Consider the following 57,671-nt stretch of genomic DNA (forward strand, 5'->3'; position numbering starts at 1 on the left):
CCCGGCCTGTGGCGGTTTGCGGAGCCAGGAGCGCTTTGTGACTGCGCGGTGCGGTTCATTGGGCGGTTTATTGGGGTGATTCATTTGGGCGGGGAGCACGATTTCATTTTGGGATGCTTTGTGGGGGAGGGACCCTTTTGCAAAAGGGTCTCCTCCCCCACGCCCCCACCCCCTAGAGCAGATTAACTTTGAAAATATACATTTTCAAAGTTTGAGGCACGCTCACTTCGGCGTTTAACAGCGCAAATAAATTGCGCTTACGCCTCCGTGGCGGGCGTCTGCTTCCGCATCCGCCAGAGCAATTTCATTATGAAATTGCTCTAAAATTCTTATTGTATTTTGGTGCAGCACAGTGGATGCTGCGAGCCCTTGAAAAAGTATTTTCAGGATACTGCGCTCCGCAGCAGGATGCTTCAGACAGAAAGACCCGCACAATGCGGGTCTTTCTGTCTGCTGATGCCGTTGGCAACCGCAAGGGGGCGATCCGAATGCGTAACGACACGGCTTGTCCCTTACAATCGCTGTCGCCATCCGTAGCGATGCCGTCCTGCCCCGTAAGACGGTTCCGTCAACGGTTCAGGCAAGCCCTGCGGGCGCGTAAGCCGTTGCAGCGTCAGCGGCTTACGGATAACGACAGCGAATCTTTAGGTAAGATTTTTGCCTAACTCATTGCCGTCTTTATCCGTAAGCGGTAAAGCCCCGCTAACGGCTGCCGCAAATCGCATTTTCGGCTGAACGAAGACTTTGAAATGTGAAGCATTTCAAAGTTAATCTGCTCTAAGTCGGGGGGCGTTTACGGGCCAATGGCATCTTCATGGGTGGCGCCTGCGTTCAGAAAAGCAGGCGGCGGTATTATCCCTCTTTTCCTTCGGCCTGTCGTGATTCGCGGGCGCTCTGCTGTTCACTGGCAGTGAGTTCCGCATAAAAGACGCACTGGTTGCGTCCGCGCCGTTTGGCTTCATATGTGGCCATGTCGGCGTGCTTGTACAGGTCGGTGAATGTGTGCCCGTCAGTGGGGTCGCAGGCTATGCCCACGCTGGCGGTCAGGGCTATGTCCTCATCGTCATGGTTGCCGCATTGCAGGTGCAGCTGATTGACAAGCTCTATGGCGCGATCCCGTATCTTGTTCTGCGGCATGGGCTCGGTGCAGAACACAAGGAACTCGTCGCCGCCGACGCGGCCGACAATGTCGGTGCTGCGAAAGTTGCGCCGTATGATCTGGGCCATCTGGTAGATGGCCTTGTCGCCCACCGCATGGCCGAACTTGTCGTTAATGCTTTTGAAATTGTCAAAATCTATCATGAACATTGCGTAAACATCTGGCCCGAGATTGTTGTGCAGGCTCAAAAAGCGCGAAATGGCCTGTTCCGTGGCGCGCTTGTTGTGCATGCCGGTGGCGCTGTCGCGTGTGGCCTGCGTGCGTAGTCGCAGTTCAAGCTGTTTTTGCTTGTCGATGTCGGTGATGATCCCAATAATATAAATGGGTTTGCCCTGGGCGCTGATGAGGTTTGAAGCTTCGACGCGGTACCAGTGGTACAAGCCGCTGGCGTCGCGCAGGCGCAGCTCCACAAGAACCTTGCTTTTACGCAGATTGCTGTGAACGTTTCTCTGAAAGTCCTTGAGAAGTTCCCTGTCGTCCTCATGAACGGGGATAAAACCCGGATCCGTTTCTGGCCCAAGGATATTGAAAACCTTTCCGAAGGTCTGAATCCACCGGGCTGAGCAGGAAAAATGTCCACTGATAAGATTCTGTTCAAAAATGATGATGTCGTGCTGCTCCAGAATAAACTGGTAGCGCTCGTCAGAAATGCGCTTGGCCTGGATGGTTTCCTTGTTATGCGTAATGTCGAAAACAATGCTCTGTATGTAGGTCTGACCCGGCCCGGCCTGCACAAGCGAACCTTTATGGTAGAGCCAGACAAGGTTGCCGTTTTTTGCGGTGGTGCGGTACTCCACATCGATGGGGATGCCGGAATCCAGCTGTTGCTGCATGGTGCGCAGCGCATTTTCGCGGTCCGCTTCATAGATGGACTGTGCAAAATTCTTTCCGAAGCGTTGCGTGAATTCTTCCGGCCGGTAGCCAAGCATTTTGAGAAAATTGGGACTGATAAACTGAAAATCGCCATGCAGGCCGGAGAACTTGATGACCCCTCCGGAAATGCTTGAGATGATGGAGCGGTAATCTTCCTGCTGGCGGCGAATGGTGCGGTTATCCCTTTGCAGGATGGTTATGATGAAAATCAGCACCAGAAGAGCCAGGACGGACATGCGCCAGGCCAGGGTAGTGGTAATGTCGTTTTGCCTGTCCACAAGCCGGCTCACAACCGCTTCCGGCAACAGTGAAACCACCTGCAGGCCGTATTTTTCAAGGGAAATGTGCGTCAGGTAGTAGGCGTGCTGCTCGTCTTTGATGAACCGGTTGGGCCGGTTGGTTGTGTCTGCAAAAACTGCCAGCAGATGCTCCTGCAGTGAGGGCGGCAGGCCCTTTTCTACCAGTTGCGGAAACGTTTTTTCAATGTCGTAGCCAGGGGCAACAGCCCAGAACAGCAACCGCCCCCTTTCATCAAAAACCATGTTGCAGGTCTTGTCGCCAAAGGCTCTTGTGACAAGACTTTTTTTCATGATACTGTCTTCAAATTCACCCAGAAGAATAGCTGTAACCTTGCCGTCCCGGATCAAAGGAACAGATATGGCCAGCTTGCCGCCATTGCCGTCTGAAATGGCGCCAAAGCCCACCGTGCCACTGAGCGCGCGGAGAAACAGGTCTTTTTTGTTGGTGCGCGCAAGGTCAAAGGCGGAGCCGCTTTCGGAGCAGAAGCCCGTGCCGTCCAGCGCCACCAGGGCAAATCGCTTGAGGCCGGCGGCGCGCAAAAGGGCCCCATAGTACTGCACGCATTTGCTGGGCTGCGTGCAGTTTTCCTGCGCCATGAAATTGGCGATGCTTTGCAGTTCGCTGAGTTGAATATCAATATTCTGTCCGAATTCGTCAGCGACACGTTGGCTCACTTCGACCAGACGGCTGGTTATGTCCAGCGTCAGGTGCCCGGTCGTTTCTCTGGTGTATTCGCGCACGATCATGAGCAATGCCGTAAAAAACATTGCTATGCAGAGAACGGTTGTGAATGTGTTGCCCGGTTTGGCCATGAATATTCCTATATGATACTAATCGTTTTATAGTACTTTTTTTGCCTGTTAAAGGGAAGAGCGCCCGGCCTCTGTGAAAAAATAATCTTTCTGCGTGCTGTACGTGATGCGTCGCTTTTGACACGCAGGGGTAATGGCTCGCCGCAGCCCCTGGTTGCGGGCGCTTGCCATAAGTACGCTTTTCTTAGAAGCTGCCGGGCAGAGGAGATCATATGCAGAAATTGTCCGTAGCCCTGGTGGGCGGTGGTCTTGCTGGTTGTGAATGTGCCCTGCGGCTGGCCCGCAGCGGGCACGAAGTGGTTTTGTTCGAGCAAAAGCCCTTGCACCGTTCCCCTGCTCACGTGAATGACAATCTGGCCGAGCTGGTTTGTTCCAACTCTCTGCGGTCAGACGAACTGACCTCCGGCGTGGGGCTGCTCAAGGCCGAGATGCGCGCTCTGGGCAGTCGCTTTATGGAAGCGGCCGATGCCTGCCGCGTGCCGGCGGGCAAGGCCCTTGCCGTGGACCGTGAAGCTTTTGCCCGGCAAATGAGCCAGCTGGTGGAGTCGGAAGGCAATATCCGCCTTGTGCGGCATCAGGTGCGGTCTCTGGATGATGCCGTGCTGGACCCTTTCAAGGGAGAGGCGCGCGCCATTGTCGTGGCTGCCGGCCCGATGGCTTCAGACGGGCTCTCTGCCTCTCTGGCCGGGGTTCTGGGCGAAAAGCACTGCTATTTTTATGACGCCATCGCCCCTATCGTCTGGACGCATTCGTTAAATATGGATGTGGTTTTTCGCGCCTCTCGCTACGGTCAGGAAAATGGCGAGGGCGAGGGTGAAGGCGATTATCTGAACTGTCCCATGAGCCGTGAAGAATATGAAGTTTTTTATCAGGCCCTTCTGGAAGCCCAAAAAGTGGCTGCTCATGAATTTGAGCAGGAAAAGCATTTTGAAGGCTGCATGCCCGTGGAGGCCCTGGCAGAGCGTGGTCCCCGTACTCTGACGTTCGGCCCCCTGAAGCCCGTGGGTTTTGTGGACCCCCGCACAGGACGCCGCCCTTGGGCCATTATGCAGCTTCGCGCCGAAAATGCCAACAGTGACACGTGCAACCTCGTGGGCTGTCAGACCAAGCTGACCCAGGGGGAACAGGCCCGCGTGTTCCGTCTGGTGCCGGGGCTGGAAAAGGTGGAATTCGCCCGCTTCGGCAGCATGCACAGAAATACCTACGTAAACGCGCCTCAGGTGCTGGCCGGGGATTTGTCGCTCAACGTGTTGCCGGGCGTGTTCCTTGCCGGGCAGATCACCGGGGTGGAAGGCTATGTGGAGTCCGCCGCCAGCGGCCTGTGGCTGGCCATGCTGCTGGACGCCCGCGCCCGTGGGATCAGGCTGTCCACGCCTCCGGCTGAAAGCGCCCTTGGGGCCCTGATCAACCATTTGCGTACGCCTGCCAAGCGTTTTCAACCGTCCAACGCCCATTTCGGCCTTATGCCCGAGTTGGGCGAAAAGGCGCGCAAAAAAGACCGTAAGGCGCTATACTCAGCCCGCGCTCAGCAAACCTTCGGTTCGTGGCTTCAAGAGGCCAGGACTGCGGGATTGGCCTGATTCAAGCCTGACTGGGCAATTGCACGTTGAACTGCTTGTGAGGGAGGGACCTTTTTGCAAAAAGGTCCCTCCCCCCATATGGGGCTCTTTGCCTTCAATGCCGCCGGGCGTTCGCTTTTGGCCTGTCAGGCGCGCGCAGGGGTTGATCCGCAGCGGATAAACTCAGCTTGAAGGATTTATGCCCTGTTTTGCTGCCTTGCGCTTTGCCAGCACCAGTCGGATATGGCCTCCCATCATGATAAGCACCACGGAGGCGGCAATAAGAACAATGCCCAGCAAAAGTGGTATGCTGAAAGGCTCGTTGAAAACCAGTATACCCACGATGACGGCGGTAACCGGTTCCATAACGCCCAGCACGGAAGTGAGGGTAGAGCCGATGCGCTGCACCGCCAGAATAAGGGTGAAGTTGGAAAGCACTGCGGTGATCACGGCCAGCAACAGTGCCAGCGCCAGTTCTTTCCAACTGCCCAGCAGCTGAAAGCTTCCGGAAGCCAGAGAATTGACCAGCGAGCAGAACGCGCCAAAGGCCATGACATAGAAGGTCAGCATAAGGCCGGTGATATTGGTGAGCCGCGCGGCATAAATGCTTGTGATATAGACGGCGTTGCACACGGCCGAAGCCAGCGCCAGTATGAGGCCAAGGGCGTTTATGCCCGCGGCGCTCTCCGCGTGGCTTTCCGCTGTCGGGGCTCCGTTACTGAGCAGATATACTCCGGCAATGGCAAGAACCACGGCCAGGGCTGTGATCCAGGAAAAACGCTCGTGAAAAAAGGCAATCATGATAAGCATAACCATGACCGGATAGGAAAACTGCAGTGTGGCCACGACGCCGCTGGGCAGATGCGCGAAAGCCTCAATGAAGAGCAGGGCGGCCAGGGCATACATAAGGCTCATGCCCGCCAGTTTGAGCAGGTTGCGGCCTGACGTGTAAAAACACTCGCCGCGCAATAGAAGAAAAAGTCCCAGTATGACGGTAGATATGAAAAAACGGTAAAAAAGCACTGTGGCCGGAGAGAGGCCCTGGGCCATGAGCGGCAGGCTGAAGAGGGGGATGAGCCCAAAAGCGGCCGAGGAAAGCAGACTGTAGAAAAACCCCATGACATCCTTCTTTATGCGCAGGTGCGCGTATTCTGAATAGCGAAGAAAGTAAGTTATGGCAATGGGTTGGATGCGCTGGCAAAAGGCGCCGTTTGTCTGCTTTTCCGCGTGTTTACCAGATGCGGCGACTGATAAAAACGGCCCGCTCTGCTGCAATGCGGAACGGGCCGTGTGCGACAGCCGGAATGTCTTTAGAGCATTTTCACTTTGAAATTGCTCTGGCGACTGCGTGAGCAGGCGCCCGCAGCGAAGGCGTAAGCGCAATTTATTTGCGCTGTTAAGCGTCGGAGCATGCGTGTCTTAAACTTTGAGAATATCCATTCTCAAAGTTAATTTGGTCTAGAGCAGATTAACTTTGAAATATGAAGTAATTCAAAGTTTTCATACTGCCGAAAAATGCGATTTGCGGTAGCCGTTAGCGGGTCTTTGCCGTTTACGGATAACCAATGCTGTCTTTGCGGCAGCCGTTGCTTTATCCGTAGCTTCCTGAGTCGCAACGGCTGAAGCTCGGCTGAATCCACGCCACGTTGCGGCGCGCTGCACTCTCGTGCAGTTTTAGAGCGTGTAACCTTTAAAAAAGGTTACACGCTCTAGAATCGTGCAGGGCATCATGCCTGAAAACAGGCCGAACCTCCCCGTGACGCAGCAATGCGCCGCGCCAAAATTGCTGGCATGAATGTGCTGACCGCGCTAGCGGGACTGGTCAAGCACCACTTCGGCCTCAGGGTGGGCCTGGCGCAGGGCCTCATGCATGGCGGCGGCGTCGGCGAATGCGCGGAAGGGCCCGATGCGCTCGTCGCCCATGGCCGCGCTGTAGTGCACATAGTAGGCCAGATCCGCTTGCAGGGGGGTGCCGCTTTCATCGCTGACGACTTCAAGCTCCACCTTGCCAACGCCGCGCTTGCCAAGATCAAGCTGCTTGGCTGCGGCAAAGGAAAGGTCAATGATGCGCCCGCGCACAAAGGGGCCACGGTCTGTCACGCAGACCATGACGCTTTTGCCGTTTTCCTGATCGGTTACGCGCACGACAGTGCCCATGGGCAGGGTGCGGTGGGCAGCGGTGAATGTATACATGTCATAGCTGAGGCCGCTGGCAGTGGCCCCGCCGTGCGAATCACGGCCGTACCACGATGCCTTGCCGCTGAAAACTTCACTTTCCTGGGCGCGCTTGAGCCAGATATCGCGGCTGTCGGTGCCCTGTTCGGAAACTTGCCGGGTTTTTTTTGAAGATTTTGCGGTTTTGCGGTTTTTGGCCGATTTGTCCGAGCTGTCAGACTTGGCAGACTTGGCAGACTTGCCAGACGTGGACGTTTTGCCAGATTTGTCTGAAGAGCTGGATTTTTTTGACTTTTCAGACTTGGCTGAGCGCGATTCAGACTTCTGGGACTTTTTGGAGGCGGCAGAAGCGGATACACCAGAGGAGGTATTGTCAGGAGGAGAGCTTGCTGAAGCCGCGTCGGCTTTCATGGGGGCGGTCAGCAACATACACGCGACCGCAACAGCCAGCATGGAAGGCCAGCGTGAATACTTCATGATCATTCCTTGGTTACTGTTCGAGGCTGTCCGGCTATGCGGACGGATCACGCCCGTGATCCTGACCCTGGAGACCTCCGATGACGGCAGATGCGCCTTGCGCCCTGAACCAGTCAGTCTCAATCAGGGAGTGCCTTTTCTTGGTGCCAAGAATATACAGTAATAAAAACTTCGGTGTCAAACTGATAAATTTTTTTATTACAGATGGTTAGCGTAAAATTTTTTCTAGAGAAACTCTAGGGTGCCTCCAATTGGCAGGAATTATCGTTTGCAGAACCCAGATCCGCAGCCTGGAGAAGGCAAAAAACGGGCAAAATTCCTGGGCAACCAGAAGGATTTTTGCCGTGCTACGCAGGACAAGAAAAGAAAAATTCCCCTGCGCCGAAAAGCAATGCACCATATCCCCTGGTAAAAGGCTCTAGATGTCGCTCTGGGGCGGGCGCTGGAGCAGGTGTTCCAGAGAGGCCGCGGCCTCTTCGCCGGTCAGGCCCTGGCGCGGGGCCAGTTGGGGCAGGTTTTCCACAGCGTCGCAGGGGCGCACGTACAGGGGCTCTATGTCCTCATCGGCAAATTCGCCGTGGCGGGCCAGCAGGCACAGGGCATTGATGCCGGGCGTTACCAGTTCATCCCGCGTGACGATGGGCGCGCCATCGTCGGTTTTGGGGCGCGTGCCGTCCGGTGACGGGCGCATAATATCCAGCGGGCAAAAAACAGCGGCGTTGCGCGCAAGGCCGCTGCCGCAAACCCATATGGTGCGGCTGCCCGCGGGCACGCCATCGGGCAGGGGAGCCGTGCGGCTGGCCACAATGCGCTTAAGGGCCTCCTCCGGGGAGCACAAGTCCACCGTGCTGCCGGGCTGCGCGGGAATCATTGGGCCGTATGACAGAAAAGGCTGGCAGTGCACGAGGTTGCGCCTTGCGTGGGTCAGTACCCATATGGGCGTGCCAAATAGGAGCTGGCCGCGCAGCGCAACCGTTGTGGCAAGGGCCTGCATGTAATCCAGCCCGGTCACGGCGGCCTTGCCCGTTCTGCGCAGTGCGGCTGTTGTTGCCAGAACAAGCCGTATGCCTGTGAAGGAACCCGGCCCCCGCACGCAGGCTATGCGCCGGAAGCTGTTGGGTTTTATGTCCAGAGCGGTGCAGAGGCTTTCCAGCGCGGGAGCGAGAATTTCCGTGGCGCGGTCAGCCTTGTGCCATTGCTGGGAGCAAAGCGTTTTTTCATCGTCGGTAACGACGATTTGCAATACGCCCTCAGCCGCGTTGAGAATAAGCTCAAGTCCGGTGGAATATGGGCTCACGATCCACTCCCGAACCAGCCGGCGCTTTTGACGATGCGCCAGAGGTCATTGTAGGTGGCCAGCAGCATGAGGGCGACCAGCAGGGCCAGACCGGCCCGCATGGCGTATTCCTGCACCCTGGCGTTGACCGGGCGACGGAAAATCATTTCCCACAGGCAGAAGACGATCTGGCCGCCGTCAAGCACGGGAATGGGCAGGAGATTCAGTACCCCGAGGTTGATGCTGATGAGCGCGGCCAGGGCCAGCAGGCCGGCTATGCCTTCATGGGCCTGCTTGCTCACCATCTGCATGATCATGATGGGCCCGCCCACCTGATCCAGGGGAACCACCCTTTCAACCAGTTTTACAAAACTTTTCCAGGTCAGGGCAAGCATATCCGAGGCCTGGGACGCGCCTGCCGCAGCCGCTCCCCAGAATCCGTGCTCCACAAGGCGCACTGCGCCTGTGTTGCGTATGCCCACAAGCCAGGCCTTTTCATCTTCGCCGAAGATGGTTTTTCTCACGGACATTTCAGGCCGGATTTCAACAGTCATTATGCTGGGGGGCGTACCGCTCTGGCCAGAGGTCGCATCAGTGCCGGATGTTCCGGCAGGGGCGGCGGGCTGACCAGCCTGGCCCTGCCCGGCTTCCTCTCCATTGATGGAGGCTTTGTGGGGGCGCTCAAGAACAACGCTGAGGGGCTGCCCGTTGCTGCGGGCAATGGCGCGGGTCATGTCTTCCCACGCAACGATGGGCTGGCCGTCAATGCGTACTATGGTGTCGCCAGCCTGCACTCCCGCCTTGGCAGCGGGGCCGTTTTCCACCAGGCCGCCCACCTGCGGCAGCAGTTGGGGCGTGCCCCAGCCAAAGGCCAGAATCCAGCACAAGAGCCATGCCAGCAGCATGTTGGCCACAGGCCCGGCTGCGACTACCAGCAGACGCTGCCAGGCTGGCCGCAGCGAAAAGCTTTCTTCCTGCGTGAAACCTTCGGGCAGTTCGCTGTCGTCCTGCTCGCCTACCAGGGCGACGTAGCCGCCCAGGGGAACCAGGGACAGGGCGTATTCCGTCTTGCCCCATTTGCGCTTGAGGATTTTGGGGCCAAAGCCCAGAGAAAAGGTGGAAACCCCCATGCCCAGGCTGCGGGCCACGGCAAAATGCCCCAGTTCGTGAAAAAAGATAAGGCCGCCAAGAACAAGGGATACAGCTATGATAGTTATCAGCATGCGGATTCTCCGTCGCGGGCAAGGGTGCGTACAAGCTCGCGGCTCTGGCGGTCAAGGCGCGTGAGGCGCTCCGCCAGGGTATGGACCTCACTTTTCAGAGCGGCCATGCGGTCGGAAGGCATGGCCGCGCCCTGTTCAAGCGGGGCGCAGAAAGGCTGGTGCCCGGGCTCGCTGGCGTCATGCGCCTTCAGTGCGGCCTCGATCAGCCGGGGTATGTCAAGGAAGGCGCAGCGGCCTTCAAGAAAAAGCTCCACAGCGGCCTCGTTGGCCGCATTGAGAACAACACAGCGTCCGCCCCGCAAGGCGAGGGACTGGCGCGCCAGATCAAGACAGGAAAAAACGTCGGTATCCGGCTCATGAAAGGTCAGGCCTGTGGCCGTAAGGTCAAGGGGCGGCACATTCACAGGCAGGCAGCGCGGCCACAGCAGGCAGTTGGCGATGGCCAGGCGCATGTCCGCCGTGCCGAGCTGCGCCAGTTGCGTGCCGTCTTCAAACTCCACCAGCGAATGGATCACCGACTGCGGGTGCACCAGAACCTTGATGCGTTCCTGGGGCGTCCCGTAGAGGTGATAGGCCTCGATAACCTCAAGGCCTTTGTTCATAAGCGTCGCCGAATCTATGCTTATCTTGGCTCCCATGTTCCAGTTGGGGTGCTTGAGCGCCTGCGCGGGGGTTATGTCCCGCAACGCTTCGCGGCTGCGGCCACGGAAAGGCCCGCCGCTGGCCGTGAGGATAAGGCGCTTCACTTCCTGCCCGCGTCCGGCAAGGCACTGGAAAATGGCGTTATGTTCCGAATCCACGGGCAGGATGACGGCCCCGGTGCAGGCGCAGATACGGCGCGCCAGATCGCCCGCCAGAACCAGAGATTCCTTGTTGGCAAGGCAGACGACCTTGCCCGCAAGAGCGGCGGCCAGAGTTCCGTCCAGCCCCGCCGCGCCAACCTGGGCCGAGAGCACGGTGGAGGCTTCGGGCAGGGCGGCCATGCGGGCGTAGCCCGCGCGTCCCACCAGAATGTCCGGGGCATAGCCCTGCGGCAGAAGCTTTTTGAGCCCGGCCGCGGCAGCCTCGTCCAGCACCGCCAGAAACGGCGGACGCCAGCGGGCGGCCTGTTCGGCCAGACGGTCAATCTGGCGGGCGCAGGCAAGCCCCGCAATGCGGAAAGCCTGCGGATGGCTTGCAACTACGGCCAGAGCGCTGCGTCCGATGGATCCGGTGGAACCCAGTATGCACAGGCCGCGTGGCCATGCGTCATTCCAGGCGGCGTCCGGCGGGCCGGAGATATAGTCAATGGAAGGGCCGCCCTGACCCGGCCAGAGTTGTGCCATGTCTGCATCCTGTCTGTTGCCGCCGTGATTGGAATCTGCTGGCATGGGCAGGCGGACATGCCCATGTGAAAAAATAGGTCCGGCGCTGAAAAATTCAAGCGGCCCTTTGGCCGGGCCGCTGTAAAAAACCATTTACCCCGCGCGGCGCACCGCAAATTTTTTCGCGGCTTTCTCCCGCGATCACGTCGCTGCCGAACCAGTGCCACGGGGCTGGAACATTTTTACGCTGAAAAAGTACACGCCCCGGATAATGTCGTCACGAGATGAATTTCCAGTCATATCAAGACGAAGTTTGACGCAGAAATACCAGGAAAGGCGCTCGTGACCATACTGTCTAAGGAAGCACTGATTAAAGAACCTCCTGGAAACGCGTAGTTATTTCGTTTGGCAAGGCGCGAGCTTTTTTTGAAGCAGGAGTGGACTCTTCCGTCCTCGACTGTTTCAAAAAAAGTGAAGCAACGCCGCCAAACGAAATAAATCAGCGTTTCCCTAAAAGAAGAAAAACCACTGATCCACAACGGCCACCATGGGCATGGCGAACAGCAGGCTGTCGGCTCTGTCCAGAACGCCGCCGTGGCCCGGCAGCAGATGGCCGGAATCCTTCACGTTGACCGAGCGCTTGAGGGCGGATTCAAAAAGGTCGCCCACCTGGGCAAAGGCGTTTACCGCAATGCCCAGAAGCGCAAAGGAAAACCAGCCTGTCTTGCCGTATATCTCGCCGTAGATGGCGCAGAAAATGACGCAGGCCACAAGGCTGCCCACCGCGCCCTCGGAACTTTTCTTGGGGCTGACGCGGGGCCACAGCTTGTGATGGCCAAAGCGCGTGCCGACAAAATAGGCCGCGGTGTCGGAAATGGCCACAGCGGCTATGACAAAGATGAGCTTGGTGGTGGAAAGATAGGTGGCAGGCAGCAGCAGCAAAGGCACATAGGCCAGACCCGCCATGAATATCCCACTGGAAACAAAGGCGTTTTCCTCTTCAAGCACGTCCCACCTGAAAAGAAAGCTCATGGCCGAAAGCACGAAGCCCGCGCCAAGAAACACAAGGGCGTCTTGCGGGCGGTGCAGCCAGGTCAGGCACAGCATGCCCCAGCCAAGGGCAATGGCGCAGACGCGGCTGGGGATGCGCCCGTTGGGGCCCCAGAAAAGTGAATAAAACTCCCACAGGGCCAGAGCGGAAACCAGCAGAATGAAGAACAGCAAGGGCCAGCCCCGCAGCCAGAGCACCAGCAGCAGCACTGCGGCCAGGGCCACGCCGGTTATGATACGGCGGAAGTCGATGGGATTGGCGGTGGGTTCAATGGGCATCAATTTGCTCCTGTGTTTTGCCGAAGCGGCGCGAGCGCGCGGCGTAGGCTTCCAACGCCAGGCGCAGTTGCGCGGCGTCAAAATCTGGCCAGGGTGTCGGAGTGAAGTACAGCTCACTGTACGCGCACTGGTAAAGCAGGTAGTTGCTCAGGCGCTGCTCGCCGCTGGTGCGGATGAGCAGGTCTGGATCAGGCTGCCCGGCCGTATAGAGACGATGCGCCAGACTTTCTTCGGTAACGTCCTCGGGCTGCGCGCCTTCGCGCAGAAAAGACCGGACAGCGCGGACCAGCTCGGCCCTTGAGCCGTAATTGAGAGCAAGGTTCAGGGTCATGTGCGACCCGGGGGCGGTGCGTTTTATGGCGTGACGCAAGGCCGTGCGCTGGGCCAGAGGCAGGCCGTCCAGATCGCCCAGCACCTTGAGGGCAATGCCCTGTTCTTCGAGGCGGGGCAGTTCCTGGCGCAGAAAATCCAGCAGCAGTGCGAAGAGGGCGCTTATTTCCGTCTTGGGGCGGTTCCAGTTTTCGCTGGAAAAAGTGTAGAGCGTCAGGTGGCGTATGCCAATTTTACGGCATTCGGTAACAACGGCGCGCACGGCTTCCGCGCCAGCCTTGTGCCCGGCCTCGCGCGGCAGGTTGCGGGCCTGTGCCCAGCGTCCGTTGCCATCCATAATGATGGCCAGGTGCGCGGGCAACTGTTCGGGCAAAAGCTCCATCGGCGGCCCGGCCTGCGGGGCGGGGTCCGTGTCTGGCGTCCGGCTGGGAGGCTGGCCGGACGGGGGCGTGCTTAGTTGCGTCATACTTTCAGCCTGTAGGGAAAAATCCCTGGGGTATTGGCCCACCCGGTTTTGCCGGAAATATTCCGGCAGGATAGGGCGAGTCGCGCCGCAGCCCGCCCCGTTTTCAGTGAACGCGGCGGGCTACGGCCCGTATGGGACTCTCTGTTGACGGCCCGGGCGGATCACCCTTGTGAGCATATGCGCTCAAAGGTTGCGCCGCGCCGTTACGGCGAGCGCCTGCCCGCGTGGCCGCCAGGGCAATGTCAACGTAAGATTGCCCTGGACCAGATTATCTTTGAAATGCTTCACATTTCAATTCGCCGTTCAGCCAAAAATGCGATTTTTGACAGAATCCACGCCACGTTGTGGCGCGCCGCGCTCTGGCGCAGCCTTAGAGCACCATTTTTCAAAGGTTAAATGCTCTAGATTTCCATTATTTCCTTTTCTTTGGCAGCGCACTTTTTGTCCACATCAGCCACGTACTTGTCCGTGAGCTTCTGCACATCTTCGGCGGCGCGCTTCTGGTCGTCTTCGGTAATGGTCTTGTCTTTTTCCAGCTTTTTCAGGCTGTCGTTGGCATCGCGGCGCACGTTGCGCACCGCAACCTTGGCGTCTTCACTGTACTTGCGCGCCACCTTGCTCAGGTCTTTGCGGCGTTCTTCTGTCAGGGGGGGCATGACAATGCGGACGACCTTGCCATCGTTGACAGGCGTAAGGCCAAGGTCGGACTTGAGAATGGCCTTTTCAATAAGGGCTATGCCGCCCTTGTCCCAGGGCTGGATGGTCAGGGTGCGGCTGTCGGGCACGGCTACCGAGGCCATCTGGCTGATGGGCGTGGGGGTGCCGTAGTAGTCGGCCTTGATGCCGTCCACGAGGGCGGTGGTGGCGCGTCCCGTGCGCAGTTTGGCAAACTCGCGGTCAAGAGCGGCAAGGGCTTTTTCCATGCGTTCTTCGGCATCAAAAAGGATGCTGTCGATATCCATAAATATTCTCCTTGGGGCTGCGGCCTGCGGCCTGTTCCTGTGGGGATGGCGCTGCGCCTCCCTTTGTGAAAAATCTGAAGCAGGCCTGACACTGCAATGCCAGACCGCGCGACACGGACCTCACAGCCGCGCCGCTGAATGCATCAGGCGTTGTGTACTATGGTGCCCACAGGTTCGCCCATGACGGCGCGCCTGATGTCGCCGCCAAGCATACGGCAGACGATGATGGGCACATTGTTGTCGCGCACCAGGGCAAAGGCCGTGGCGTCCATCACGCCGAGGTGGCGGGACAATGTTTCATCATAGGTGATGGAGTCAAATTTTACGGCGTCGCTGAACTTTGTGGGGTCCTTGTCGTAGATGCCGTCGACCTTGGTGGCCTTGATGATGGCGTCGCACTTCAGTTCCATGCCGCGCAGCACTGCCGTTGTGTCGGTGGTGAAGTAGGGATTGCCCGTGCCTGCGGCACAGATGACCACGCGGCCCTTTTCCATGTGGCGCAGGGCGCGGCGGCGGATGAAGGGCTCGCAGACTTCCTGCATGGTGATGGCGGAAAGCACGCGGGTCGGATAGCCCTGCTTTTCGAGCATGTCCTGCACGGCCAGGGCGTTGAGCACTGTGGCCAGCATGCCCATATAGTCGGCGGAAGAGCGCTCCATACCCTTGGCGGAGCCTGAAAGACCGCGAAAGATGTTGCCCCCGCCGATAACCAGGGCCATTTCAACGCCCATGGCAAGAACAGTGCCGATTTCGCGGCATATTTCGGCCACGGTTTCAGGGTCGATGCCGGTTTTGTTGGAGCCCGCAAGGGCCTCGCCGCTCAGTTTGAGCAAAATTCGCTTGTATGTCGGTGACATGTGTCCGCCTTCGTCGGAATGACCGGCCTGTTCGCCGGGCGATTGTGCAAGGGATCGCCCATCACGCGGGCGTGAAAAAACGGGACCGGGCCACCCCGGGCCCGTTCTCCCGCAACAGGGCAGTCATAACAGAAAATGTGGCTAGCTCAAAGTCTTTTTGCGCCCCCGCGGCGGGCGGGAAAAGGGCCATTCTTCAACGCTGAAGGGCAGGCTGCGGGCCATTTCAGCAAGGGCCGTCCTGGTCTCTTTTTCCAGATGGGGCGAAAAGACGATTTTGAGCAGGGCCGTTTTGGGTTCCAGCACGGTAAAGTACGCCGTATGGTCGTAGGCTTCCAGCAGAAAGCGAAAAAGAGCCGTATGGTGCGGCGTCAGACGAACCAGAAGACGTCCGCTCAGTTCCGGGGCGGCAAGGGCCGGGGCGGGTTTGCGGCGTTTGCGCAGGGCCGGGACCTGCAGGGCGGCTGCTGGCGGCGTGTCCTGTCCGTCGTGCATCAGTACAGCCCCGTAAAGCGCGCCAGAATCACCAGGCCGATGCCCACGGCAATGGTCAGAAAATAGTTTTTGAACCACCACGCCACCAGCAGGGCAGGCAAGGCCGCCATGAGAAAGAGATTGGAGGGGCCGGGGTTGAACTGGCCTTCGTAGATGAAAACATCGGGGCCGACCAGCGCGGCCATGACGGCCACGGGCACAAAGGACAGCCAGTGGCGCAGCGTCAGGGGCAGATTGTCGCCCTTGAGAAAGGTCACGGGCAAAAGTTTGGACAGCAGGGTTACAGCAGTGCAGCCCGCAATGCACAGGATAAGGGCAAGGTGGGCATCAAGCCAGCTCGTTTCGGTCATGACTGCACCTCGTCAGTGTTTGCCGTCATCAGGTCTGTTGTATCCGTCCGGCTGGAAGCGTTGCTGCGCTCATGGCGCGTCGCGTCACTGGATTTTTCCGCAGGGGCTTTTTCCGCGCAGGCGCAGCCGGGCTGCCGGGCGCAGGCGGCGTCCTTTTTATCCCTGTACAGCAGCAGGGCCGTGCCGAGGCTGGCTCCCACCACCGTGGCCACGGCGACGTTCCACTGGCTCATGCCCGAAACCTTGAGGGCGATGGACAGCGTCATGGTAAAAATGGCGACCAGAACATGCAGGCGGTTCACGCACTGCGGCACCAGCAGAGCCAGAAACATGGCGGTAAGGGCGTAGTCCAGCCCGAGGGGCTTGACGTCGGTGACAAGCTCCCCGCAAAACGCGCCAATGGCGCTGCCGCCCACCCAGGCGGCCTGCGTTGTCTGGTTGCAGACAAAAAGCGTGGTGAGGTTGCGCTTCCAGCCGTTCTGGAAGGCCGTGACGTGAACGGCAAATGTTTCGTCCGTGAGTCCAAGACCCAGCAAAAGGCGCTGAAAACGCGGCAGACCGGCCAGCCAGGGAGACTCCGCGGCTGACTGGAGCAGATAGCGCAGATTCACGATAAAGATCGCCGCCATGATGGACAGGGTACCCGCGCCCGCGCCCCACATGCCTGCGAAGACAAACTGGCCGGACCCGGAAAACATGAGCACGGACATGGCCACAGCCAGAGAAGGAGGAATGTTGTTTTTGACCGCCAGAACCCCGAAGGCAAAGCCTACGGGTGTGTAGCCGAGCACAATGGGCAGTGCGCGGCGCAGGCCCTCCGCCAGGGGGGAAGCGGGGGAATTGCTCGACATGTGACAGCACCTCATCAACTGTTAAGGAAACGCTGATTTATTCCGTTTGGCGGCGTTGCTTCACTTTTTTTGAAACAGTCGAGGACGGAAGAGTCCACTCCTGCTTCAAAAGAAGATCGCGCCTTGCCAAAGGAAATAACTGCGCGTTTCCAGGAGGCTCTTTAACAGTGCTTCCTTAAAAAAAATATGGCTACTCTTTTTGATGCGGTGTGGCAAGTGGCGGACATTCTACGCTCCTGTGATATGTGTTTCGTAAATGCGATAACGTGCGGCGTGGCCCAAAAGAAGGCTTCGGGCGTACTACCACCAGAATATGGGGTACCTTTTGCGGGCAGCAAGATTGTTGGCCACCAGAGCCAGCACAAGCATACATGTGGCCCCGGCGGCGCAGGGCAGCAGAACGTACCAGTAGCCCATTTCATGAATGCCGGGGCCGCCGATAACGGCAATAAGGGCAGTGGCTCCCCCCGGAGGGTGCAGGGTCTGGGTCATGTGCATAAGCGCAATGGCGGTGGAAACGGCCAGTGCCGCTGCCAGCACGGGTTCCGCGCCCATCATGGCCTGGCTGCTCACGCCCACAAGCGCGGACAATACATGCCCGCCCACCAGGTTGCGGGGTTGGGCCAGAGGGCTGTGGGGCGCGCCAAAGGCCAGCACGGCGGAGGCTCCGAAGGAACCGATGAGCAGCGGCAGATTCCATTCCTGCGCGCAGACTTTTTCCAGCAGGGCCAGGCAGGCAACGGAAAGGCAACTGCCCGACCATGCCCAGAAAATTTCATTCCAGCCTACGCGGGGCTGGGACTGGCTTGAGCGTATGCGGTTCAGGATGCGTGTCATTGAATATCCTTGTTCCTTGTTCAGTCGGGGTGTTAGACAGTGCCGTCACGAGCGCCTTTCCAGTTATTTCTGCGTCGAACTTCGCCTTTTATTCCGGCCAGGTACCATCAGAGTACACTCCCTGCATAAAAGGCTCGTTCTCCTTGACATGACTGGAAATTCATCTCGTGACGACACTGTCTGGAGCATTTACACCTTTTCAAGGTTAATCTGCTTCAGATACGGGCCATGAAAAGAAAGGCCGCATGCAGCCCGGCCAGCAGGGCGGTCAACGCGGTTCCGGCCCATGCGGCGCTTGAGGGGCGGCCAAACCATGTGACGGCCAGGGCATGCCTGGGGCAGACATTGGCGCAGTCGCGGCAGAGATGACAGGCCGTGGTGGGGCAGCCGCTTTCAAAGGCCTGGTCTGTCATGGCGTCCTGACGGCATACACGGACGCAGGCCCGGCAGCCGCTGCACTCTCCCACACGCCGGATGCGCCAGGGTGAAATGCGGCCAAACCACTGGGCCAGAAGGCCGAGCGGGCAGATGCCCCGGCAGTAGGAGGCATACCCCCTGGCGCGGCTTATGAGCAGGGCGCAGGGCACGACCAGCAGGCCCAGCAGCAGGCCGCAGGACAGAGCCGCCACAGCGGGCGCGCCGGTGAGGCGCAGGATCAGGGCCGTTGCAAGGGTCAGGGTCAGAGCGCCCAGGCGCAGGCGCGGCAGCCAGGTCGGGGCCGGGGTGTTTTTTGCCTTGCGCGCAGCCGTGGCGTCCCACACGCCGAAGTAGCAGAGCTGGCTGCACCACGCAGCGCCCACAAGCAGGGTGGACAGGCCGAAAAGGCCCAGCATGAACCAGCCGCCCCCGCGATAGACCGGCCCGGCCGCGATGAGGCCGGGCACCGGCAAATGCAGGCTGCCCGTGAGCAGAAAGCGGCTTTCCACCGCCAGACCCAGCACAAGCTGGCCGAAAAAGACCAGCGAGAACAGCCGCCACAGCCGCATACGGGCACGCGGGGCCGTACGACGGTCGGCAAGCCAGCCTGCGGCAAGCACGGCCCACAGGGCGGCCAGAACAATCTGCGCAAGGCCGCCTTGCGGCACAAAGCGCTCCAGCACCAGCAACTGTGGGTTCATGAACCACACGGGCAGCAGCAGGGCCAGGCATACGGCCATGGCCCCCATCTGGGCGGTGGCGGCCTCTTCCTTGTGGCAGTAGCGCTGTTGCGCGCTCTGCCCGAGCAGCAGCAGGGCGGCGGCAACGGTAAACAGGGCGACGGATAAAAGAATGACCGCAAGGCGCCCCCAGGGCTGCTCCATGAGCTGGCGGATCTGGACAAACTGCGCGGTGGTCCATATCCAGCGGGCGGCCAGAACCGGCAGGGCCAGCAGCAGAAACTGCCGCACCCAGGCAAGGCGCGTCCACACCAGCACGGCAATGAGGCCGCAGGCCGCGGCCAGGGAGGGCCATCCCGCGCGCCAGAAGTGCGCCCCGGCCAGGGCAAGAGCCAGAAAACTCGGCAAGGGGATAAGACGGGAAGCTCCGCCCATGTCAGACTTCCTTGAAAAAGCGTGTTATGCAGGATTGCCAGCGTGCCGCAATGGCGCGGACAGCGCCTGTCGCGCCGCTGCCCGCCCCGGTGGAACGTCCCCCGGCGGGCTCGACCCCTCCGGATCTATAGCATTTTCGCATTGAGAAGATCCATTCGCAATGCTTCCAAGACGCTCGCTCCGGCGCGTAACAGCGCAAATACATAGCGCTTACGCCGTTCCAGAAGGCAGTTTACGCTTGCCCGTCAATTCTTCTATGTCTATGCGCACAATTGCGGTGCGTTTTATGCTGGCCGTGGGGGCTGGCTGCGGGCACAGGGCCGCGTAGCGCTGGGCGATGGCGTCCAGGGCGCGGCCTTTTTCGGCCTCGTCCTCAACAATACAGGCCGTGCCTTTGCCGCAGAGAGACTTGAAGTAGGTGGTGGATTTTTCGCGGTGGATGCTCACATCGGCAATGAGGGTAAAGGCCACTCGAGGATTCTGGCGGATGCAGTCCAGCTTGTGTCCCTCAAGGGCGCAGTGGATATAGATGGCCTGGCCCTGACGCACAAAGTTCAGGGGCAGCACATAGGGATATTCGCCGTCGTGCATGGCCAGGAACAGGTCATCAGCGGTGGAGAACATTTCGTCAAAAAAAGCCGGATCGTTACATTCGCTCTTCTGTCTGCGCATTTTGGAATCCTTGGTGGTGAAGGGTGACGCTGGCTGCTGCCAGGCTCTGCAGCCAGCGCTGGCATGCGGCCTGCAAGTCCTCTGCATCGGGATGCCGGGCGGCTTCCCGCAGGCGTTCCCGCCGGGCCTCGGTCATTGGATGGGTGCCCTTGCGTTGCGAGGCGGCCACGACCTGTGGGCTGACCTTGCCCTGGCACAAAAAACCGTCAAGTACGGTATTGCCGCCCTGTTCAAGCATGGCGGCGGCGGCACGCGAACAGCGCAGGGCGTGCTCCGACTGCGGCCATGCGCCCAGTGTGCCGAAATAAAAAACGTTTTTGTTGCGGATGGTCTGTATGTAGCGCTGGGCGCGGGCGTCAGGCAAGCCCTGGCGCACCCAAAAACCCACGGCCAGCAGGTCGTACTCCTGCGGGGAAGGGGCGTGGCGCACGGCATGGCAGGCGATGCCCGACGCTTCGGCCATGGCCTCCGCCACTTTGCGGGTATTGCCCGTGCAGGAAGAATAAACAATGCAGGCGCGCATGCCTTACCTCTGTGTCGTTGTACGTCGGGCTGGCATCTGGCGCGTAAAGGGGCCTGCCCCTGACACGCGGCCTTCACCCTGGCCCGACCCTTGTTTGCCGGAGCTTTTCCAGCGGTTGAAACTGCGTGCTTTCACTTTGATGTTACTCAGACTGATGTTGTTCTGGTTGGTAGTGCGCTGGCGTCCGCGTGAACTGAGCCCGCAGCCGTCACAGCATTTCAAATTTCGCATGTTCCAGATCAGAGACCCTTTGAAATGCGAAGTATTTCAATTTGTGATTCAGCCAAAAAATGCAATTTGCGGCAGCCGTTGCTTTAGCCGTAGCTTTCTGCGACGCAACGGCCGAAGCCCGCGTCGCAACGGCTGAAGCCCGGCTGAACCTACACCGCATTGCGCCGCACGGCACTCTCGTCCCGCGTTAGAGCATTTCCCCTTTTTCAAAGGAACATGCTCTAGCCTTGGGCCCTTTGCAGCAGGGCGTCGTGATCCAGCAGGGTGATGCTGCGGCGCTTGTGGTCTATGATGCCTGCGGACGAAAGCGCGGAAAGCTCGCGGCTGAGGCTCTCGCGGCTGATGCCCATAAGGCGGGCCAGTATTTCCTGGGTGACGCCCAGGCGCAGGGTAGCGCTTTTTTCCATCTTGGAGCGGTGCAGCAGCCATGCGGCCACGCGCCCGGCCACGGATATGCGCCCCTGCGATCCGGCGATCTTGGTAATGAGCAGGCGCTGGCGCAGGCTCATGGCCCCCAGCAGGCTGACGGCCAGCGGCGCGTTGTTTTCAAGCGTGTGCAGAAAGGCCCGGCGGTTCAGGCTCAGGACCGTGGTGGGCTGGAGGGCCACGGCGGAAATGGGCAGTCCCCCTTCATAAAACAGCACGCCCACGTCCAGAAATTTACCGGTGTGCACAAGGTGCAGCACGCATTCCTTGCCCTGGCTGCTGTGGCGGCACAGCTTGACCAGACCGGAGAGCAGAAGCATGGCGTCCGCGTTTTCGTCGCCTTCCTGAAAAAGGGCAGTGCCGGGGGCGAATGTTTGCAGGCGCGCGTGACGGGAGAGCGCATCCCTTTCATTGGGGGCGAGCGCGGCCAGCAGCCCCGTGCACAGGGCGTCGGCCACGGTGGCGTGCAGTGCGTGTTCTTCGCCCATGACGGCGTCCATATGGGCGTTGTGCTGCGGAGCTGGCATAAAACCTCCTGATTCCCGTTGTTGGGGCTGTTCTGCGATCATTGGCCCAGGGGAAGCATCGTGACAGTGTAGCGGGCGTAAGGCCAGTGTACAACACAAAACCCCGCCCACTTCTGTGACTGTGCGCACAATTTCTGGCGTGTTTATTGCCCCGTGAAGCGGCGGTGGCATAATTGGGTTGCAAATTACTGGCTTGCGCCATTAGAGTAGCGTAACAACAAATGAACTCAGCGAACCTGTACGCTGTTGGTGGGCATATATGATTGTGGTCACGCGACAAATTTTTACCAATGGCACTGTATGTTAAAAGCATATATAGGTATTTTTTCTGAAAAAAGAGGTATGTATGCTCGATAGAACTGATATGAATATTCTTGCCGCTTTGGAAAAAAACGCGCGAGTGTCCAATGCTGATCTGGCCAGAGCCGTTCATATCAGCAGACCCAGTATCATCAAGCGCATCAACAGATTTTTGGAAGAAGGGATTATTGAAAAATTCACCGCGGTGTTCTCTTTGAAAAAAATCGGCAGGCCCGTATGCAGTTTTATACATATCAGCAATATAAAACTCTCGGTGCAGGAAATGCTGAAGATTTTGGACAGAGATGAAATTGTCGAAATATATTCTGTAACTGGGGAAAACAATTTTATCGCCAAAGCGGCAGTGGCTGATATCGAAGATATGGAAAAACTTTTGCAAGATCTTATGCCCTATTGCAAGGTCGTCACTTCTCTTGTCATTATCAAGCACAAGATTGACAGGCCGCTGTTGCAGTAGCGACACTCCTCCATTGACGCGCGGTTTCGGCGGCGGGCTCTTGCGGCAATTTCACGTTGGAACTGCTCCGGCATCATCGGAGGCTGATCCGGCGTGAGAGCGTAAGCGTCGCGTATCCATGCTGGCGCGCGCCGTCACGGGCGTGTCAGATCCTTCATGATTTCATACAGGCGATCGCGCCAAGGCGTCCGTTTGGATGCTGCGATCTTTTTTTCACACCGGATGATCCGGCCATCAGGCATACCCAGACAACATACAGACATATTGTCATGGCCCGCCCGCGCAGCCTCCCGCTGCACAGGCGGGTTTTCGTTTTGCTGCGCGGTGTAAAGAAATGGCGGCAGTTTTTTACGCTTTGTAAAAAAGAAGTCCCATAAAAATTCGTTAGGCTATGTACCTTGTCAAGTGAATTGGTATAACATGATGACAAGTTGTTTTGCGCCTGCGCGCCTTTCCAGAGCGCCATAGCCCGCGCCATGCCTGCACGGCATGGCGGTCAGGCTTTTGTGCATGCACGACAGAAACACGACAGGAGAACAAGATTTGCCGACGGGCGTGGCCCAGCCATGCCGTAGCCATACACGCTCATCAACAATGCAAGCACAACGAGCAGCCTTTGAAAGGGGGATCCATGAGCAACGAGCCTGACAGCAACACTGTTCCCTTTACACGTTATGATGCCGGATGGGTCATTCTCTGCATTGGCATGGCCATTGGCGGGGCCATGGTTTTTATGCCGGTGCAGGTGGGCATGACCGGATTGTGGGTGTTTTTGGCGGCATCAGCCATTGCCTATCCTGGCGTGTATCTGTTCCAGAAATTTTATCTTGAAACGCTTACAAAAACAGAAAGCGCAGAGGACTATACAGATATCATAACGCAGTATCTGGGAAAAAACTGGGCAATGCTCCTGAGCATCCTTTATTTTTTACTGATGCTGACGGGAATGCTGGGTTATTCTACCGGACTTGTGCGCGACAGCGCCTCCTATCTGCAAACGTATGGCGTAACCAAAACGCTTCTTTCTGATACCGCATGGTGGCCGCTGATTATCATGCTGGCCATGGTGGCCATAGCCGCTCAGGGCGAAAAGCTGCTTTTCAAGGTATCCGGGCCGCTGGTAGTGGGCAAGCTGGCCATCATTCTTGTGCTGGGCATGGTCATGATACCTCACTGGAGCCTGGCCAACATAAAGCCCTTGACCTCTCTGCTGCCCTTCATGCGAGATGTCTTCATAACCATACCGTTCACGGTGTTTTCCGTCGTGTTCATGCCCATACTGAGCCCGATGAATATCGCCTATCGCCGCATGGAGGCGGACAGGCGCATTGCCACGTACAGGGCGTTTCGCGCCAGCAGGGTGGCATTTGCCATTCTGATCGTATCCGTACTGTTTTTCGCGCTGTCGTTCACGCTTTCGCTGCATCATGAAAAAGCCGTGGAGGCTTTTCAGAACAATATTTCGGCATTGGCCATTGCAGCCCAGGTCCTGCCCGGCGCGGTCATCAGGGTAATGAGCACGGCCCTCAACATTTTTGCCCTGGTGACGGCATTTTTCGCCCTGTATCTGGCGCTGCAGGAGGGGCTTCAGGGCATATGCTTCAACCTGCTCAGCCGTTTTATGCCCGAAGACCGCATTAACAGAAGGGCTCTGCATCTGTTTGTGGCTCTTGTCATAGCAGTGGGCCTCTGGGGTTGGGTGCAGATGAACGCCAAGGTGCTGTTTATTTTGCACCTGAGCGCGCCCCTTTTTGGCATCATAGCCTGTTTCATTCCTGTATATCTGATTTTCAAAATGCCGTATCTGGCCTATCTGAAGGGATTTAGAGCGCTGTATGTGTTGCTTTTCGGCATTATTCTGACAATTTCGCCATTGTTGCGATTTTTGGAATAGCATTGATAAAAACAAAATTTTCGAATGACGCGGACGCTGTCAGGCGACAGACGAATTTTTTGGACGGCATCGCCTGACGCCATACTACCACTGCAAGGAGGATATCATGACATATGCATTTGAATTGGGCGCAAGTTTTGCCAACAGGATGGACAGCGCGGATCCGCTCAGAAAATTCCGTGAGCATTTCTATATTTCGGACGGGCTCATCTATATGGACGGCAATTCTCTCGGGCTTTGCAGCCTGGACGCGGAAAAGTCCATCCTTGGCATGCTTGAGATATGGAAGGAACACGGCATCAACATGTGGAGCATAGAGGACGGAAAGTACTTTCTCTTTCCTTCGCATCTGGCAAAGAAGATAGCGCCGCTGATCGGCGCTGAAGCCTGCGAAGTCACCGTGGCGAACAGCACCACGGTCAATATCCACCAGGCCTTTGCCACGCTTTACAAACCCGTGGGGCGCAAGAACAAGATCGTCGTTGACGGGTTGAACTTCCCCACCGACAGGCACGCCGTGGACAGTCAGGTGCGTCTGCGCGGCCTTGACCCGCGTGACGTCATAAAGGTCGTGCCCAGTGAGGACGGCAGAACCGTCAGCGAGGACGCCATTATCGCCGCCATGACCGACGACGTCTGCATGGCGCTCCTTCCCTCGGTATACTACCGCAGCTCACAACTGCTGGACATGAAAAGGATAACAGACGAAGCCCGCAAGAGGGGCATCATTATGGGGTGGGACCTGTGCCATTCCATCGGTTCCGTGCCGCACGATTTTGCGGACCTGGACGCGGACTTTGCCGTATGGTGCAACTACAAGTATCTTTCAGGCGGGCCGGGTGCGGCGGCGGGCCTGTATGTCAACAAAAAGCATTTCGGCACTGCGCCGGGGCTGGCAGGCTGGCAGGGCAACGTCAAGAAAACGCTTTTTGAACTGCACCAGCAGCACGAACACTCTCCCGATGCCGACGGCTGGCTCATTGGCACGCCGCCCATGCTTGCCATGGCCGGACTGGACGGGGTTCTGAATCTTTTTCATGAAGCGGGCATGCCTGCCCTCAGGGAAAAATCCCTGCGCCTGACGGCCTACCTCATGTTTCTCATCGACAAGCGCCTGACGGCCTATGGCTATGCCGTGGGAACCCCCCGTGACGACGCGCGCCGTGGCGGTCACGTGGCTTTGGAGCACAACGAAGCCTACCGTATCTGCAAGGTGCTGAAAAACTACAAGGTTGTTCCCGATTTCAGGGACCCCAACGTCATCAGACTTGCGCCCACAGCCCTGTACAATTCGTACGCTGACATTCATAATCTCGTGGATATCTTGGAAAAAATAGGCGCAAACAGGGAGTATGAAAGCTTGAGCAGGGAAAGAAGCCTTGTCGTCTAGGCCTGGGACGAAGCGCCTTTGAGTATTTATACTCTCAAAGGGGCAAGACGCCCGCGTCGGCGTGGACCAGCGCGGATGAACCGCGCGCGCCTTTGGGCAGGCCCTGTTCACACAGCCGTCAAGGCACGTTCTGTTTGAAATTGCGCTGGTACTATACGAAAAGACCATAAGGACTTTAGAGCAGACTAACTTTGAAATGCTTCACATTTCAAAGTTTTCATTCAGCCGAAAAGTGCGATTTGCGGCTGAATCCACGCCATGTTATGGCGCGCTGCACTTTCGTGCAGCGTTAGAGCATTTACACTTTTTCAAAGTTAAAATGCTCTTAAGGAATAGAGGAGTAAGGAGTAGGGGGTGTGGGGGAGTGACCCTTGCGCACAAGGGTCACTCCCCCACCAAAAGCATTTCAACGTAACATCGCGGCAATGGCGGGCGTCTGTTCACGCAGCCGTCGAGCGGTTTCACGGTGAAAGCGCTCTGGTCGACAGACCTCGCACGGAGTTCAAACCATTCCGCGCGGCGGCATGACGCCTGCCAGTCAACAAGCCCCGCTTCTGTTATGCAGAAGCGGGGCTTGAAGTTTTTGTCAAGGCCTGTGGTGCGGGCTTGCCAGACTCCGGCGTTGTTCATCGCCGGAGTGCTTCAGCCCTGCTGCACAGCGCTCATCGGCGCGATGCCTCAGCCGCGCGGGGGAACCTTGCCGTATGCCCCAGGCAGGCGGCCGGGGGCAAAACCATTGGGCGGCAGCCCCCCCTGGCCCATGGCCTGGTCAAAAGACTGCACATGTGCTCGTGGCATGGTCTGTGCTTGTGAAGACGCGGCAGCGGGAGCCGCCGGAGCGGTCGGAGCGGCCGCTGTGGGCGCGCCCTGCATGGCGGCGGGGGCAGGCGAATACCCCGGCAGGTTGGGCTGCGGCATGGCGGCGGCCGCATCGGGAGCGCCCATGGCGCTGCGCCCATAGGCCGCCTGGGCGTGGGAACGCGGCACGGCCGCGCCCTGATGTTGTGTGATGGGCTGCGCCATCTTGCTCACAGATCCTGCTGGCTGCATGCGGCTCGCTATGTCAGCGGCGGCTTTGCGCGCCTCGGGCGTTTCGATGATCTGGGCATAGGCGCCGCGCAGGCCGGACAGTATGGTTTCCACACTGTCGAGAGATTCCACGTCCATTTTAAGATTGGCGCGCAACAGACGGGCGGTGCAGAGCAGGTACAGGTTGTTGAGGTTGACGGCCAGACTGCCGCCCTTGTCCATATTGAGAGATGCCGCCAGCTCATTAACAATGTCGATGACCTTTGAGATCATGATGCCTTTGCCCGCAAAATCCTTGGCCAGCATCTTGGTGCGTGCCTGCTGGATGTACTTGAGGGCCCCGTCATAAAGCATGAGCAGAAGTTGCCCCTGGTCGGTAGTGCCAACCTTGGTTTGAAAGTACGCGTTTGCCGCCTTGTTCATATTTCTATCCTTGTGCGTGCCGGTTGCTAGCTTTTGCTGCTGCTGGTGCTATTCAGTTTGGTTATCTGCGATTCCAGCTGGGTCTGCATACTTTTGTAGTTATTCAGCAGTGTTTCCAGATTGGCGAAATATTTTTTCTGCCGGGTTTCCCAGAGCGATATGCGATTCTGTTCCTGGGTGATTTTTTTATCTATGTTCTCCATGATGGTCTTGTAGTTGTCGCGCAAGACCATGAGAGCGCCGTTCTGCGACTTGAGGGCAAGGGCGTCGGCATTTTTATCCGTCTCGGTGGAGGACAGGTTGACGTCGTTGAACACCATTTCGCTTTTGAGAAAGCTGTTGACGGTCTGTACCAGTCCTTCCTTGATGCGGACCTGGCCGGTGTGTTCGCCCTGGCTCAGGTCATCGATGAGGATGGACAGACCGCGCGCGTCGCCAGAGCCAACGCTGTAATAATACCCGGGCTGGCTCAAGTCGCGCTTGGCCTCAACGCCGCCCACCATCACTTTTTCAATGTTGCCGCTGGCGTCAACGGTATAGTTTACATCATATGTTCCGGCCTTGGTGATGCCGGCCACGTGACTGCCATAGCGGAAAGACGAAGAGGTGCTGGAACCTGTGCCGTCGGTGCAGAAAAAATCCACCACGGCTTCCAGGTTGTTGGTGATCATGTTGGTGTAGTTTTCCTGATCCATCTGCTGCAAGGCGGCAATACTGGATGAAGGAGCTATCTCAAGCAGACCGAATTTGTCACTGGCTTCGTTATTGTTGACCTTGATGCCCAGGTTGGCCAGGTTGGACAAAACGTCGCCCGAAAGCAGGTCTTCAGCGCTGGTGCGGCTTTTGAAGCCTGGCGGCGACGCGCCAAGGAGGCTGTTGAACCGTGACTTGAAAAGCTGCACGCCGTAGTTGCCCTGGAGCAGACCGCCTTTTTCAGCCGTGAGCTGCGAAGGGCTGTAGTTGCTGTCGCTGGTGTGATCCGGGTCGTTGGTGGTGGTTACCTTGTCCTTGTCATACTTGGTGAAGTCACGAATGGTCAGAAGGACGGAGTTAACGGCGTCCAGAAATGTCTGGATGGATTTTTCCACCGAGGTGACGTCGGTGCTGACGCTGACGCGCGCCTGGCCCGTGTCGTGAATGGTAAAGATCACACCTTCAATGACGTCGCTGACGGTGTTGGAGGCCGACTCCATCTCAATGGGCCAGTTGTCGACGGTAAAGCGGGCGTTGGTGGCCCGCTGGATGTTCCAGTTGGAAGATTCGGCCACCTGACCCTTTATGCCGGGGCCGCTGACGCTCTGCACGTTGGTGATGGCAAGAAAGCTCTCTCCGTCAGCCGCGCTGGTCCAGTCCGTGCCATCGGCTTTTACAAGCTTGGCTGTCGCACCGGCGGCCTGCGCGGCGGAATTATTCGCCAGCGCCTGCTGAATGGCGGCCACCGCGTCCTGCATGCTGGAGCCGCTGGCGAGGGAGGGCACGCTGATCTGGGTACCATCGTTGAGGGTAACCGTATAATTGAGGGGAGGCTGCGTGGGGTCCAGGGTGTCGCCAGGCGTCAGCCCCGTGGCCAGGGTGGTGGTGGCTGTGCTGGTTGTCAGGCCGTCCATGCCGCCGCCCGTGCCCTGACTGACATAAAACTGAAGCGTATTGCCAAGCGAAAACGACAGGTTGCCGCTGCTGTCGGTTGTTGGCGCAACGCCTGTCTTGGCCTGAATGGCGTCCGCCAGGTCCTGATATGTTTTGTTGTTGTCCAGAGTTATGGTCTGGGCAGCGCCGTTTTTGTCGATAATGGAGTAGGTAAATTGCTTGCTGCCGTCGGCGCTGCTGCCGCCCAGCTTGTCGCCAAGCATGCTGGCCTTGAAAATAATGCTGGTGGTGGCGGAAGCCAGTCCACCAAGGCGGGTGCCCATATCAGCCGCGGTCGTCGTGCTGGTGAACAGGGCGGTATCGGCAGCATTGGCACCGGGATCAAAAGTGATGCCGGTAATATTGGCCAGACTGACAGACCAGCCGCCGCTGCTGTCCATGTTCAGGTCCGCCGACTTCATGCCAGAGGCCTGGGCCATCTGGATGAGGGCGTCCTTGAGGCTGGTGCCTGCCTTGATGGTAAGGTCGCGCGTTCCGGTCGTGACGCCGTCATCGTACTGCAGCGTCATGGTCAGGTCAGACTGCAGGGTTGTCGCACTGGGATTGGCGCCCACCGAGACCTTGGTGCTGGCCGCAACGGATTTTTCGACAGCGCTGGTGTCGCGCTTGTACATGGCGGAAACGCCGGTGAGGGTCAGGTTGCCGCTGCTGTCCAGCGCGGCCACATTGCGCCCTGTCTGGGTATTGATCTGGTCTGCCAGATTCTGATTGGTCTTGTCGCCCGTGATGGAAACGGTGAACTTTGCGCCGTCCTCCATAAAGAGGTCAAAGGCGTATTTATTGGGATTGGTGAGCGTTGCGCCGAGGTCCAGCGCGTTGTTGGTTTTCCACACCGACGAACTGCCAGTCGCGTTCATGCCCACAAGGCCGCTGTTATGAATGACGAGATCGTTTCCCGTTCCCGTGCTTTTGCCCGCCACCTGAAAAACATATCCCGTTCCTGTCTGCACAATACTGATCTTGATGCCGGGATTGTCTGTGGAATTGTTGACCATGCTGGCAAAGGATTCCAGCGTGGTCTTGGGGGGCACCTTTATGCTCGTGGTGGTTCCGGCATAGGTGAACGTAAAATTCTGGTCCACGCCTGAGTCATTGATGACGTCGGTTTTGGAACTGAAGACGTGCCCTGTGTTGGCCCACACGGAATTGTTGGCCGTTTGCAGCACGTTGATGCTGTGCTGCACATCCTGCGCTGAAGCGTTGGCGATGGCCGTCAGAATAGTATCGTTGCTGCTGGTGACGTTTTTGGTGACGAAACTGTTTTTGTTGCCAATGCTCGTGAGTACGCTGCTGGCTGTCTGCACCTGCTGGATGATGCTGCCAAAGGCATCATAGCGCAGACTCCAGTCGGACTTCCAGGCAGTCAGACGGTTGAGCTGTGTGGATTCGACCTTCTTGAGCTTGGCAAGAACATCGTCAAAATTGGTGTCCATGCCACTCAGGCCGGAAACGGCGTTGGAGCCGGATATGCTGATGGCCATAGGCGCCTCTCAAAAGATATTTTATGCCTGGCAGTGCTGGGCATATATGCCGGGCGCTATCTGTCTTGCAAGATGCGTGCAACTCTACGGGGCATTTTTTGCCTCCTGTTCCGGAGCGCGCCTGGGCAAGTGCGCATGTCCGTATAGTGGAAATAACGGCCAGCTGACGAAAAAGTTTAGCGCAGAGGCTGGTTCCGGGCGGCCTTGCGGCGCAGTTGTGGTGGCGGCGGTGCGGTTTCGGGGCAATGGTGCGAACCCGTTACAGGATGCGTGACAGCCAGCCTCTTTCCGGGCCAAGGGTTGACAGGTTGGGGGCAATGTCCTATCAGAGGCGCATACAAACTTCTGGAGTTTGTCGTAAGCGTTAACGTCACGCAACGCATCACTTTCCGCAACTGCGGCCAGGGATGCGTTTTTTTGTGTCCTGAAGCAGAATGCTGTTGAGAACGTATGTTCTTACCATGCACGCCCGCTACGGCGTTTACCAGCGCAGACGACCTGCGCTTGCGCCGTGACGGAGAGCCTGCTCGCGCAGCCTCAGAGCGCGTTCACCCTGAACATGCCCTGAACCCGTTTGCGACAACCTATGGAGTTTTTTTATGCAAAAGGATACCCGCTGCCTGTTGTGGAACACGGCGGCACTCCTTGTTTCGTACATGGCCGTCGCCATGCCGCTGCCCGCCATTTCCGTTTTTGTAACGAGGCATCTGGCCCTTGCCAACAGCCTGAGCGGCCTTGCCGTGGGCATCGCTTTTTTGACGACCATTCTTTCACGCGGCTTTTCGGGAAGGTTTGCCGACCGCAAGGGCGGGAAGGCCTGCATGATGCGCGGCCTGCTGCTTTACGCCTTGGCAAGCGCCATCTGCCTTGCCGCCGGGCTGGCAAATGCCCCCGGCTTGGCCTTTGGCCTGCTGATCGCCGGGCGACTTGTTCTCGGCCTTGGCGAAAGCATGGCTATTGTGGGCATGCTCAGTTGGAACATCGCCCTTCTTGGCCCGCAACGGTCCGGCACCGTCTTTTCACTCGTGGGCGCAAGTCTTTACGGCGCGTTTGCCCTGGGCGGGCCGGTGGGGTTGCAGTGCCTCTCGCAGTTTGGTTTTACCGGGCTCATGCTGCTGTGCAGCCCCTTGCCCCTGCTGGGCTGGCTCATGGTTTGCCGTATGCCCGCTGTTGTACCGCCATACGTCAGGCCGCACACGTCGTTTCTGCGTGTTCTTGGTTCCATCTGGCGTCAGGGGGCCATTGTCGGTTTTCAGGGCGTGGGTTTTGCGGCCATCGGCGCGTTTATTTCACTCTATTTTTCTGACAGGGGCTGGCAGCACGCGGGGCTTGCCCTGACCTGCTTCGGCGTCGGCTTTGTGCTGGTGCGCCTGTTTTTCGGGCATCTTCCAGACAGGGTCGGCGGCATGCGGGTTGCCTCTGTGTCTCTTGCTGTTGCCGCCGGGGGGCAGTTGGCGCTCTGGCTTGCGCCTTCAGCGGAGATTGCCCTGGTGGGCGCATTTCTGACAGGCACCGGATGCTCCCTGGTGTACCCGTCCATGGGTGTTGAGGTCATTAAAAAAGTGGCGCCCGAACTGCGCGGCACTGCCGTGGGCGGCTTTGCCATTTTTCAGGATGTGGCCTATGGCGCCACAGCCCCCATTGCGGGTCTGTTTGCCGACCACTTCGGCTATGCGGTGGTTTTTATGATAGGCCTTGCGGCGGCACTGCTTGGCCTGCTGGTCGCCCTGGCCGCGTCAGTGCAGCAAAGGGGCGCGGCGCGTTAGGCGCGTTCGTCAGAGAAGACCGGTGTGGGTGCGACCGCTGACGCATCTGATCAGAGCAGATTACCTTTGAGAATGCACATTCTCAAAGTTCAGGATACGCTCGCTTCGGCCTTAACCGCGCGAGTAAACAGTACGCTTACGCCTTTGCGGCGGGCGTCTGCTCACGCATCCGCCAGAGCAGTTTCAAAGTGAAATTGCTCTGGTCGAAAACTCCCACAGCGGCAGTAAGCTGCGGCAGTGCGAAGGTGTTGGCCCCCGGCAGCGGTGGAGGGCAGGCCGGGCCTGCTCCGTAAAGTGACGACCCCGAGCCGCAAGGCCGGGGCGTTCCCCAAGAATACAAGGCTGCAACAGTGTGCCGTAAGGGCATTGAAAAAGCGAATGTAGATGGCGTACATCCGCTTTTTGCAGGAATTGTCTCAACGTACGCCTGAGCGCGCTGCCGGGGCCGCATGGTTGTGCGCCAAACGGCAATAAGAATTTCAGGGGGAGGGGGCGTGGGGGAGGAGACCCTTTTGCAAAAGGGTCCCTTCCCCCCAAAGCATTTCAAAAAGAGAGCATCGGCCAGTACCGGCTGATGCCAGTCAGCGCCGGCTAGTGCATGACCTGCGATTTACGGAAGTTCACGTAAGCCTCGCGCATGGCAAGATAGGGATCAAGAGCCACGCTGTTCAGGTCTTCATACAGGGGCAGCACATCGCCAAGGGCGTTGAATCGAAGGCCGCCGCCCACGCCCACCCCGAGTTCCCAGGGCTTCAGGTAAAAGAGCGGATCGGCAAAGAGGTCGCCCACGCGGCCAACGGTATCGCGCGCGGAGCTGGGGCCAATGATGGGCCACACCAGATAAAAGCCCTGGCCTATGCCCCAACGGCCCATGGTCTGGCCGAAATCTTCGCCCGTGGGATCAACAGGCACAATGGTTTTATGGCCCTTGGCCACATCGGCGAGCCCCAGGCTTGACGTGGTGTTAATGATAAAGCGGCCAAACTCCACACCAGCTTCCATAAAACGGAACTGCAGGATGTTGTTCACAAAACGCACGGGAAAGAGGAGGTTTGAAAAGAAGTTTTTCAAACCGCCGCGCACCTGGTGCGGCGTGATGAATACCCAGGCGTCATAGGCTGGCCTGGCAATGTACAGATAAAAGATGTCATTGAAGTGAAACCAGAAGCGGTTCCAGGGTTCAAATGGGTCGGCGATGCTGCCGATATCGGCGGTATCGTAGTCGTCCAGATCGTTCGAATCACGCAGGGAGCCATAGGGCGTGACGGTAACGGCCCCGGCCGGCAGCATGGGCGCGCCGCCATACACCGTGGAGGGGGTGGGGGGCTGTCTGACGCCTTGAGCCGCCATGGCCTTGTTGCCGTCCAGAAAAATGATGCCGGCCAGCAACAGAATGCTGAGTGTGAAAGTTCGCGCCTGGCGCGACAGGTAGTTATTTAGCATGTTCCTGCCGCACTTCCACTGCCTTGTCCTTGATGCGGGCAATGAGGTTTTCCGGCGAGTCCGTGTTCAGGATGTCCTGAAACTGGGTGCGGTAGTTTTTGACAAGGCTGATATTTTCAATAAGCACATCGTAGACCATCCATTTGCCGTTTTTGGGCAGCATGCGGTAGGCCACGGGCACTTTTTTGCCGTCCTTCATGGTGATAACGCTGCGTACCTCGACCCGGTCGCCCTTGGGTGAAGCCACTTCGCCGGTGTATATCACCTGCTCGCCGTTGTAGCCGTCAATTTTGTTGACATAGGTGCTGATGAGAAGGTCGGCGAAAGCGTCGCTGAAGGCTTTTTTCTGTTCCGGCGTAAAGGCGTGCCAGCGGGGGCCCACGGTGCGCGAGGAAAATTCGCCGAAGTCGAAAATGTGCAGTACTTCGTCCTCGATCTGCTGACGGATGGGCCCGCGTGTGGCGGGATTCACGTAATCAGGATTCTTGATGAAGTTCAGGATGCGGTTGGTGGCCGTTTCAAGAGCCTGCCGGGCAGGGGAATTGGCCTGCGCTACGGCAGGCAGTAAAACGAAGGCCAGCAAGAGACCGCACAGGGCAAGAGTGATGCGGCGTGAAAATGCATGGGAGAACATCTATTTCACTCCTCCAAAAGCATATTTGCTGATAAGGGATCCCAGGTCAACTGCGGATTCCGTTTCTGTAATGGTGTCGCCGGGCGCAAGTACGTGTTCCGAACCGCCCCGGGAAATACTGATGTATTTGTCGCCGATAAGGCCGCTGGTGCGCACAGAGGCAATGCTGTCATCAGAAAGATGCAGGTCCTTGTCGAAGCGCAAGCGCACCACGGCCTGATTGCGCATGGGGTCGGGGTCAAGCCGGATGCCGGTGACCTTGCCCACGGGCACGCCCGCCATTTCAACATCCGCGCCCACGCGCAGGCCCGACACAGAGTCAAAATTGGCATTGAGCTCATAGCCCGGACCAGCGAAAACTTCCATTTTGCCAAGCTTGATGGTCAGGTAGGCAACACAGAGCAGGCCTATCAGCACAAAAAGGCCCACAGCGGTTTCTCGTACGGTATTCATTGGGTTTGTATCTCTCCCCCATAGCCGAGGCTACAGTCATTCTTCGATACTATATGAAGGCAGGCGCAAATTTTCAAGCATTATACCGAACATGCCAGGGAGCCTGCTGGCGGCGAGACGGATTCACTACAGAATTCCGGCAGCGCGCCCTGACGGCTTGCCTTCAGGCAACAGTCGCCTTGCTGCGCTGCGGATCAAATTCGTCCGGCGCAAGGGGCGCTGGGCTGCCCCATACACGGTGAAACGCGGGCGCGCAAAGCCGCCGCGCGCATCTGTGTGACTTATGAAGCCAGCCAGTTGTCAAGGGCCTTGCTTACCACGGGGTCAATGGGCTGGTGCAGGTCGCGGCGCTCGTCACCGGCTTCGCGGTGCAAAAATTGGCGCAGGTATGGGTCGGCGCTGGCCTCAAGTTCGGCCAGGGTGCCGGAAAACAGCGCTTTTCCGTCAGCAAGCACAAGCACGTGGTCGGCAATGGCCCGCAGACTCGCCAGATCATGGCTCACCACAACCACGCTCATGCCCGCATACTGTTCGCGCATGGCCAGCAGCAGGTCGTCCATGCGGGCGGCGGTTATGGGATCAAGCCCTGATGTGGGCTCGTCGCAGAGGAGCACGCGCGGTTCCGCCACAATGGCCCGCGCAAGTCCGGCGCGTTTGCGCATGCCGCCGGAAAGCTGGTTGGGATAAAAATCGGCAAATTCATCAAGGCCGACCATACGCAGCACACGCAGGCCCGCCTCGCGCACCGTGGCGGCAGGCAGGCGCAAATGTTCGCTCAGGGGCAGGGTGACGTTTTGCACCAGGGTCAGGGCGCCGAGCAGCGCGCCGTCCTGAAAAAGCACGCCCATATGGCGGCGGATGCGGCGAAAGTCGGCCCTGCCAAGGGCGAAGAGGTCGCGCCCGCCTACGAGCACATGGCCCGAAAGGGGCCGCGAAAGGCCGATAATGTGGCGCAGCAGCGTGGATTTGCCGCAGCCGGAGCCGCCCAGAATGACAGACACCTTGCCGCCGGGCAATACCGCGTTGACATCGTGAAGAACTACGTGGCTTCCGTAGCCAACGGTGAGATCCTTAAATTCTATGTCCCATGCTTGCATGTGCTGCCTGCCTTCAAAAGAATCGCCAGGGCTGCCGGAGCAAAAACATTGGCTTTTGTCCGCCCGCCAAGGGTAACGCACAGCTTACCCCAGGCGGAGCGGAGGAACAAGTTCGACTTTTCGTCCAGCCTAATCGGTAGGCATGTCATCGGGAAAGTCAACGTTGGCGTACACGTTCTGCACATCGTCGTTGTCGTCCAGGGCGTCCATGAGGCGCAGAACCTTCTGGCCCATGTCGGCGTCAACACCCACGAGGTTTTGCGGCACCATGGCAAGCTCGGCCGACAGCATGGCAATACCCGCGGCTTCCAGGGCGTCACGCACGGCGGTAAAATCGCTCATGGCCGTGTGGATGGTCCATTCGTCCTCATCGTCAATAACGTCGTCGGCTCCGGCTTCCAGAGCCGCTTCCATAATCTTGTCTTCAGGATAGGCGTTTTTTTCAATGCTGATGACGCCCTTGCGGTCAAACATCCAGCCAACGCTGCCGTTTTCTCCCATGGAGCCGCCATGCTTGGAAAAAAGATGGCGCACTTCGGCAACGGTGCGGTTCTTGTTGTCGGTGGCCACTTCAACCATGACGGCAATGCCGCCGGGGCCGTAGCCTTCGTAGAAGGTTTCGGTGAGATCGCCGCCGGCGTCTTCGCCGGTACCCTTGCGGATGGCGCCCTCAATCTTGTCCTTGGGCAGGTTCACCGCCTTGGCTGCGGCGATGGCCGCGCGCAGGCGGGAGTTGCTGGCAGGGTCGCCGCCGGTCTTGGCGGCGATGATGATTTCCTTGGCAGCCTTGGTAAATATCTTGCCGCGCTTGGCGTCCTGACGCCCCTTGCGGTGCTGAATATTGGCCCATTTGCTGTGACCAGACATAAAACCTCCGAAACCTTTAGGGAATAATTGTTTTACCGGCCCGGCGGCGTTGCCACCGGATCGGTCTGGTTCGGCTTGGCGCGAAAGCCAAGGCCAACAAAGAATGTTTCCTTGCTTTCGGCACGCGAACTCTTGGGTTTGAAGGACTTGACCGTTGCGAATGCCTGACGCATGGGCGCCAGCAGTTCCTGAACGTCCGGGCCCATGAAAATTTTCACCACAAAGCCGCCGCCCGGCTTCAGATGCAGGCAGGCGACAGCCAGAGCCTCCACGGCCAGATCCAGCGAGCGGGCCTGGTCGGTAAAGCGGGTGCCTGTCGTGCGTGGGGCCATGTCGCTTATGACAAGGTCAAAGGGGCCGAGTTCCTGCAGCTTGGCTTCAAAGGCCGAAGAGCGGTTGAACACGTCCTCCTGCATGAAGGTGACCTGGGGGGGAAAGGTCGTCTCCGTACTTTGAATGTCACAGGCGAGAACCAAACCCTTGGAGCCTACCTTTTCCGCCGCGCCCAATGACCATGAGCCAGGGGCTGCCCCCAGGTCCAGAATCTTTTGGCCGGGTCGCAACAGGCGGAACTTGGCATCCAGTTCCTTGAGTTTGTAGACCGAACGCGCGGGATAGTTCTCGCGCTTGGCCTTGAGGAAGTAATGGTCTCGATATTCCTTCATAATAAATACCAACACGTGACCATACTCTTTTTTATTTGCTTCGCCAAGTGGCGCTTGGGGACGAGCCCGCGAAAATAAAATGACGCGTTGACCAGACCGTATGGATGCGCTAGCTTATTAGTAAGTTTTCACAGGTAGCGACGATTCCCCTCGTTGCGCGCCAAAAACCAAGGAGATCATATATGAAAAAAAGTCTACTGGCTTTGTGTTTTATGTGTTGCGCCCTCCTGATCGGAGCAGGCGTTGCTCAGGCTGAAAGCGTCAAGGTTCCTGTCAATAAAATTACCGATGACGGCGTGGGCGACGCCATCGGCTTCATCACCTTTACTGATGACGGCAAGGGCGGAGTGGACATCCTGATGGACGTGGTGGGCATCAGCGAAGGCCAGCACGGCTTCCACGTGCATGAGAATCCCTCTTGCGCCCCTGTGGAAAAAGACGGCAAAAAGGTGGCCGGCCTCGCCGCTGGCGGCCATTTTGACCCCGATAAAACCGGCAAGCACGAAGGCCCCGGCAAACACGGCCACAAGGGTGACCTGCCCGCCATCACCGCCGATGCCAAGGGCGAAGTCAAGGGCAATCTGAACGCCCCCAACCTGGCCGTCAAGGACCTCAAGGGCCGTTCCGTGATTATCCATGCCGGCGGCGACAACTACTCCGACCAGCCCGCTCCTCTGGGCGGCGGCGGAGCCCGCATAGCCTGCGGCGTGATCAAGTAGCACGTTCGATCCTTTCCTTATGGTACTGGCCCCGCCGCGAAATGTGGCGGGGTTTTTTCGCGCGCCGGGCTTGCCCGTGGCGGCGGGCATTGGCTATGCTGCACGTCAGCGGGGGCAGGCAAAAATATTTTAGCCGCACACGTTTTGCCCCGGCATTTCCCCTGCGGCTCTGGCGGCGACATTCACACGGGTATGGCGGACGATGCGGCTCGCGGTGCGGGCAGGCCCATCAGACATGTTTGGCCGGCGGTGGGGCGGACGGTGCGCAGCCGCGCCCGCTGCTCCCACCTGGCGAAAATATTCATGCGGCGCGGGCAGGCGGCCCGCGCGCAGGCGGGTCCTGGTGCGACAGTAGCCGCCATGCGCGCGAGCGGGCGGCAAACTCGTGGGACGCAACGGCCAACAGACATGACGTAACGACAAAACAGCCAATCGGGAAAACTCTTGAATACAGTTCACGCATCCAGACCACAACGCACCCGGCTGCCCGATTTTTCCGGGCGCATGCTGACGCTGCCCGACGGGCAGGAGTCCTGGCGGCGTATGGGCGACGGAGAGGACGCGCTGGTATTGGGGCTTGGACCCGGCTGCCCGTGGCAAACGCCTCTCGCGGCGGACGCGCGGACTGTCTACTGGCTTGAGCATGCCCCAACCCTGCAGGCCTTGCCGCCTCTGGAGCAAAGGAGCGGAGCGGGCCTGCCCCCCCATTGGCGGCAGGTGTCCGCGGATGGGGCCGTGGCCCTGGCCGGGCGTTGCGCCTGCTATTTTTATGGCCCCGGCATGCGTCTGGCTCCGGAGTTCTGGGGGCCGCTGCTGGGGCGCGTGGACGCCGCACGGCTGGAAGCTGCCGCGCTGGCGGAAGAGGCGGCAGAAAACGACGGCCTTGCCCATGGCGCGCCTGACGGGGCCGCTGCATCCGGTCTGAAGTGTCCAGCGTCACGCGCCATGGGTCAAAAATCGCACGGGGCTGTGCTGCTGCCGGGGCATGACGGCCAGTTGCTCCATCAGGAATTGCGTCAGGCCCTGACGGCCTGCGGGCTGGACCCTGTTTTGCCGGTGCCGGATGAATGGCAAACACGCGCAGATATGCACGCCACCTGGCGTGAACTATTTTGTCAGGGCAAGCCGCGCCTGCTGTTGTCCGTGAATCTGCGCGGGCTGGACGCCGAGGGACGGATGTTCCATCTCTGCCGGGACATGGGCGTGCCTGTGGCCCTGTGGCTGGTGGACAATCCCTGGCACGTGCTGTCCGCCTTGCGATTGCCCTGGTGGCGCGAGGCCCGCATCTTTGTGACGGACGCCTCCTTCATTGCCGAACTCGCGGCGGCCGGGGCGCAGCATGTGCACCATCTGCCGCTGGCGGTGGCTCCGCATATGTGGCGCGCGCGGGAGTCCAAGCCTGCTGCGCCGGAAAAGGCTGAACCGCTCTTTGTGGGGCGCTCCGCCTTTCCGCAGAAGGAACGTTTTTTTGCGGCGGCCAGTGTGCCGGAAAGCCTTCAGAGTGAAGCGCTGGCACTGCTTGAGAACAATGAAGCGCCCTCAGGCGGTCCCAATTATTTCTGGTGGCGACATCGGCTGGGAGGAGCGGCCTGGCCCGGTTCCGCCGCGCGCGGGGCGGGGCTTGGAGCGGAAATCTGCGCCCGCGCCAACCGCGCCCGGTGGCTGCGGATTCTGCTGGAGGGCAGGGCGGGCAAATGCGACGGAACAGGCGGGGAGGAGCGCCCGCCGTTGCGGATCGTCGGTGACGCGGGGTGGAAGGCCCTGCTGCCCGGCGCGGATGTTCTGCCCCCGGTGGATTACTATGCGGCCCTGCCCCAATGGTATGCCCGCGCGGTGACGCTTAACGTCACCAGCCTGCTTTTGCCGCACAGCCTGAGCCAGCGCCATTTTGACGTCTGGGCAGCAGGCGGGGTGCTGCTCAGTGACGCCACGTCCGGGTTGGACATATTTGCCCCGGATATTGCTGATGCCATTCGCCTTGACCGGCCCGAAGATTTTTGGCCGCGCTGGGATGCCCTGCGCTCCCGGCCCGCGTATGCGCATGATCTGCGGCGGACCTGGCGTGAACACCTGCGGCAGGCCCATGAGTACACGCACCGGGTGCGCCGCGTCTGCGAATTGGCTGGAATTGAGATCGCGGCTGCTGATCAGGACATTTTACGGTGAAAATGCCCGCGTTGGCTGTAGTGCCGGTGACCTGACCGAGGCATGACTGCGAGACGGGCTGTAATGCGCGTGGTGCGTGTTTGCAGAGTTTGCGACAGGGTTGATACGTGCGCGCGGGCGCAAAGCACTTGACAGTAGTGCGCGTATTGCCTATTGCTTTCTTCCTGCGATGTTTCCAATCGTGGGGAAGTAGCTCAGCTGGGAGAGCATCGCCTTCGCAAGGCGGGGGTCGAGGGTTCAAATCCCTTCTTCTCCACCATAATATCAAGGGGTTACCTGATTACAGGTAGCCCCTCTTTCTTTTTCCCAACACCATTCCCAATACGCCTGCTAGAGCAGATTAACTTTGAAATGCTTCACATTTCAAAGTTTTCATTCAGCCGAAAAATGCGATTTGCGGTAGCCGTTAGCGGTTCTTTGCCGCTTACGGATAGCGACAGCCATCAGTAGACTGTCCGTTCAATTAACCAATTGCTGTCTTTGCGGCAGCCGTTGCTTTAGCCGTTGTGACGCAGGAAGCTACGGATAAAGACGGCAATGAGTTACGCAAAAATCTTACTCAAAGAGTCGCTGTCGTTATCCGTAAGCCGCTGACGCTGCAACGGCTAACGCGCCCGCAGGGCTTACGGATGGCGACAGCGATTGTATGGGACAAGCCGTGTCGTTACGCATGCTGTCTTCAAGCGTAGTTTCCTGCGTCACAACGCTTTAAGCCTGCGTCACAACGCTTGAAGCATCCGTAGCTTCCTTCGTCGCAACGGCTAAAGCTCGGCTGAATCCACGCCACGTTGTGGCGCGCTGCACTTTCGTGCAGCGTTAGAGCATTTACACTTTTTCAAAGTTAAAATGCTCTAGGTAGTGTCTACACGAATTTTGTGTTATAAGAGAGCACCACATACGGAGGGTGTTCTCATGAAAAACGTACAGCGGCGACATGACTTATCCGATGAAGCTTGGGCTCTTCTGGAACCTCACCTGCCTGGACAAAGCGGGCAATGGGGTGGAATAGCAAAAGACAACCGTTTGTTTATCAACGCCGTTTTTTGGATATTGCGCACAGGAGCGCCATGGCGCGACTTGCCTCCTGAATACGGGAGATGGGGAACTGTGCATCAGCGATTCATCCGTTGGCGCGATAAGCGAATATGGGAAAGACTCCTCGAAATACTGATTGATGAGCCTGACTTTGAATGGCTGATGATTGACGCCAGTCACTGCAAGGTTCACCCTCATGCCGCCGGAGCCAGGGGCGGCAACCAAGGGATGGAGCGTACTAAAGGGGGCTCAATAGTAAAATACATTTGGCCGTGGATGCGCATGGTATGCCGGTCAGAGTTATTGTTACAGCGGGTACCACAGCGGATTGCACCCAAGCCACAGCCTTGATCGACGGCATTGCCGCTCAATTTCTTTTGGCGGATCGGGGCTATGACACAAACGAACTCATTGGCAAAGCGCTTGAGTCGGATTGCGAAGTCGTTATTCCGCCCAAAAAGAGTCGCAAGGAACAGCGCAGCTATGACAAGCATATCTATCGCGTCCGTCACCTGGTAGAGAATGCTTTTCTACACCTTAAGAGGTGGCGAGGAATTGCTACCAGGTATACAAAAACACTCGCAGCATTCGCAGCCGCCGTGCAAATACGGTGCATTGCTCTGTGGCTGAAACTTTTATCATAACTCGTGTAGACACTATCTAAAAACAGAAACAATCAGTAAAAAGCCTCGCGGTGGTACTGACAGCATGATTTTGCCTGCACGGACAGGCTCTTCAGCAATGGCATCGGCTCAGAAGACTTTTCCCGCTCCATCGAAAAAGAATTGCCCCCCTGCGGTGTCCAGGACAGAACTGGCCTGGATCACAGGAGGGGCTATTTCTGTAAGGAGAGGGGGCCCCATTGTTCGGACAGGTGTGAGCGCTTTTTTTAGCTTTCCTTTGCCGCCGCCCCAGGATGACCTTTTCAAGATTTAAATCAGCAACTGGCCGCCGCAGTCTGGCATTTTTCTTATTCTGCCCTTTAACTTATTAGGTCCCCCAGTTTTTGGGGGACAAGTCAATCTATCAAGACTCATTAAAAAATTCTTTACAAAATATTAACGGGGAGATAAAAATGCAATATAATGAAAATGAAATCCATTTTTAATTGTTACTGGTACAGTTTAATAGGCACTTGCGCTCAGTAGTAAGATTTCATCTTTTGCGCAACGGTGATGAGATAGCTGCATCAAAAGCAGGAAAGCAGATAGTATACCATGAAATTCGCTAAAGTTCCTTCTACATCTGGGGTAGTTTGCTATTCCCGGCAATCCGCCAGGCTGAATCTTTTTTGTTTTCCTTATGCAGGAGGAAGCGCCTCCGTATTTAGGACGTGGCAAGCGGATCTTCCCGAATGGGTGGCTGTTTGCGCGGTTCAACCTCCGGGTCGGGAAAACCGTATCAGGGAAGCTGCCATTGGCAATGTGAATGCACTGGTGGATGAATTACTGCCGTCAATCCTCGCGTTCGCGGATATTCCTTTTGCATTCCTGGGGTATAGTACCGGCGCCCTGGTGGCGTTTGAAATGGCGCGCAGATTGCGCAAAAAGGCAATGCCCTTGCCTATGATTCTTGGCGTAGCTGCGGCGCGGGCGCCACATATTCCCGAACCCAACCCGCTCCACCATTTGCCGGAGGATGAACTCATAGAGGGCTTGCGACGATTTTCCGGCACACCCGAAGAGATACTGCAAAACAAGGATCTCATGGATTTGTATTTGCCCATACTGAGATCCGATCTGGCAATTGAAGAACTGTACGAACATATTGAGGAAGAGCCGCTGGATATTGATGTGCTGGCATTTTATGGCAGCGATGACGATGAGGCCCCTCGGTCAGTTGTGGAGCCGTGGAAAAAGCATACAGGGCGTAACTTCTATCTTCATGAGATTGATGGCGGCCATTTTTTTATACGAACGGCCACGGATCGTTTTTTGTCCCATTTGACCGGAGCGCTTAACCGCGTGGCCAGCGACGGTTTGAGCAAAATGAGGGGGAGAGTTTGAAGGACGTAACGCTCTTTTCAGCTGAAGATGCGGCAAAATATGAATCTCTCGGATGCTGGGAACGGCTTTCTCTCGGAGAGCATCTGGATTGTCTTGCGCAAGCTCACCCTGACAGGCATGCCCTGATTTTCGGTAGCGACCGATTCACTTACGAAGATCTCAGGCTGGAAGCGGACAGGCTCGCGGGCGCATTGTTGCAAAAAGGCATACAGCCCGGAGACTTCATTGCCGTTCAGCTCCCCAATTCTTCTCTTTTTGTGATCCTTAGTTTTGCCTTGTTCAAGATTGGAGCCATACCGATCTACATTATGCCGGCTCACAGAGAGATTGAGTTGAGCGGGATTTTTCAAAAAGCGAAACCCAAGGCATATGTCGTCTGCAAACGCTACCTCGGATTCCAGTATGAAGAGATGGTGCAGCGCCTGCAGCAGAACAATTCGAGTATAGAAATAGTTCTTTTCGCAGACCCGGACGCTGATTTTTATGCGGACAATGGTTTGATTTCAGATGTAGCTGTGACCGTTGCCGCCCCATCAAGCAGAAGTCTTGCGCTATTTTTACTTTCCGGCGGGACTACGGGAACTCCAAAGCTTATTCCGAGAACCCATGCCGATTATGCTTACAATGCAAAGGCTTCGGCAGAACGTTGTAAGCTTGATGAGGATTCTGTCTACCTTACCGTTCTACCCGCAGGACACAACTTCCCTCTTGGCTGCCCTGGTCTGCTCGGGACGTTATTGAAGGGGGGCAAAGTGGTGATGGCTGCCACGTCAAGCCCGGATGAAGTATTTCCCCTCATTGAGCAGGAGCAGGTGACGGTTACGGCATTGGTACCCGCTCTGGTGAATCTCTGGCTGAAGGCACTGAGTTGGAACGAATCAGACATTTCAAGCCTTAAACTGTTACAGGTCGGCGGCTCGCCTCTTGATCGGGGGCTGGCCGAAAGGGTCACCTCGGAGTTGGGGTGCACCTTGCAGCAGGTGTTTGGAACTGCAGAAGGCTTTGAGTCATACACTTCTCTTGATGATCCTCAGGACGTCATTTGGGATACACAGGGCAAACCCCTCAGCCCTTTTGATGATGTGAAAATAGTTGATAATGACGGAAAGATTCTTGGTCCGGGCGCGGTTGGGGAGCTGTACATCAAAGGCCCTTACAGCATTCGCGGCTATTACAATGAAGACGAGCAGAACCTGAAGAGTTTTACAGCAGACGGGTATTACAAAAGTGGGGATTTGGCGACATTTACCCCCTGCGGGAACCTCAAGGTCACCGGCAGGATAAAGGAACAAATCAATAGGGCCGGAGAAAAGATAGCGGCGGCTGAAGTGGAATCATATTTAAATGCGTTTCCCGGTGTTGAATCTTCGGCGGTGATTGCTGTTCCGGATGAAAAGCTGGGAGAAAGGATTGGCGCAGTTATACGTTCCGATATGGAGCTTTCTCTGAAGCATGTGCATGACTTTTTTCGCGAGTTGGGGGTAGCTCAGTACAAGTTTCCAGATCAGCTGGAGCGGGTCACGAAGTGGCCACTCACGGGCGTGGGAAAAATAGATAAAAAGGAACTGTTAAGGCTGTTTGGCAAAAGGACGGCTTGATGGCGCACTGTGGTTAATGTGAGGCTGGGCCATGTGAAACGGCTGAAAGAGTGTGAAAGCGCAGTGTATAATTGCTCATATAACTGTCGCATGGGAAGTGGGTGCCGTGGATGATGTTTCAGGGGATATTGAGGAAATGCTGATGGACATGCCATTGTATTATGTCATGCGTATGGCTTGTGCCCATGCAGAAATTATTACATTGCAGGAAGTTGGTCAGAGGGCACTGACTGAACAGGAAGCCAGATCATGAAAATAGTGGGACAGCAAGGCCAATTTCTTCGCTTGGCAATACTTTTGGGCGGCCTGTACACAACACAAATGCTCGCTCCTGCATTCATGACGAACGTTACATCGTTGATATTGCGTGATGCGGGTGAAAGTCTGCAAAAAATCAGCTGGTTGTATACTATCAGCATGATCTGGTCAGCCAATTTTCTTTGGGCGCCAATAGTGGACCGTTTCGGTTCTTCCCGCTTTGGTCATTATCGCAGCTGGATATTGGTTATGCAGGTGCTGCTTTTTGTCATCCTGCTGATGACGGCATTTTTTCCGCCTCTGGAAAATTTTAGCATGTTGCTTCTACTGTTCGCTCTTGCTGCGCTGGTATCTTCCACTCAGGACATTGCCACGGACGCCCTTGGGGTTCGGCTGCTGCGCCCTGAACAGCGAGGAATCGGCAACAGCATTCAGGCCGGGGGCAATCTTGTGGGCGGTATTCTGGGGGGAGGCATTATGCTTGTCTCCTATAAATGGCTGGGCTGGCAGGCCTGCCTGCTTTTGCTTTCAGCCTGCGTTTTTTTGGCGCTGTTTCCCGTGATCAGCCTGCATGAGCCTCCTTCGGCCCCCAAACAAAACCATGCCGGGTATGGCAGCCTTTTGCGTTTTTTCAGGCGCCCGCGTGTGCTGCTGTGGGTCGCTATTCTGCTGGTTTTTCGCATGATTGGCATGGTCGCATACAGCCTGCTTGGCCCGCTGCTCGTGGATATGGGCTGGGGGCTGGCTGATATCGGGGTGGCCATGTACCTCCTGGGCCCCATCTTTGGCTTGCTCGGGGCAGCTTGCGCGGGCTGGTTTACAATCCGGGTTGACCGAAAACGCGTGGCCCAGTTGAGCATGGTTTTCACTGCGCTGGCTGTTGCAGGCATGTTTCTGCCCGCAAATCACCATGCAGACGGGTTTATCGTCTATGGTATTATATTTTTTCTCCACGGTTCATACGGGTTCAGCTGCACGGTACTCTACACGTTGATTATGGACAAATGCGACCCTGCGTCGGCCGGTACGGATTTTTCCTTGCAGATGGCATTAACGGGCGCAGGTATGCTTTTGGCAGTTAATCTCGCGCTACATGCTGTGGAACACATCGGGTACAGCGGCGTACTCTTTGCCTGCCTGATTGCGACGCTTGTTTTTATGGCTTTGATACAAATGTATCACGGTTTTGAAGGGGGCAGGGCGGATGTCACACCCACTGAGGTTACGGTTTGATGCAATGCCTTGGGCAATCCTGAATCCTTTTTTCCGACAGTAAATGATGCGCAGGGGCACCATGAGCAGGCTTTTTAATCTTTGCGCGTGACCAATATATGTCCTGTTCTGGCGATTCTTGGCGAATTGATTCAAAAGCGGCAAAGCCTCGCTAACGGCTACCACAAATCGCATTTTTCGGCAGTATGACACCTTTTAAATGTGAAGCATTTCAAAGGCAATCTATTTTAGAGGCATGCTGCGCCAGCAGTCTCTTTATTCAATGTCGTTTTGTGGAAATTATCCTGGGTAGTAAACGAATGTTACCATTTTATTCTCGTTTTGTGCGGGCATGACATTGTGGCCATGTGCTTGCCGCGTTACTTACAGCTTTTTTGAGGTGGTTGAAATGACAAAGGGCAACACCAGCAAGAACATCCCCTGCAATTCAGAAAATCCGGCATATCAGCTTGTGCGCAGGCAGATAATGGAAGAATTGCCAGTTTCCTCGGAATTCAAAGATGATGATGATTTGATTTCTCTGGGGTTGGATTCCTTGAAAGTCATGAACCTCGTTGGAGCATGGCGCAAAAGCGGGAAAAATGTCCGTTTTGCCCAGCTTATGGAAAAGCCAACGCTGGAAGCTTGGTGGGCATTGTTGACATCATTGCAGCCTCCTGCCAGTGCCCCCGTGGACTCTCTGCCTGCCAGCCCAAGTCTCCCGGATCAGCCCTTTCCGCTGACTGACGTGCAGTACGCCTACTGGATAGGCAGACGCGACGATAGCCCCCTGGGTGGAGTGGGTTGCCACGCGTACCTGGAGTTTGACGGTGAGAATATGGACCCCGTTCGACTGGAGGCCGCGTGGCATGATTTGATACGGCACCATGCCATGCTCAGAACGTGGTTTCTGGAGGACGGAACGCAACAGGTGAAACCTGTAAAAGCGCTTCCAGCCCTGCCTGTTCACGATTTTCGCGGTTGCTTTTCCGACGGCATCTGCCAGGAATTGCACGGTGTAAGAGAGCGCCTTTCCCACCGGCGGTTGCATGTGGAAGAAGGGGAGGTTTTCAATATCGAGCTGAGCCTTTTACCTGACGGGCAAACGCGGCTGCACCTGGGTGTCGACCTTCTGGCTGCCGATGTAAAAAGCCTGCAGATTATCATTCGTGACCTTGCTGCTCTTTATGCGGGCGATACTTTGCCAGCGGAGCGTTCAGCCTGGCGGTTCTCAAATTATCTGGCGCAAGAACAGGCCCGAGTCAGGGGCGAGTTGGAAAAAGCCGCTGAGTACTGGCAAGGACGGCTTGACAGTTTGCCGGCAGCCCCAGGTCTGCCTCTTGCCCTGAACCCGGAAATGTTGTCCCGTCCCCAATTTACCAGAAGAACCCATACGATATCCCTTGCGAGTTGGGAGCGAATAAAAAATGGTGCGGCCGCTCACGGCATAACGCCAGCCATGGTTTTGCTGACGGCTTACGCAGAAATTCTGGACAGGTGGAGTGACACTTCCCGGTTTCTCATAAATATTCCGCTGTTCGACAGGCGCTCCGATGCCGAAGGCATTGAAGATGCCGTGGCGGATTTTACCAACTTGCTGCTTCTTGAGGTAGATTTTTCTTCTCCTCGCACCTTTCTTGAAAACCTTGAAGCCATTCAGCGGCAGTTTCATTGTGATGTTTCCCATTCCGCTTACTCCGGCGTGCAGGTTCAGCGTGATCTTGCCCGGCAGGAGCCCGGCAAGAGAATGTTTGCGCCTGTGGTATTCGCGTGCAATCTGGGCATTCCGCTTGTAGATGAGAAATGCCAGAAAATTCTGGGCAATTTTTCCTATATGATTTCCCAGACGCCTCAGGTCTGGCTGGATTTTCAAATATATGAAACAGCAGAGGGTATCCTGCTGGCATGGGATGCGGTGGATGCTCTTTTTCCGGAAAATCTGGTTCAGAAAATGCTTTCCTCTTACGCCATGCTTGTGGAGTGGCTGGCGGCCAATATGGGAGCATGGGCCCAGCCGGCGGATAGAGCCTTTGATGGCCGAGGCCTGTTCAGGGAGTACGGTGTGCTCATGCCGCCCCTGCAAGAAGCACGACCAATCCATGCCGGATTTTTTGAGCAGGCGGCAGCGGCGCCTGACAGCATTGCGTTGATACAGGGAGATACAGGAAGAGAAGTAACCTACGGTGTTCTCAGGGATAACGCGTTGCGCATAGCCGGAGAGTTAAAGGCGCAAGGTGTAGGCCCTGGAACTCCAGTGGCTGTGACAATGCCGCGAGGTATAGAGCAGATAGCAGCCGTGTTGGGCATTCTGGCCGTCGGAGGCTGCTATGTCCCCATCAGCCCGGAACAGCCAGAGGTTCGCAGGCAGCAGATTTGTAAAAAGGCATCCATCTCCCATGTGCTGACCAGCAGAGATCTGGCTTCCGCAGCCAATGGAGAAGTTCAAACAGTTTTCGTAGAGCAGGCCTTGACTTGCGCCCCATTGGCTGAACCGGAAATGCCCAGTGTTCACTCCCTGGCGTACATTATCTTCACGTCTGGTTCCACCGGCCAACCCAAGGGGGTGGAAATCACCCATTCCGGAGCATGGCAGACAATTTCTGAAGTCAACAGAAGGTACACCGTCACCGCTGAAGACAGAGGATTGGCTGTTTCAGCGTTGGACTTCGACCTTTCCGTGTATGACATTTTCGGCCTGCTGGGTGTCGGCGGCAGCCTTGTCCTGCTGAACGATGCGGGGCGAAGAGATGCTGATCTCTGGTTTGAGCTGGTGTGCCGTTACCATGTCACTCTGTGGAATTCCGTCCCAATTTTGTTTGAAATGCTTATGGTCGTCGCAGAAAGCCACACGCCTGCGTTGCTCCCGTTGCGGTTGGTTATGCTCTCGGGCGACTGGATCGGCATGGATATCCCTGCCCGATTGGAGCGTACCACGAGCATGGGGCGTTTGGTGGCTATGGGAGGGGCGACAGAAGCCTCTATCTGGTCAAATGTGTTTGATGTCGCCTTGCCGCTTCCCGAGCATTGGACATCCATTCCTTACGGCAAGCCGCTTGCTGGACAGGCTTTTCGCGTGGTGGACAGCAAAGGCAGAGACTGCCCGGATCTAGTGCCTGGCGAACTGTGGATTGGTGGTTCCGGAGTTGCCCGGGGCTATTGCGCAGAACCTGATCTGACGGCACGGAGCTTTGTGAACTGGAATGGTGGTCGCTGGTATCGAACTGGTGATATGGGCAGATATTTGCCGGATGGAAACCTGGAATTTCTGGGAAGAAAGGACTTTCAGGTTAAGATCAGAGGGCATCGCATTGAACTGGGGGAAATTGAGACAGTTCTTGCCCGCTGCCCCGGCGTAAAAAGCGCTGTGGTGAATACCGTTGAACTTCCGGGAAAGGGGAACAGGCTGGTTGGATATTGCATTCCCGACCCACAGGAGCGGTCACTGCTGTTTGATGTTGAAACTGCATCCATTGAAGATCGGTTCAATAGCGCCAATGCGATCAAACAGGCGGGCAGCTTGCGGAGCGCCCAAATGCCTGAACCTGAGATTATTGCAGCTTTTACACAGTTTTGGCAAGGATTGGAGATTCTCAGTATTCCGGTGATGTGCAGTTCCCTCGCACGGCTTGGGGTCTTCACCGAACCTGGGGAATGCTGGGATCTGAACAGAATCATGACCCGGTGCCGCGTTCGTGAGGGATTTTCCAAGCTTTTGGGACAGTGGCTTAATGTTCTGGTGGATGAGAACCTTTTGGTCAGAGAAGCTTCTGGTGGATTCCGCAATACGGTCCCTTTCCCCAGCGATCTGGCGCAGGAGTTCTGGCAGGAGCTTGAAGTCAATGCGGCGAAGCACCCTGAAGCTACAACCCTGTGGTCTTTTTTCAAGAATTGCATTCACAAGCATGTCGATCTTTTCCGGGGAGAGACCAGCCCTCTGGAATTACTGTTCCCTGAAGGAGGGTGGCATATCGCGGAGAGCCTGTATCAATCCAACCCCATTGCAAATTATTACAATCGGATAGTTGGAGATATCGTGGCGGCGCTTGTTGCGGCTTCTCCGGGCAAAGAGCCATTCCGCATTATTGAGGTGGGCGCTGGTACCGGCGGCACCACTGCATCCGTCCTTCCACTGCTGCCCTCTGAACGCACATGGTATGAGTACACGGACATTACCCCGTTTTTCTCAAATCATGCGCGCGACAAGTTCAAAACATTTCCTTTTGTCTCGTTCAATACCTTCGACATCAATCAAGCCCCCGAAGAGCAGGGATATGCAAAACACAGTTATAATCTGGTGGTTGCTGTCAATGTTCTTCACGATGCCCGGCATATAGGTGAAACTCTGAAGCATTTGAAGACGCTTCTGGCACCGGGAGGCTGGCTGATCATTCTTGAAGGAACCCGCAACATCCGGGTCCAGATGATCAGCGTGGGGTTCATAGAAGGCTTCAGCCACTTTGAGGACCAGCGGCTTCATGACAACCTGCCGCTGCTGTCGCTGGCGCAATGGCAAAACGAGTTGGAGGTCGCGGGGTTTGAACCTGTTTGTGCGTTTCCCGAAGGCGAGAACCCGCTGGGGCAAGCCTTTTTTGAACAGAGGGTCATCACTGCCCAAGCTCCTTTGACTGTGGAGCGGTTTCGCAAACATCACCTGGAAGGTTTTCTTCGGAAAAAGCTTCCAGAGTATATGTGTCCGTCCTTTTGGGTGCCCGTTGACGCATGGCCGTTGAACCGCAACGGAAAGGTTGATCGGGATGCTCTGCCAGCCCCCTTTGTCAAAAGCGATCAGGCTGGCGAAGGGGGGCAAAAGGCTCCGGCATCTGAGCTTGAAAGGGCTATAGCCGATATCTGGAGCACGGCTCTCGCCTCCGACGAAATCGGGCTTTTCGACAATTTTTTTGAAGTCGGCGGCGATTCTCTCATCGCTACAAAACTGACAGCTCTGGTACGTGAACGCCTGAACGTCCCTCTCCCATTGGGGAAATTTTTTGAAAACCCCACTGTGGCCCAATTGGCAGCTTACGTCCTTTGTCAGCGAGGTGATGCGGCTTCAACGGCCATAGATGCCGTTTTGCCCGAAATAGAACCGGATTCTGAAGCGTTGCATGAGCCGTTTCCTCTTACGGATATCCAACAGGCCTACTGGATTGGCCGCACGGGTGCTTATGCCCTGGGTAACGTTTCCGCGTATTGTTATTTTGAAATTGAAAGTCATAATCTTTTTCTTGATCGCCTGGCCTATGCCTGGAACCGGTTGGTGCGGCATCACGGCATGATGCGGGCCGTTGTTCTTCCTGGGGGGAGTCGGCAGCAGATTCTCGCTCATACTCCCGAATTTGTGATTCCCGTTGAAGACCTTAGCGAAGTTTCGCCTGACGAATGCGCGAAAAGGCTCGGAGATATACGCGCCGCCATGTCCCATCAGGTGATCTCCACAGATGTATGGCCGCTATTCGACCTGCGGGCCACGCTCTATGGCGATCAGGGGCAGGTGCGCCTGCACATGGGGTTTGACAATCTTGCTTTTGACGGTTGGAGCATGTTTCACATTTTAAATGAGTGGGCGAGGCTCTATCACTGCCCCGATGCTGATTTGCCTGCGCAAGGGCTGTCATTCAGGGACTATGTTCTGGCCGTCTCCGAACTTGAAAACTCAGATTTTTTTAACAGGGACAAGGCGTATTGGCTTGAACGCCTGGCAGACCTGCCGCCGGCACCAGATCTGCCCTTGGCTCAAAGCCCCGAGACAATGGAAACACAACGGTTTGAGCGCCTTGAATTCAAACTGGATGCAGATGACTGGACGCAGCTGAAAAACCGGGCTTCCCAACGCAATCTGACCCCTTCGGGCCTGCTGCTGGCCATTTTTTCCGAAGTGCTGGCCTTCTGGAGTAAAAGCCCGCGTTTTTCCATCAACCTTACGCTGTTCAACCGATTCCCACTGCACAAACAGGTTAATGAAATTGTTGGCGATTTTACTTCATTGACACTGCTGGAGGTGGACAGGGGCGCCGGAACCACCTTTGAGGACAGGGCTGCCCGGCTGCAGCAGCAATTGTGGGACGACCTTGATCATCCTTATTTCAGCGGCGTTCGGGTTATCCGCGAATATGCCCGCATGCACGGAAGGGGCCAGGGTGGCGGCATGCCCGTGGTTTTTACAAGTGCGCTGGGTGTGGAAACTCTCGAAGACAGCAAGGGAATAGGCGATATCATCTACAGCATCAGCCAGACCCCGCAAGTCTGGCTGGACCATCAGGTCATGGAACGGCAAGGCGCGTTGCTGCTGAACTGGGATTTTGTAAAGGATCTGTTCCCGGACGAAATGGTGCCGCAGATGTTCCACGCCTATTGTGGCCTGATCGCATCGCTGGCAGAGGATGAAGCCTTCTGGGGCAAGGCTAAGTTTGACTTGCTCCCTGCCGTTCAAAAGGAAAAACGCAAGGTTTTGCCGGAGGCGGAAAGCACGGGCGAGCTGTTGCATACGGGATTTGTCCGACATGCTTTGCTGCACCCTGAAGCCACTTCCCTGATTTTTGGGGAAACCATTTTGACGTATGGGGAATTGTTTGACCTTGCACTGCAGATTGGTGACATGCTGCTGGAAAAAGAATGCAGCCCCAATACACTGGTGGCTGTGATTATGGACAAGGGATGGGCGCAGATTGCAGGGGTACTGGGTGTTTTGTTCTCCGGCGCCGCGTATCTTCCCATTGACCCGGAAACCCCTCGGGAGCGGCTTGAGTTTCTTCTTGCAAACGGGGAAGTGCGTGTCGTCCTTACCAGCTCAGACCTCGTCTCCAAAATTACGTGGCCCGAAGGGGTTTCGTGCATTGCCGCCGACAGCGTGGCTGTGTCCGGGGAACCTGTTCGACCCATCGAGCAACGTCAGCAGCCCGACGACCTTGCTTATGTGATCTATACGTCTGGCTCAACCGGGCGGCCCAAAGGCGTGATGATCGACCATAGAGGAGCTGTAAACACAATTCTGGACATCAACAGCCGGTTTGCCGTGACCTCAAAAGACCGGGTGCTCGCCCTTTCCAATCTTCATTTTGATCTGTCAGTGTATGACATTTTCGGCCTGTTGGCCGTGGGAGCATCCATTGTGGTGCCGCAGCCGGAAAAACGTCGTGAGCCGTCCCATTGGGCTGACCTTGTCAATCGGCACGGGGTCACCATGTGGAACACCGTACCGGCGCTGATGCAGATGTTTAGCGAATATCTTTCAGACCATAGCTTGAAGGTTGCTCTACGCCTGACCCTTCTTAGCGGAGACTGGATACCTCTGGACCTGCCGGACAGGATACGGAATATCGCCCACAATTGTGAAATCATCAGCCTGGGCGGCGCAACGGAAGCCTCCATATGGTCTGTCCTGCATACTATCGAAACAGTCGCTCCGGAGTGGAAAAGCATCCCCTACGGCCGGTCCATGAAAAACCAGAAAGTTCGTGTGCTGAATAGCTTTATGGACGAATGCCCCGACTGGGTTCCCGGCCCGATTTATATAGAAGGCATCGGCCTGGCGCAGGGGTACTGGAAGGACAACGAAAAGACGGCAAAGAGCTTTCTGGTTCGCCCGGATACAGGGGAAAGGCTTTATCGCACTGGTGACCTGGGCTGCTATCTGCCCGATGGAAGCCTCCGTATTCTGGGCAGAGAAGATTTTCAGGTAAAAATCAATGGGCACAGGGTGGAACTTGGGGAGATAGAGGCTCGGCTGAACCAGCATAGCGGTATCCGGGAGGCTGTCGTTACTCTGGACAGTTCGCAGAACCGGGCGAAACTGAATGCCTTTTTGGTGCTGGAACCAGGTTTTTCATATAACCCCGAAGAATTGAAAATCTATCTGGCGAAGGCTCTCCCCAATTATATGATTCCTTCTGTAATGGTGCCGATTGAAACTCTTCCTCTGACTTCAAACGGGAAAGTCGATCGTAAGCTTCTACAGAATATGAAGGTAAATGTAGAGGAAAAAAGTTGCAATACGGTGTTTCAGAAAACAGAAACAGAAAAGCGTATTGCATCTATCATCAAAAATGTCGCTCAAATAGAGATTGTTGGCCTTCAGGAAAACTTTTTTGATCTTGGGGTGGACTCGTTACAGCTCGTGCGCATCCAGTCAAAGATTGAAAAAGAGTTTTCAAAACATATTGATATTGTTGATTTTTTTAAATTTCCAACAGTGCTTTCCCTGAGCTCTCACATAGGTGAAAAGCACGCGCAACACACAGAAATTCAACAGGTAGAAAATCGATCCCATATGCGAAAGAAGCTCCGTAAACATCGGGCAAGCCAAAGGTAATATCAATGGTATGACGTGGTTTTTCACGGAGTTGCAATATCTGTTTTACAGTTGAAAATCCTTGATGGCGAATGTTATTGCGCGCAAACGCCGTTTGTTTTGAAGCCATTGCTCTCCTGCATCATAAAGAAGAAGGAACAACGGAATGGATACTTCAGATAAAGTGGAAAAAATTGCTGTCATTGGTATGGCTTGCCGATTTCCTGGTGCGGCTGGTGTGCAGGAATTCTGGCAGAACCTACGCCATGGCAAGGAATCAATAACGGAATTTGAAGACAACGACATTCTGGCTGCTGGCGTTGACGCGGAAATACTCAATAATCCGCTCTATGTAAAAAAAGGGTTCATTCTGGAAGATGAGGACAAGTTTGATGCCGCTTTTTTCGGGTATTCGCCCACAGAAGCGGAACTCATGGACCCGCAGCACCGCCTTTTTCTGGAAACTGCCTGGCACACCTTTGAAGATGCCGGCTATTCCCCTGAAAACTTCCCGGGGGATGTCGGCATCTTTGCCGGCTCACGACTCAGCACCTATCTGCTCAACCAGATGCCCTCGGGGACTGTTGCACTCAACCTGCCGGGCTTTCAGACCTTGCTGGGAAATGACAAGGATTATCTGACCTCCAGAGTAGCATACAAGATGAATCTCAAGGGGCCATGCATCACTGTGCAGACGGCCTGCTCATCGTCTCTGGTCGCGGTTCATATGGCATGCGAAAGTCTGCTTTCCGGCGGTTGCGATATGGCTTTGGCAGGGGGCGTTGCTTTAACCGTGCCGCAAAAAGTGGGCTATTTGTTCCAGCAGGGCATGGTGTTGTCTCAAGACGGACATTGCCGCGCTTTTGATGCCAACGCTACAGGGCTGGTGCCGGGAAACGGCGTTGGCGCTGTGCTGCTCAAGCGGCTGGATGAAGCCATTGAAGACCGCGACAACATTCATGCCGTGATACTGGGGTCAGCCATTAATAACGATGGTTCGCGCAAAGCGGGGTATACCGCCCCCAGCGTGGCAGGGCAGAGCAAGGTTATTTGCGAGGCACTGGACATCGCGGGCGTCGAAAAGGATACGATAACATATATAGAGACGCACGGCACTGGCACCGCACTCGGCGACCCGGTGGAAATAGAGGCTCTTGCGCTGGGGTATGGTAAAAAATGCGGCCATGAGACCCCCTGCGCCATCGGGTCGGTCAAAACCAATATTGGTCATCTGGATACGGCAGCGGGCGTGGCAAGCCTCATAAAGACCATTCTGGCTCTGAAGAACGCGGAATTGCCGCCCAGTTTGAATTTCACATCGCCCAACTCCCATATTGATTTTGGAAAAACACGCTTTTATGTCAACACTGCGCTTTCTGAGTGGAAGAAAAATAGCTCCCCAAGGCGGGCCGGGGTCAGTTCCTTCGGTTTTGGCGGCACCAACGCCCACATGATTCTGGAAGAAGCGCCTGAGCGGCCAGCTGTTGCATCCGTGGGCGCAAACCACCTGCTTGCTCTTTCCGCCAAAAGCGAGGAGGCGTTGCGGGAGCATATTCAGCAATTTTGCCAAGGGCTGGATAAAGAAGGTGAGTCCTCCTTGCCAGCGGTATGCTTGACTGCCGGTGTGGGAAGAAGCCACTTCCCCTTCCGTGCCGCCGCGATAGGCAAGAGCGTGGGGGAACTCAAGGCCGGCCTGAGCGCATTTTTGGCCAAAGAACTTCCTGGGCGGGCTTGCGCCAGGGCTGCTAAGGCCGACAGGGCCGTGCTCGTGTTTCCCGGAGCGGAAGGCTGGACGCATGGCATGGGGCGGGAACTTTTTTCCCGGTTTCCTGCTTTTGCCAGAGAATTTGAGTACTGCGGCAATCTGTTTCGAGAAATCTGCGGGCTTTCACCGATGGAGAGCCTTTTGGGGATGCCTGTTCAGGTCGCAGAAATCCGTGCTCTTGTTTTTGCCCTTGAGTATTCCCTGGGCTCCATGTGGCGCGGTTGGGGAGCCTCGGCGGATAAGATGCTGGGCGTCGGTGTTGGCGAATATGTCGCGGCCTGCCTTGCGGGCGTGTTCAGTCTTGAAGACGGTATACGGCTTTTGAGCGGAGCCCCGGCTGACGGCATCCGATTTTCGCTCCCGCGGGTTGCCCTGTTGTCTGCGACGACGGGGAAAGAACTGGAAGGCGACACTGTTGCCAGCGCTGCCTTCTGGTCTGCCCCCAAGGCTGATGATGCGGATCTTTTGGGCATGGATGCCGCCGGAGAAGACGGGTTGGCCGTGGTGCTTGGCCCCGGCAAACGGCATAGTCCGAAGAATGCCTGCACAAGCGCCGCCAACGGGCTGCACGTTGAAATGGATGAAGAACGCTATGTTCTTGACTGCTTGCAGGAATGGTATCTCAGTGGATTTACAGTAGATTGGGCGGCATTCTATAAGGACAGGCCTGCCTGCCGGGTATCAATGCCGGGGTATCCCTTCCAGAAAAAGCGCTACTGGTTTGACGGTAACCGGAAGAAAATAATCGATGACCATGCGCTCCCCCAGCAGCGCGGGTGGGAAAAGAATTTGCCTTTTTCCGGGTGCAAGCTGGATTGCGCGCCCCTGATTTTTCAATTTCGTGTGGAGCCGCATGACTGCCCATCAATAAAGGAGCATCGGGTACACGGCATTGCTATGGTGCCCGCAGGGGCGTGGTGGGAAATGCTGTTGTCTTCAGGGGCCATGCTGTTTGACGGGCGGGCTGCGGTCATCAAGGATCTGATGCTTCATCGCCCGCTGCTGATGCGGGAGGGCCGTGGCCCCCTGGTGCAAATCGTTTTTGAGCAGAAAGCGGCGGGGATGTTCTCCTTTACCGCGTTCAGTGACGATGCCGGAACAGGGGAAAGCCGGGCATGGCATCAGCATATGACAGGCCGTCTGATGCCCTCTTTTGAAACAGAGGATGCCCCGGAGCCCCCCCTGGACTGCTGCCGCGAACATTGCGGTCCCCCCCTGAATGTGGCTGACTTTAAAGAAAAGCTCGCGCAAACGGACTATGTTTCAGAACATACATGGAACTGGTGGACGTTTACCGAGATCAGGGTCAGTGAACACGAGGCATTGTCCAGAGTTTCCTTTACCGCTGCCTTTATGAGAGAAGCCTGCCGCTTCGCCCGCCACCCTTCGCTTATCGATCCCTGCCTTCAGACGCTTCTGGCGATTCCCCTGAATGAAAATCCGGAACTGTTGGACCAAAAGGCCTTTATGCCGATCCGTTTCGGCAATGTGCTCTTTTTGAGCCAGCCTTCGGAA

General features: G+C 56.8%; 42 protein-coding genes and 1 tRNA gene (1 of these 43 cut by a window edge). 15 read left to right on the forward strand and 28 right to left on the reverse strand.

Annotated features, from left to right (window positions below; translation table 11 throughout):
* Positions 1-852: 852 nt before the first annotated feature.
* Positions 853-3,144, reverse strand: coding sequence for a sensor domain-containing diguanylate cyclase (locus ACZ5DH_RS00735; protein WP_464255266.1), 2,292 nt, complete (start codon positions 3,142-3,144; stop codon positions 853-855).
* Positions 3,145-3,356: 212 nt separating this feature from the next.
* On the opposite strand from ACZ5DH_RS00735, the gene trmFO reads away from it, so the two are divergent.
* Positions 3,357-4,724 carry a methylenetetrahydrofolate--tRNA-(uracil(54)-C(5))-methyltransferase (FADH(2)-oxidizing) TrmFO gene (trmFO, locus tag ACZ5DH_RS00740; RefSeq protein ID WP_464255267.1) on the forward strand — a complete coding sequence of 456 codons (1,368 nt, stop codon included), beginning with the start codon at positions 3,357-3,359 and terminating at the stop codon, positions 4,722-4,724.
* Between the two features lie 162 nt (positions 4,725-4,886).
* On the opposite strand, the gene ACZ5DH_RS00745 is transcribed toward trmFO, so the two are convergent.
* The 18 genes from ACZ5DH_RS00745 to ACZ5DH_RS00830 form a co-directional block, all read right to left on the reverse strand.
* The gene (locus ACZ5DH_RS00745) at positions 4,887-5,822 is read right to left on the reverse strand and encodes an EamA family transporter (protein ID WP_464255268.1); all 936 of its coding nucleotides are present in this window, start codon (positions 5,820-5,822) and stop codon (positions 4,887-4,889) included.
* Positions 5,823-6,512: 690 nt separating this feature from the next.
* Entirely contained in the window at positions 6,513-7,355 is an 843-nt protein-coding gene (locus ACZ5DH_RS00750) for a septal ring lytic transglycosylase RlpA family protein (RefSeq protein ID WP_464255269.1), read from the reverse strand.
* 418 nt (positions 7,356-7,773) lie between these two features.
* The gene (gene tsaB / locus ACZ5DH_RS00755; protein WP_464255270.1) at positions 7,774-8,652 is read right to left on the reverse strand and encodes a tRNA (adenosine(37)-N6)-threonylcarbamoyltransferase complex dimerization subunit type 1 TsaB; all 879 of its coding nucleotides are present in this window, start codon (positions 8,650-8,652) and stop codon (positions 7,774-7,776) included.
* A complete protein-coding gene (locus tag ACZ5DH_RS00760) occupies positions 8,649-9,854 on the reverse strand; it encodes a M50 family metallopeptidase (protein WP_464255271.1) in 1,206 nt (401 codons plus the stop codon). Before ACZ5DH_RS00760 ends, tsaB begins: the two co-directional genes overlap by 4 nt.
* Positions 9,848-11,179: a 1-deoxy-D-xylulose-5-phosphate reductoisomerase gene (gene dxr, locus ACZ5DH_RS00765; protein ID WP_464255272.1), complete on the reverse strand. Its 1,332-nt coding sequence runs from the start codon at positions 11,177-11,179 to the stop codon at positions 9,848-9,850. The genes ACZ5DH_RS00760 and dxr overlap by 7 nt, the downstream gene beginning before the upstream one ends.
* A 489-nt stretch (positions 11,180-11,668) precedes the next feature.
* Complete coding sequence (locus tag ACZ5DH_RS00770) at positions 11,669-12,487, reverse strand: phosphatidate cytidylyltransferase (RefSeq protein ID WP_464255273.1); 819 nt, start codon at positions 12,485-12,487, stop codon at positions 11,669-11,671.
* Positions 12,477-13,199, reverse strand: coding sequence for a polyprenyl diphosphate synthase (gene uppS / locus ACZ5DH_RS00775; protein ID WP_464256578.1), 723 nt, complete (start codon positions 13,197-13,199; stop codon positions 12,477-12,479). The genes ACZ5DH_RS00770 and uppS overlap by 11 nt, the downstream gene beginning before the upstream one ends.
* 485 nt (positions 13,200-13,684) lie before the next feature.
* Entirely contained in the window at positions 13,685-14,245 is a 561-nt protein-coding gene (gene frr, locus ACZ5DH_RS00780) for a ribosome recycling factor (protein ID WP_464255274.1), read from the reverse strand.
* Between the two features lie 143 nt (positions 14,246-14,388).
* Positions 14,389-15,102 (reverse strand): UMP kinase, encoded by a 714-nt coding sequence (gene pyrH, locus ACZ5DH_RS00785; RefSeq protein WP_464255275.1) that lies wholly within the window; start codon positions 15,100-15,102, stop codon positions 14,389-14,391.
* Between the two features lie 141 nt (positions 15,103-15,243).
* Entirely contained in the window at positions 15,244-15,594 is a 351-nt protein-coding gene (locus ACZ5DH_RS00790; RefSeq protein ID WP_464255276.1) for a DUF4911 domain-containing protein, read from the reverse strand.
* The gene (locus ACZ5DH_RS00795) at positions 15,594-15,944 is read right to left on the reverse strand and encodes an AzlD domain-containing protein (protein WP_464255277.1); all 351 of its coding nucleotides are present in this window, start codon (positions 15,942-15,944) and stop codon (positions 15,594-15,596) included. The genes ACZ5DH_RS00790 and ACZ5DH_RS00795 overlap by 1 nt, the downstream gene beginning before the upstream one ends.
* Positions 15,941-16,795 (reverse strand): AzlC family ABC transporter permease, encoded by an 855-nt coding sequence (locus ACZ5DH_RS00800; RefSeq protein WP_464255278.1) that lies wholly within the window; start codon positions 16,793-16,795, stop codon positions 15,941-15,943. Before ACZ5DH_RS00800 ends, ACZ5DH_RS00795 begins: the two co-directional genes overlap by 4 nt.
* Positions 16,796-17,095: 300 nt before the next feature.
* Positions 17,096-17,632 (reverse strand): HPP family protein, encoded by a 537-nt coding sequence (locus ACZ5DH_RS00805; protein ID WP_464255279.1) that lies wholly within the window; start codon positions 17,630-17,632, stop codon positions 17,096-17,098.
* Between the two features lie 215 nt (positions 17,633-17,847).
* Positions 17,848-19,164 (reverse strand): 4Fe-4S ferredoxin, encoded by a 1,317-nt coding sequence (locus tag ACZ5DH_RS00810; RefSeq protein WP_464255280.1) that lies wholly within the window; start codon positions 19,162-19,164, stop codon positions 17,848-17,850.
* A gap of 1 nt (position 19,165) precedes the next feature.
* Positions 19,166-19,306: a hypothetical protein gene (locus ACZ5DH_RS00815; RefSeq protein WP_464255281.1), complete on the reverse strand. Its 141-nt coding sequence runs from the start codon at positions 19,304-19,306 to the stop codon at positions 19,166-19,168.
* A gap of 68 nt (positions 19,307-19,374) precedes the next feature.
* Positions 19,375-19,836 carry a pyridoxamine 5'-phosphate oxidase family protein gene (locus tag ACZ5DH_RS00820; protein ID WP_464255282.1) on the reverse strand — a complete coding sequence of 154 codons (462 nt, stop codon included), beginning with the start codon at positions 19,834-19,836 and terminating at the stop codon, positions 19,375-19,377.
* Positions 19,811-20,359 (reverse strand): flavodoxin family protein, encoded by a 549-nt coding sequence (locus tag ACZ5DH_RS00825; protein ID WP_464255283.1) that lies wholly within the window; start codon positions 20,357-20,359, stop codon positions 19,811-19,813. Before ACZ5DH_RS00825 ends, ACZ5DH_RS00820 begins: the two co-directional genes overlap by 26 nt.
* 452 nt (positions 20,360-20,811) lie before the next feature.
* Positions 20,812-21,543, reverse strand: a complete 732-nt coding sequence (locus ACZ5DH_RS00830; protein WP_464255284.1) for a Crp/Fnr family transcriptional regulator — start codon at positions 21,541-21,543, stop codon at positions 20,812-20,814.
* A 346-nt stretch (positions 21,544-21,889) separates the two neighbouring features.
* On the opposite strand from ACZ5DH_RS00830, the gene ACZ5DH_RS00835 reads away from it, so the two are divergent.
* The 3 genes from ACZ5DH_RS00835 to kynU all read left to right on the forward strand — a co-directional run bounded on the left by ACZ5DH_RS00835 (position 21,890) and on the right by kynU (position 25,605).
* On the forward strand, positions 21,890-22,321 hold the full coding sequence (locus ACZ5DH_RS00835) for an Lrp/AsnC family transcriptional regulator (protein ID WP_464255285.1): 432 nt from the start codon (positions 21,890-21,892) through the stop codon (positions 22,319-22,321).
* Between the two features lie 631 nt (positions 22,322-22,952).
* On the forward strand, positions 22,953-24,215 hold the full coding sequence (locus ACZ5DH_RS00840) for an amino acid permease (RefSeq protein WP_464255286.1): 1,263 nt from the start codon (positions 22,953-22,955) through the stop codon (positions 24,213-24,215).
* A 106-nt stretch (positions 24,216-24,321) separates the two neighbouring features.
* The gene (kynU, locus tag ACZ5DH_RS00845) at positions 24,322-25,605 is read left to right on the forward strand and encodes a kynureninase (RefSeq protein ID WP_464255287.1); all 1,284 of its coding nucleotides are present in this window, start codon (positions 24,322-24,324) and stop codon (positions 25,603-25,605) included.
* Positions 25,606-26,283: 678 nt separating this feature from the next.
* Here kynU and fliS read toward each other — a convergent pair.
* Both fliS and fliD read right to left on the reverse strand, forming a co-directional pair.
* On the reverse strand, positions 26,284-27,057 hold the full coding sequence (gene fliS, locus ACZ5DH_RS00850; protein WP_464255288.1) for a flagellar export chaperone FliS: 774 nt from the start codon (positions 27,055-27,057) through the stop codon (positions 26,284-26,286).
* 26 nt (positions 27,058-27,083) lie between these two features.
* Positions 27,084-30,185, reverse strand: a complete 3,102-nt coding sequence (fliD, locus tag ACZ5DH_RS00855) for a flagellar filament capping protein FliD (RefSeq protein WP_464255289.1) — start codon at positions 30,183-30,185, stop codon at positions 27,084-27,086.
* A gap of 599 nt (positions 30,186-30,784) precedes the next feature.
* Between fliD and ACZ5DH_RS00860 the strand changes: the two genes are divergently transcribed.
* The gene (locus tag ACZ5DH_RS00860; RefSeq protein ID WP_464255290.1) at positions 30,785-31,951 is read left to right on the forward strand and encodes an MFS transporter; all 1,167 of its coding nucleotides are present in this window, start codon (positions 30,785-30,787) and stop codon (positions 31,949-31,951) included.
* Positions 31,952-32,542: 591 nt separating this feature from the next.
* On the opposite strand, the gene ACZ5DH_RS00865 is transcribed toward ACZ5DH_RS00860, so the two are convergent.
* The 6 genes from ACZ5DH_RS00865 to ACZ5DH_RS00890 all read right to left on the reverse strand — a co-directional run bounded on the left by ACZ5DH_RS00865 (position 32,543) and on the right by ACZ5DH_RS00890 (position 37,110).
* Complete coding sequence (locus ACZ5DH_RS00865; RefSeq protein WP_464255291.1) at positions 32,543-33,394, reverse strand: MlaA family lipoprotein; 852 nt, start codon at positions 33,392-33,394, stop codon at positions 32,543-32,545.
* The gene (locus ACZ5DH_RS00870; RefSeq protein WP_464255292.1) at positions 33,384-34,028 is read right to left on the reverse strand and encodes an MlaC/ttg2D family ABC transporter substrate-binding protein; all 645 of its coding nucleotides are present in this window, start codon (positions 34,026-34,028) and stop codon (positions 33,384-33,386) included. Before ACZ5DH_RS00870 ends, ACZ5DH_RS00865 begins: the two co-directional genes overlap by 11 nt.
* Positions 34,029-34,481: an outer membrane lipid asymmetry maintenance protein MlaD gene (gene mlaD / locus ACZ5DH_RS00875; RefSeq protein ID WP_464255293.1), complete on the reverse strand. Its 453-nt coding sequence runs from the start codon at positions 34,479-34,481 to the stop codon at positions 34,029-34,031.
* A gap of 281 nt (positions 34,482-34,762) precedes the next feature.
* On the reverse strand, positions 34,763-35,578 hold the full coding sequence (locus ACZ5DH_RS00880) for an ABC transporter ATP-binding protein (RefSeq protein WP_464255294.1): 816 nt from the start codon (positions 35,576-35,578) through the stop codon (positions 34,763-34,765).
* Positions 35,579-35,707: 129 nt separating this feature from the next.
* A complete protein-coding gene (locus ACZ5DH_RS00885; protein WP_464255295.1) occupies positions 35,708-36,445 on the reverse strand; it encodes a YebC/PmpR family DNA-binding transcriptional regulator in 738 nt (245 codons plus the stop codon).
* A 32-nt stretch (positions 36,446-36,477) separates the two neighbouring features.
* Complete coding sequence (locus ACZ5DH_RS00890) at positions 36,478-37,110, reverse strand: RlmE family RNA methyltransferase (RefSeq protein ID WP_464255296.1); 633 nt, start codon at positions 37,108-37,110, stop codon at positions 36,478-36,480.
* Between the two features lie 182 nt (positions 37,111-37,292).
* Between ACZ5DH_RS00890 and sodC the strand changes: the two genes are divergently transcribed.
* From sodC to ACZ5DH_RS00905, 3 genes are all read left to right on the forward strand, one after another.
* Positions 37,293-37,829 carry a superoxide dismutase [Cu-Zn] SodC gene (gene sodC / locus ACZ5DH_RS00895; protein WP_464255297.1) on the forward strand — a complete coding sequence of 179 codons (537 nt, stop codon included), beginning with the start codon at positions 37,293-37,295 and terminating at the stop codon, positions 37,827-37,829.
* 444 nt (positions 37,830-38,273) lie between these two features.
* Positions 38,274-39,995 carry a glycosyltransferase family protein gene (locus tag ACZ5DH_RS00900; RefSeq protein WP_464255298.1) on the forward strand — a complete coding sequence of 574 codons (1,722 nt, stop codon included), beginning with the start codon at positions 38,274-38,276 and terminating at the stop codon, positions 39,993-39,995.
* Between the two features lie 183 nt (positions 39,996-40,178).
* A tRNA-Ala gene (locus ACZ5DH_RS00905) sits at positions 40,179-40,254 on the forward strand.
* A gap of 317 nt (positions 40,255-40,571) precedes the next feature.
* Here the strand turns inward: ACZ5DH_RS00905 and ACZ5DH_RS00910 are convergent.
* On the reverse strand, positions 40,572-40,697 hold the full coding sequence (locus ACZ5DH_RS00910) for a hypothetical protein (RefSeq protein WP_464254819.1): 126 nt from the start codon (positions 40,695-40,697) through the stop codon (positions 40,572-40,574).
* Between the two features lie 210 nt (positions 40,698-40,907).
* Here ACZ5DH_RS00910 and ACZ5DH_RS00915 point away from each other — a divergent pair.
* The 7 genes from ACZ5DH_RS00915 to ACZ5DH_RS00945 all read left to right on the forward strand — a co-directional run.
* Positions 40,908-41,674 (forward strand): IS5 family transposase gene (locus ACZ5DH_RS00915; RefSeq protein ID WP_464255299.1). Its coding sequence is split into 2 segments (ribosomal slippage): positions 40,908-41,280 and positions 41,280-41,674, totalling 768 coding nucleotides; the frame shifts between segments, so codons are not numbered across the junction.
* Positions 41,675-42,247: 573 nt separating this feature from the next.
* Positions 42,248-43,036 (forward strand): thioesterase II family protein, encoded by a 789-nt coding sequence (locus tag ACZ5DH_RS00920; RefSeq protein ID WP_464255300.1) that lies wholly within the window; start codon positions 42,248-42,250, stop codon positions 43,034-43,036.
* Positions 43,033-44,634 carry a (2,3-dihydroxybenzoyl)adenylate synthase gene (locus ACZ5DH_RS00925; protein WP_464255301.1) on the forward strand — a complete coding sequence of 534 codons (1,602 nt, stop codon included), beginning with the start codon at positions 43,033-43,035 and terminating at the stop codon, positions 44,632-44,634. The genes ACZ5DH_RS00920 and ACZ5DH_RS00925 overlap by 4 nt, the downstream gene beginning before the upstream one ends.
* Before the next feature lie 106 nt (positions 44,635-44,740).
* The gene (locus ACZ5DH_RS00930; RefSeq protein WP_464255302.1) at positions 44,741-44,887 is read left to right on the forward strand and encodes a hypothetical protein; all 147 of its coding nucleotides are present in this window, start codon (positions 44,741-44,743) and stop codon (positions 44,885-44,887) included.
* A gap of 86 nt (positions 44,888-44,973) precedes the next feature.
* Positions 44,974-46,125 carry an MFS transporter gene (locus ACZ5DH_RS00935; RefSeq protein ID WP_464255303.1) on the forward strand — a complete coding sequence of 384 codons (1,152 nt, stop codon included), beginning with the start codon at positions 44,974-44,976 and terminating at the stop codon, positions 46,123-46,125.
* A 388-nt stretch (positions 46,126-46,513) separates the two neighbouring features.
* Positions 46,514-54,412, forward strand: coding sequence for an amino acid adenylation domain-containing protein (locus tag ACZ5DH_RS00940; protein ID WP_464255304.1), 7,899 nt, complete (start codon positions 46,514-46,516; stop codon positions 54,410-54,412).
* Between the two features lie 145 nt (positions 54,413-54,557).
* Positions 54,558-57,671 carry the 5' portion of an amino acid adenylation domain-containing protein gene (locus ACZ5DH_RS00945; protein ID WP_464255305.1) on the forward strand. It continues 5,160 nt past the right edge of the window, so 3,114 of the gene's 8,274 nt are visible here — the first part of the coding sequence; its start codon is at positions 54,558-54,560; the stop codon falls past the right edge of the window.

The sequence above is a fragment of the Desulfovibrio simplex genome, assembly GCF_055387835.1.

Bases quoted from the DNA above. Each gene is read 5' to 3' on its own strand.
- ACZ5DH_RS00760 (WP_464255271.1), bottom strand. From the start codon at position 9,854: ATGCTGATAACTATCATAGCTGTATCCCTTGTTCTTGGCGGCCTTATC.
- mlaD (WP_464255293.1), bottom strand. From the start codon at position 34,481: ATGAATACCGTACGAGAAACCGCTGTGGGCCTTTTTGTGCTGATAGGC.
- uppS (WP_464256578.1), bottom strand. From the start codon at position 13,199: ATGGAGCTTTTGCCCGAACAGTTGCCCGCGCACCTGGCCATCATTATG.
- ACZ5DH_RS00800 (WP_464255278.1), bottom strand. From the start codon at position 16,795: ATGTCGAGCAATTCCCCCGCTTCCCCCCTGGCGGAGGGCCTGCGCCGC.
- ACZ5DH_RS00830 (WP_464255284.1), bottom strand. From the start codon at position 21,543: ATGCCAGCTCCGCAGCACAACGCCCATATGGACGCCGTCATGGGCGAA.
- pyrH (WP_464255275.1), bottom strand. From the start codon at position 15,102: ATGTCACCGACATACAAGCGAATTTTGCTCAAACTGAGCGGCGAGGCC.
- ACZ5DH_RS00920 (WP_464255300.1), top strand. From the start codon at position 42,248: ATGAAATTCGCTAAAGTTCCTTCTACATCTGGGGTAGTTTGCTATTCC.
- ACZ5DH_RS00835 (WP_464255285.1), top strand. From the start codon at position 21,890: ATGCTCGATAGAACTGATATGAATATTCTTGCCGCTTTGGAAAAAAAC.
- ACZ5DH_RS00770 (WP_464255273.1), bottom strand. From the start codon at position 12,487: ATGCCCATTGAACCCACCGCCAATCCCATCGACTTCCGCCGTATCATA.
- fliD (WP_464255289.1), bottom strand. From the start codon at position 30,185: ATGGCCATCAGCATATCCGGCTCCAACGCCGTTTCCGGCCTGAGTGGC.
- ACZ5DH_RS00750 (WP_464255269.1), bottom strand. From the start codon at position 7,355: ATGAAGTATTCACGCTGGCCTTCCATGCTGGCTGTTGCGGTCGCGTGT.
- ACZ5DH_RS00815 (WP_464255281.1), bottom strand. From the start codon at position 19,306: ATGCGAAAATGCTATAGATCCGGAGGGGTCGAGCCCGCCGGGGGACGT.
- ACZ5DH_RS00840 (WP_464255286.1), top strand. From the start codon at position 22,953: ATGAGCAACGAGCCTGACAGCAACACTGTTCCCTTTACACGTTATGAT.
- ACZ5DH_RS00735 (WP_464255266.1), bottom strand. From the start codon at position 3,144: ATGGCCAAACCGGGCAACACATTCACAACCGTTCTCTGCATAGCAATG.
- ACZ5DH_RS00745 (WP_464255268.1), bottom strand. From the start codon at position 5,822: ATGGGGTTTTTCTACAGTCTGCTTTCCTCGGCCGCTTTTGGGCTCATC.
- ACZ5DH_RS00820 (WP_464255282.1), bottom strand. From the start codon at position 19,836: ATGCGCAGACAGAAGAGCGAATGTAACGATCCGGCTTTTTTTGACGAA.
- ACZ5DH_RS00880 (WP_464255294.1), bottom strand. From the start codon at position 35,578: ATGCAAGCATGGGACATAGAATTTAAGGATCTCACCGTTGGCTACGGA.
- fliS (WP_464255288.1), bottom strand. From the start codon at position 27,057: ATGAACAAGGCGGCAAACGCGTACTTTCAAACCAAGGTTGGCACTACC.
- ACZ5DH_RS00825 (WP_464255283.1), bottom strand. From the start codon at position 20,359: ATGCGCGCCTGCATTGTTTATTCTTCCTGCACGGGCAATACCCGCAAA.
- ACZ5DH_RS00935 (WP_464255303.1), top strand. From the start codon at position 44,974: ATGACGAACGTTACATCGTTGATATTGCGTGATGCGGGTGAAAGTCTG.
- ACZ5DH_RS00790 (WP_464255276.1), bottom strand. From the start codon at position 15,594: ATGCACGACGGACAGGACACGCCGCCAGCAGCCGCCCTGCAGGTCCCG.
- trmFO (WP_464255267.1), top strand. From the start codon at position 3,357: ATGCAGAAATTGTCCGTAGCCCTGGTGGGCGGTGGTCTTGCTGGTTGT.
- ACZ5DH_RS00860 (WP_464255290.1), top strand. From the start codon at position 30,785: ATGCAAAAGGATACCCGCTGCCTGTTGTGGAACACGGCGGCACTCCTT.
- ACZ5DH_RS00805 (WP_464255279.1), bottom strand. From the start codon at position 17,632: ATGACACGCATCCTGAACCGCATACGCTCAAGCCAGTCCCAGCCCCGC.
- ACZ5DH_RS00940 (WP_464255304.1), top strand. From the start codon at position 46,514: ATGACAAAGGGCAACACCAGCAAGAACATCCCCTGCAATTCAGAAAAT.
- frr (WP_464255274.1), bottom strand. From the start codon at position 14,245: ATGGATATCGACAGCATCCTTTTTGATGCCGAAGAACGCATGGAAAAA.
- kynU (WP_464255287.1), top strand. From the start codon at position 24,322: ATGACATATGCATTTGAATTGGGCGCAAGTTTTGCCAACAGGATGGAC.
- ACZ5DH_RS00795 (WP_464255277.1), bottom strand. From the start codon at position 15,944: ATGACCGAAACGAGCTGGCTTGATGCCCACCTTGCCCTTATCCTGTGC.
- ACZ5DH_RS00870 (WP_464255292.1), bottom strand. From the start codon at position 34,028: ATGTTCTCCCATGCATTTTCACGCCGCATCACTCTTGCCCTGTGCGGT.
- ACZ5DH_RS00890 (WP_464255296.1), bottom strand. From the start codon at position 37,110: ATGAAGGAATATCGAGACCATTACTTCCTCAAGGCCAAGCGCGAGAAC.
- sodC (WP_464255297.1), top strand. From the start codon at position 37,293: ATGAAAAAAAGTCTACTGGCTTTGTGTTTTATGTGTTGCGCCCTCCTG.
- dxr (WP_464255272.1), bottom strand. From the start codon at position 11,179: ATGGCACAACTCTGGCCGGGTCAGGGCGGCCCTTCCATTGACTATATC.
- ACZ5DH_RS00885 (WP_464255295.1), bottom strand. From the start codon at position 36,445: ATGTCTGGTCACAGCAAATGGGCCAATATTCAGCACCGCAAGGGGCGT.
- ACZ5DH_RS00810 (WP_464255280.1), bottom strand. From the start codon at position 19,164: ATGGGCGGAGCTTCCCGTCTTATCCCCTTGCCGAGTTTTCTGGCTCTT.
- ACZ5DH_RS00865 (WP_464255291.1), bottom strand. From the start codon at position 33,394: ATGCTAAATAACTACCTGTCGCGCCAGGCGCGAACTTTCACACTCAGC.